Source organism: Cohnella phaseoli (assembly GCF_003386235.1).
Taxonomy (GTDB): Bacteria; Bacillota; Bacilli; order Paenibacillales; family Paenibacillaceae; genus Cohnella; species Cohnella phaseoli.
On the sequence record NZ_QRDZ01000004.1, the window covers coordinates 288357 to 346027 of the forward strand.

At 54.3% G+C, this 57671-nt stretch carries 36 protein-coding genes and 1 pseudogene (2 of these 37 cut by a window edge); 25 read left to right on the forward strand and 12 right to left on the reverse strand.

All coding sequences use genetic code 11. The features are described from left to right. Positions 1-322 carry the start of an AraC family transcriptional regulator gene (locus DFP98_RS07375; protein WP_116059928.1) on the reverse strand. 548 nt of this gene lie to the left of the window's left edge, so the window shows 322 of its 870 coding nt (coding positions 1-322); the start codon lies at positions 320-322; its stop codon lies off the left edge, out of view. 160 nt (positions 323-482) lie between these two features. On the opposite strand from DFP98_RS07375, the gene DFP98_RS07380 reads away from it, so the two are divergent. The 18 genes and pseudogenes from DFP98_RS07380 (at position 483) to DFP98_RS07465 (ending at position 30939) form a co-directional block, all read left to right on the forward strand. Next, entirely contained in the window at positions 483-1442 is a 960-nt protein-coding gene (locus tag DFP98_RS07380) for an alpha/beta fold hydrolase (protein WP_116059929.1), read from the forward strand. Between the two features lie 155 nt (positions 1443-1597). Continuing rightward, entirely contained in the window at positions 1598-3412 is a 1815-nt protein-coding gene (locus DFP98_RS07385; protein ID WP_181917541.1) for a sensor histidine kinase, read from the forward strand. Next, positions 3387-5051 carry a response regulator transcription factor gene (locus tag DFP98_RS07390; protein ID WP_181917542.1) on the forward strand — a complete coding sequence of 555 codons (1665 nt, stop codon included), beginning with the start codon at positions 3387-3389 and terminating at the stop codon, positions 5049-5051. Before DFP98_RS07385 ends, DFP98_RS07390 begins: the two co-directional genes overlap by 26 nt. A gap of 105 nt (positions 5052-5156) precedes the next feature. Beyond that, positions 5157-6857 (forward strand): extracellular solute-binding protein, encoded by a 1701-nt coding sequence (locus DFP98_RS07395; protein ID WP_116059932.1) that lies wholly within the window; start codon positions 5157-5159, stop codon positions 6855-6857. Between the two features lie 122 nt (positions 6858-6979). Beyond that, on the forward strand, positions 6980-7879 hold the full coding sequence (locus tag DFP98_RS07400) for an ABC transporter permease (protein WP_116059933.1): 900 nt from the start codon (positions 6980-6982) through the stop codon (positions 7877-7879). Positions 7880-7895: 16 nt separating this feature from the next. After that, positions 7896-8777: pseudogene (locus tag DFP98_RS07405) on the forward strand (carbohydrate ABC transporter permease). 1 nt (position 8778) lies between these two features. Continuing rightward, on the forward strand, positions 8779-10194 hold the full coding sequence (locus DFP98_RS07410) for a glycoside hydrolase family 32 protein (protein WP_116059934.1): 1416 nt from the start codon (positions 8779-8781) through the stop codon (positions 10192-10194). A gap of 33 nt (positions 10195-10227) precedes the next feature. Then, positions 10228-13482 carry a DUF6259 domain-containing protein gene (locus tag DFP98_RS07415; RefSeq protein ID WP_181917543.1) on the forward strand — a complete coding sequence of 1085 codons (3255 nt, stop codon included), beginning with the start codon at positions 10228-10230 and terminating at the stop codon, positions 13480-13482. Positions 13483-13719: 237 nt separating this feature from the next. After that, the gene (locus DFP98_RS07420; protein ID WP_116059936.1) at positions 13720-15354 is read left to right on the forward strand and encodes a helix-turn-helix domain-containing protein; all 1635 of its coding nucleotides are present in this window, start codon (positions 13720-13722) and stop codon (positions 15352-15354) included. Then, positions 15329-17203 (forward strand): sensor histidine kinase, encoded by a 1875-nt coding sequence (locus tag DFP98_RS07425; protein ID WP_116059937.1) that lies wholly within the window; start codon positions 15329-15331, stop codon positions 17201-17203. Before DFP98_RS07420 ends, DFP98_RS07425 begins: the two co-directional genes overlap by 26 nt. 171 nt (positions 17204-17374) lie before the next feature. Then, positions 17375-18316, forward strand: coding sequence for an ABC transporter permease (locus tag DFP98_RS07430; protein ID WP_246016442.1), 942 nt, complete (start codon positions 17375-17377; stop codon positions 18314-18316). 25 nt (positions 18317-18341) lie between these two features. After that, the gene (locus DFP98_RS07435; RefSeq protein WP_116059938.1) at positions 18342-19229 is read left to right on the forward strand and encodes a carbohydrate ABC transporter permease; all 888 of its coding nucleotides are present in this window, start codon (positions 18342-18344) and stop codon (positions 19227-19229) included. 70 nt (positions 19230-19299) lie between these two features. Then, positions 19300-21075: an extracellular solute-binding protein gene (locus DFP98_RS07440; RefSeq protein WP_116059939.1), complete on the forward strand. Its 1776-nt coding sequence runs from the start codon at positions 19300-19302 to the stop codon at positions 21073-21075. A gap of 73 nt (positions 21076-21148) precedes the next feature. Beyond that, on the forward strand, positions 21149-24157 hold the full coding sequence (locus DFP98_RS07445; RefSeq protein WP_116059940.1) for a FlgD immunoglobulin-like domain containing protein: 3009 nt from the start codon (positions 21149-21151) through the stop codon (positions 24155-24157). 569 nt (positions 24158-24726) lie between these two features. Next, the gene (locus tag DFP98_RS07450; protein ID WP_246016443.1) at positions 24727-25557 is read left to right on the forward strand and encodes an ABC transporter permease; all 831 of its coding nucleotides are present in this window, start codon (positions 24727-24729) and stop codon (positions 25555-25557) included. A gap of 13 nt (positions 25558-25570) precedes the next feature. Beyond that, positions 25571-26476 carry a carbohydrate ABC transporter permease gene (locus DFP98_RS07455; protein WP_116059942.1) on the forward strand — a complete coding sequence of 302 codons (906 nt, stop codon included), beginning with the start codon at positions 25571-25573 and terminating at the stop codon, positions 26474-26476. Positions 26477-26560: 84 nt separating this feature from the next. Continuing rightward, entirely contained in the window at positions 26561-28327 is a 1767-nt protein-coding gene (locus tag DFP98_RS07460; RefSeq protein ID WP_116059943.1) for a type 2 periplasmic-binding domain-containing protein, read from the forward strand. A gap of 83 nt (positions 28328-28410) precedes the next feature. After that, positions 28411-30939: a glycoside hydrolase family 2 protein gene (locus DFP98_RS07465; RefSeq protein ID WP_116059944.1), complete on the forward strand. Its 2529-nt coding sequence runs from the start codon at positions 28411-28413 to the stop codon at positions 30937-30939. 9 nt (positions 30940-30948) lie between these two features. On the opposite strand, the gene DFP98_RS07470 is transcribed toward DFP98_RS07465, so the two are convergent. Beyond that, positions 30949-31803, reverse strand: a complete 855-nt coding sequence (locus DFP98_RS07470) for a helix-turn-helix domain-containing protein (RefSeq protein ID WP_116059945.1) — start codon at positions 31801-31803, stop codon at positions 30949-30951. Positions 31804-31913: 110 nt separating this feature from the next. Here DFP98_RS07470 and DFP98_RS07475 point away from each other — a divergent pair, with 110 nt between their 5' ends. Next, entirely contained in the window at positions 31914-35255 is a 3342-nt protein-coding gene (locus tag DFP98_RS07475) for a FlgD immunoglobulin-like domain containing protein (RefSeq protein ID WP_181917544.1), read from the forward strand. Between the two features lie 28 nt (positions 35256-35283). On the opposite strand, the gene DFP98_RS07480 is transcribed toward DFP98_RS07475, so the two are convergent. After that, positions 35284-36207 carry an AraC family transcriptional regulator gene (locus DFP98_RS07480; RefSeq protein ID WP_181917545.1) on the reverse strand — a complete coding sequence of 308 codons (924 nt, stop codon included), beginning with the start codon at positions 36205-36207 and terminating at the stop codon, positions 35284-35286. A 181-nt stretch (positions 36208-36388) separates the two neighbouring features. Here DFP98_RS07480 and DFP98_RS07485 point away from each other — a divergent pair, with 181 nt between their 5' ends. Both DFP98_RS07485 and DFP98_RS07490 read left to right on the forward strand, forming a co-directional pair. Continuing rightward, a complete protein-coding gene (locus DFP98_RS07485; RefSeq protein WP_116059948.1) occupies positions 36389-37117 on the forward strand; it encodes a ThuA domain-containing protein in 729 nt (242 codons plus the stop codon). Between the two features lie 4 nt (positions 37118-37121). Next, positions 37122-38159 carry a Gfo/Idh/MocA family protein gene (locus tag DFP98_RS07490; RefSeq protein ID WP_116059949.1) on the forward strand — a complete coding sequence of 346 codons (1038 nt, stop codon included), beginning with the start codon at positions 37122-37124 and terminating at the stop codon, positions 38157-38159. 494 nt (positions 38160-38653) lie between these two features. On the opposite strand, the gene DFP98_RS07495 is transcribed toward DFP98_RS07490, so the two are convergent. The 8 genes from DFP98_RS07495 to DFP98_RS07530 all read right to left on the reverse strand — a co-directional run bounded on the left by DFP98_RS07495 (position 38654) and on the right by DFP98_RS07530 (position 52900). Beyond that, positions 38654-40324 (reverse strand): response regulator, encoded by a 1671-nt coding sequence (locus tag DFP98_RS07495; protein ID WP_116059950.1) that lies wholly within the window; start codon positions 40322-40324, stop codon positions 38654-38656. Next, complete coding sequence (locus DFP98_RS07500) at positions 40302-42083, reverse strand: sensor histidine kinase (protein WP_116059951.1); 1782 nt, start codon at positions 42081-42083, stop codon at positions 40302-40304. Before DFP98_RS07500 ends, DFP98_RS07495 begins: the two co-directional genes overlap by 23 nt. Positions 42084-42187: 104 nt before the next feature. After that, on the reverse strand, positions 42188-45862 hold the full coding sequence (locus DFP98_RS07505; RefSeq protein ID WP_116059952.1) for an S-layer homology domain-containing protein: 3675 nt from the start codon (positions 45860-45862) through the stop codon (positions 42188-42190). Next, the gene (locus DFP98_RS07510) at positions 45863-47800 is read right to left on the reverse strand and encodes a hypothetical protein (RefSeq protein WP_116059953.1); all 1938 of its coding nucleotides are present in this window, start codon (positions 47798-47800) and stop codon (positions 45863-45865) included. It lies immediately after the preceding gene. Continuing rightward, positions 47801-49453, reverse strand: coding sequence for an extracellular solute-binding protein (locus DFP98_RS07515; RefSeq protein ID WP_116059954.1), 1653 nt, complete (start codon positions 49451-49453; stop codon positions 47801-47803). Between the two features lie 257 nt (positions 49454-49710). Beyond that, positions 49711-51075, reverse strand: a complete 1365-nt coding sequence (locus tag DFP98_RS07520; RefSeq protein WP_116059955.1) for an ABC transporter substrate-binding protein — start codon at positions 51073-51075, stop codon at positions 49711-49713. A 43-nt stretch (positions 51076-51118) separates the two neighbouring features. Further along, positions 51119-51988 (reverse strand): carbohydrate ABC transporter permease, encoded by an 870-nt coding sequence (locus tag DFP98_RS07525; RefSeq protein ID WP_116059956.1) that lies wholly within the window; start codon positions 51986-51988, stop codon positions 51119-51121. Between the two features lie 12 nt (positions 51989-52000). Beyond that, positions 52001-52900: a carbohydrate ABC transporter permease gene (locus tag DFP98_RS07530; RefSeq protein WP_116059957.1), complete on the reverse strand. Its 900-nt coding sequence runs from the start codon at positions 52898-52900 to the stop codon at positions 52001-52003. A 288-nt stretch (positions 52901-53188) separates the two neighbouring features. On the opposite strand from DFP98_RS07530, the gene DFP98_RS07535 reads away from it, so the two are divergent. The 3 genes from DFP98_RS07535 (at position 53189) to DFP98_RS07545 (ending at position 56110) form a co-directional block, all read left to right on the forward strand. Next, positions 53189-54058, forward strand: coding sequence for a MurR/RpiR family transcriptional regulator (locus DFP98_RS07535; RefSeq protein WP_116059958.1), 870 nt, complete (start codon positions 53189-53191; stop codon positions 54056-54058). Positions 54059-54282: 224 nt separating this feature from the next. Next, a complete protein-coding gene (locus tag DFP98_RS07540) occupies positions 54283-55230 on the forward strand; it encodes an ROK family protein (RefSeq protein WP_116059959.1) in 948 nt (315 codons plus the stop codon). 178 nt (positions 55231-55408) lie between these two features. Next, the gene (locus DFP98_RS07545) at positions 55409-56110 is read left to right on the forward strand and encodes an N-acetylmannosamine-6-phosphate 2-epimerase (RefSeq protein WP_181917547.1); all 702 of its coding nucleotides are present in this window, start codon (positions 55409-55411) and stop codon (positions 56108-56110) included. Positions 56111-56271: 161 nt separating this feature from the next. Here DFP98_RS07545 and DFP98_RS07550 read toward each other — a convergent pair whose 3' ends face one another. Beyond that, on the reverse strand, positions 56272-57141 hold the full coding sequence (locus DFP98_RS07550) for an AraC family transcriptional regulator (RefSeq protein WP_116059960.1): 870 nt from the start codon (positions 57139-57141) through the stop codon (positions 56272-56274). Between the two features lie 179 nt (positions 57142-57320). On the opposite strand from DFP98_RS07550, the gene DFP98_RS07555 reads away from it, so the two are divergent. Then, positions 57321-57671 carry the beginning of a glycoside hydrolase family 172 protein gene (locus tag DFP98_RS07555; RefSeq protein WP_116059961.1) on the forward strand. 732 nt of this gene lie beyond the right edge of the window, so 351 of the gene's 1083 nt are visible here — the first part of the coding sequence; it begins with the start codon at positions 57321-57323; the stop codon falls past the right edge of the window.

Consider the following 57671-nt stretch of genomic DNA (forward strand, 5'->3'; position numbering starts at 1 on the left):
AGTAAGAGAAGACGTGGCTCCCTTCCGCGGTCAGAAAGACGAACTCCCACGGAGTTCGGGAATCCGACTGATAGTAATAGCAATGCCGGTCCGGAATCCGTACGAAGAAGCCGTGGCCCGGTGGGACGGCATAGTGCTTGCCGTCGTAAATCAAATGTCCCTCTCCCGACAACGTATATTGAAATGCAACGAACTTGTCCCCCCGCGTCCATCCGTCCCATCTGTAATCTTCATTCGAGGTGCTTTCCCAACCGATGCCCCGAATTACCATCAGGGAGTCGTCGGGGTCTTTGTAACGGAATCCATAGTGAGTCTTAAGCAATATTTTACGACCTCCCGCTCAATATCCTTCTATTGAATTCTGCGTGTTTATCGCTTAAATTCGGGTTGAATGCGTCTCAGGCATAAGACAGGCACGTAAATATTGTACTACATGCAACGACAAGCAGACCGAACTAATCGCAAAAAGAGGAGGCCTTGTGATGCCGCTTATCGATATGCCGCTGGACCGACTACGGAATTACGAAGGAAGGAATCCGCGTCCGGCCGATTTCGACGCATACTGGGAGAGGGCGCTTCAAGAGATGAGGGAGACGGATGCTCAATGGGAGCTTGTCGCCAGCGACTTTCAGGTCCCGTACGCCGATTGTTACCATCTCTATTTCACGGGAACGGGCGGCGCACGGATTCACGCCAAATACGTCCGACCGAAGCACGCGTCCGAGCCGCATCCCGCCGTGCTGCATTTTCACGGCTATTCGCACTACTCGGGAGACTGGTCGGATAAGCTGGCCTGGGCGCTAGCGGGTTTCTCGGTACTTGCCCTGGATTGCCGGGGACAAGGTGGGCTATCGGAAGATAAAGGGGGCGTGAAAGGAACGACGCACAGAGGGCATATTATCCGCGGACTGGACGACCATCCGGACCGTCTGCTGTTCCGGGACATCTTCCTGGATACGGCCAAGCTCGCCGGAATCGCTATGTCCCTGCCGGAAGTCGACGGCGACCGCGTCGGCGTCTTCGGCGCTTCGCAAGGCGGCGGCCTTGCCCTCGCCTGCGCCGCGCTGGAGCCGCGCATTCGCCGCGTCGCTGCGAGCGTTCCGTTCCTATGCGATTACAAGCGCGTATGGGAGATGGATTTGGCGAGAGACGCTTACGAGGAATTGCGGATTTACTTCCGCCATCACGATCCTCTGCACGTTCGCGAAGACGAAATCTTCGAAAGATTGGGCTATATCGACGTGCAGCATCTGGTGGACCGGATTCGCGGCGATACGCTGATGGGTGTCGGCCTTCTGGATACCGTGTGCCCGCCTTCCTCGCAATTCGCGGCGTATAACAAAATCCGTTCGGACAAAAAGCTGGCGATCTACCCGGACTATGTTCACGAACGTTTGCCGGGCTTCGAGGACGAGGCGATCCGATTCCTGGCGGATATGTAGAGGAGGAAGGGGCGGAAACGCCTCTTTTTCTGCATCAAGAGGACATCGGAGGAGTTTTTGCTTGTGAGCCGCAATGGTTCGAGGCGTTATTTTGTTCCCATCCGGCTATGGATCGGAGTATGATCAGGTTAGCGAACAGCAGAGGGGATGACTCGATGAAACTATCTTTGAAAGCGTTGACAATCTATCCCAAGCTCGTCTTGTCCTTTTTGCTCATGATCATTCCGATCTATGTGTCGAGCTTGATGATGAACCGTTCCGGAGAAGAAGTCGTCCGCAAGCAGATCTCGGAGTCGATGGCTTCCCGCGTCCATTTCTATTTGACGTCCCTAGAGACGGAGTTTTCCAGGCTGACGCGGCTGAAGGTCGAATACGTCAATGACGACGACCTGTTGACTCTGGGCACAGCGGCCGAGCGAATGAACGATTTCGAGAGATCCCGCACAATTCTGGCGGTCAAGAGCAAGCTGTATTTGTTCAAGAGCACGAGCCCGTTCGTCGATAACGTAAAGCTGTATATTCCGGCTTTGGGCCGAAGCGTCATCGCCAACGACTACGACGATTCGATTCCCGAGGACGAACTCGATGCCATGCTGGAACCGGACAACATGAGATCCCCGGTATTCGAATACGAAGGCAAGCTGATGATGACCGGCGTTTATCCGGATGCAATCTATGTGAACCGGAAGCCTGTGCTCGCCATGGGGATCGAATTGTCGAAAACGGAGATTTCCCGCACACTTAACAGTATTGTGACCGGTGAACAGGGGGGCGCGTTGTTGCTGGGCTCTGATTATCGGTGGAACGTTCCTGCGGGAATCGGCGAGGAGCTTCGCTCGAAATTTTACGAGAAGCTCTCGGAAGAGGAGGTAGGGTTCGAAACGCACGACGCGAACCTAACCGCAACGGAGGAAGAACGGATAACCACCGGTCAATTCACGCTGGAATCTGGCGGAGAGTCCTTTTTCGTCGCGTACGAACGTTCCGTTCCGCTAGACACGATGCTAGCAGTGTTCGTCCCCACGGAAAAGGTTCTCGAGCCGCTTGATCGGCATCGCGACTGGATCTGGACGTTTTCGCTTATTGCGGGGCTCTTGGTGGTCGTTTTTTCTTACTGGATCTATCGTCTGATTCACTGGCCGATCAAGCTCTTGGTCGTCTCGTTCCGTAAAGTGGAGAAAGGCGATCTCGGCGTCCGCGTCACTCATCGGAATCGAGACGAATTCGGGTATTTGTACGGGCAGTTCAACCACATGGTCGACCGGATTCAAGTGCTTATCCATGAGGTATACGAGCAGCAAATCCGTTCTCAACAGTCCGAGCTGAAGCAGCTGCAGTCGCAGATTAACCCGCACTTTTTTTACAACAGCTTCTTTATCCTGCAAGGATACGTCCGTATGAGGGAGTACGAGCTGGCGGATCGAATGTTCCATCATCTGGGGAGCTACTTTCAGTTCATTACGCGCAGCGGCGCGGAGACGGTACCTCTCGGCGTGGAGATGAAGCACGCAGCCTCCTATGTGGAGATTCAAAAGATCCGGTTTTCGGGCACGATTGCCGTCGAATGGGAGGACGTCCCCGAAAGCTGGAACCGGACGGTCGTGCCGCGTCTGATCGTGCAGCCTTTGATCGAGAACGCGTACGTGCATGGACTTGAGAACAAAACCGCTAACGGAAAGTTGAGGATTCGAATTCGCGAAGAGACGGCAAACGAGCTGACGATCGATGTGGAGGACAACGGGGAATCGTTAAACGAAGAAAGCTTGAATCGGTTGCGCCGATCGATCGAGACGTCGGACCGGGCGATGGAGACGACAGGAATTCTAAATGTGCACCGCCGGTTAAGGTTGAAATTTGGACCAGGCTGCGGCTTGAGTTTATCCCGAAGCGAGCTTGGAGGCTTGAAGGCCCGATTGACAATAAGAAAAAATGGGGATGATGGCGATGATCAGATTGCTTATCGTAGATAACGAAAGGCCGATCGTCGATAGTTTGATCGATTTGTTCGCTCGGGAGGGCAAGCCGGAGCTGGAAACGTATGCTGCGTATTCCGCGGCTCAGGCCCTGGAGTGGTTAGGCCGAACGAAGATCGATATCGTTCTTTCCGATATTCGGATGCCGGGTATGGACGGACTGGAGCTGCAACGGGAAATCGTCAAGCAGTGGCCGTCTTGCAAGGTCGTCTTCTTGACCGGATACGACGACTTCGAGTACATCCAGCAAGGGATGCGCAACGGGGGTGTCGATTACTTGCTGAAGACGGAAAGTCCCGATGAGATTCTCCGCGCTGTGAATAAGGCCGCGGAAGAGCTGTACGAAACGGTCGAAGCCGAACGGCTGGTCCTTCTCGCGGAGAACCAGCTGAGGCGGGCTATGCCCTTGCTGTTGAACGAATACATGCTGGAAATGATTCATGGCGATCCGGAATCGATGCGCAGAAGGGGAGAGCGGTTCGCCGAATGGCAAGTCCCCCTTGAAGACGACGGCGACGTAATGTTGGTTATCGGTCGCGTGGATGATTGGCGGGACGAGCTCGGCGCTGCGGATAAACAGTTGATGCTGTTCGCCATTCGGAACATCGCGGAGGAGTTTCTCGCGAAGTCCACGCGTTGCGTATCGGTAATATGGGAAAAAAGCAAGCTGATGTGGTTTATTCAGCCTCTCGAACGGCTTACTTCGGCCGAGTCGAAAGGACGATTGAGCCGCTTCGTCCACGGGACGATCGAGTCGATCCAGATTGCTTGCAAGCAGCACCTGAAGCTCGGCGTGTCGTTCGCTTCGGCCGTCGGTACCGCGCCTTGGACGCGCGCGCCGGAGACGTTCCACGACTTGAAACGTCTGCTTGGTCGGGGACTCGGTTCCGGCAAGGAGCTGATTCTCATCGATCGGTCGGGCTCAGAGCACCCTCAACCGGATCCCGGATTCCAGACCCGCGAAATTCGCAGCCGCCTTGAGAAAGTCGGTCCAATGGCGGCGTTTTTGGAAAACGGCCGGAAGGAAAGCTTTTTCGCGGAGTTCTCATTGCTGATGGAATTGTCTTCGGGCCGAATGGATAGGGAAGATCCTCTGAAGCTGGAGGTCTATTATTCTCTTGTCGCCTTATTCCTGGCGTATCTAAACCGCTGGGGACTGCATGACGAGATCGGAGCTTCCCTTGACCTCGGAAAGCTGTCGAGGTTCGAGTCCCACGCCTCGTGGGAGGAAGCCGAAGAGTATTTCATTTCAATTGCGGAGTGCCTGTTCGAGCAGAAAAACGTCGATCGCCATAACCGCGAAGATGACTTGATCAAGCATATCCGACTGTATGTGGAACGCAATTTGGCCGGTGATTTATCCCTTACCCGAATAGGGGAGGTCGTGGGCTACAATCCCTATTATTTGACGAGGCTTTACAAGCAGATTACAAACGAAGGGCTCACGGAATTTATCGCGGAAGCGAGATTGGCGAGGGCGAAGAAGCTTTTGGAGAACAACCGGATGATCGTTCAGGACATATCCAGGGCGGTCGGTTTTATGACGGAACAGTCCTTCTATCGCTTTTTCAAGAAAGCGACCAACCTAACCCCTCAAGAATATCGGGAAAGGCATGCCGATCTCCAAAACGGATAACGGAAAGTGAAAATCGGCGAGTAGAGAGGGCGTTCGGCGCCTACTTATAATAGGGCTAGGCAGAAGAGTTCGACGTTCTGTACACGATCCAAGGGGGAACGGCAATTGAAAAGAAGACGTCTATTCAAGCTAATTACCGGCATGCTGACGATCGCGCTCGTTGCTTCGGCTTGCAGCGGAGGCGGAGGGAAAAGCGCCGAGAAGACGAGTGAATCATCGGCGCAACCGTCTGCTTCTGCATCAGAAGCGTCGGGGAGTCCTGCGGGGAAAGCGGATCCGTTCGAGAAATACGACCCGCCCATCGAGCTTCACGTCGCCCGAGCCGTGGATCAGACATGGACTTACCCGAAAGGCGACAGCATCGACAACAACGTTTGGTACCGAGAATACGAGAATTTGCTCGGCATTAAGGTAGTTCACGACTGGACCGCGCTTGCCACCGAGTACAATCGCAAGCTGAACGTCTCGATCGCTTCGGGAAGCCTTCCTGAGGTATTCTCCGTATCGGCGAGCCAGTTGAAGCAGCTTGCGGATGCCGGACAGCTGGAGGATCTCACCGGCGCCTACGAGAAGTACGCATCCGACCATACGAAGAAGCTCCAGCAAGGAGACGGGGGAGCGGCTCTTGCCTCCGCCACGTTTAACGGCAAGCTGTTGGCGATTCCGGTCGTCAACGCGCCGATCTACGAGCCCAATCTGCTATGGGTCAGAACGGATTGGCTGGAGAAGCTGAATCTGCCCGAACCGAAGACGCTGGAGGACGTATTCCGCATCTCCGAGGCGTTCGCCAATGAGGACCCGGACGGAAACGGCGAGAAAGATACGTTTGGCATTGCAGTGAATAACTATCTGTATGGACCGATTACTTCGATTACCGGCCTAGCCAACGCGTATCACGCGTATCCGCAAACGTGGATCAAGGACGAGAGCGGCAAGGTCGTCTACGGTTCCACACAGCCGCAGATGAAAGAAGTGCTGGCGAAGCTGCAGGAGATGTACAAGGGCGGCCAGCTCGACAGGGAGTTCGGAGTGAAAGACGGCAACAAAGTCGCGGAAGATATCGCGGCCAACCATTTTGGCATGGCTTTCGGAGCGAACTGGAATCCGTACGTGTTCCTCGACGCCGTCAAAAAAAATCCGGGCATGGAGTGGAAGCCGTACCCTGTACCTTCCGTCGACGGCACTCCGACGAAGGCGAGCGCGGGCTTCTCGGCCAGCGGTTACGTCGTCGTCCGCAAAGGGTTCGAGCATCCGGAAGCAGTCGTTAAAATGCTGAATCTGCACGAGGAAGTCGTGCACGGATCTAGAAGGAACGAAGGCCAGTTCATCACCGTCGAAGAAGGCGGCGAAAGAATCAACACGTCCCGTCTGTCGATCGTGCAGTCCGGCGTATCCAACGACGGGGTCATCGAGTCCCTCAAGCTGCTTCGCGAGGCGATCAAGAACGAGGATGAAAGCCTGCTGAAGGACGCTTTGACGGAAACGGACAAATACGGGCCTACCGTCGATTATCTCAAGACGGGCAATATGGACAATTGGGCGGTCGCCCATCAGTACTTCGGATTTGAAGCGACGATGGACAATTATACCGGAGATCGGCTGCTCATGACCGCGTTCGGCGGACAGACGCCGACGATGACCGACAAGTGGGCGACGCTCGACAAGCTCGAAAAGGAGACGTTCACCAAAATCATCATGGGCGCGGCGTCCGTAGACGAATTCGATAAGTTCGTCGAAGACTGGAACAAGCTCGGCGGAGAAGCCATCCTGCAAGAAATCAACGATTGGTTAAGCTCTCAACAATAACGGAGCCGCCGCCGCGGAAGCATAACGGAACGAACGGGGAAGATGGAGCGTCTCATCCTCCCCTTCTTTCGTTATGCCCCGGAAAGGCTTAACGACTTCGCATACAGGCGGTGAAACGAACGATGAAAACGACTAGATGGATACGGGAAATGCCTCTGCACATGCTGCTTCTGCCCGGTCTTATTTTGGTTCTCGTCTATAGCTACGTGCCCATGCTGGGCGTCGTGATCGCTTTTCAGAAGTTCACGATTTTCAGCGGATGGTTCGGTTCCCCGTGGATCGGCCTCGATAATTTCAGGTTCGTGCTCGATATGCCGAACACCGGACAGGTCATCTGGAACACGATTTTTATCGCTTGCATGAAAATCGTCTTCGGACTGTTCGTTCCGATCGTCGTCGCGCTGCTGCTGAACGAAGTATCGCGATCGTTTATCAAGCGGGGCGTGCAGACGCTCATTTATTTGCCCCATTTTCTGTCATGGGTCATCCTCGGCGGCATCTTGATCGATCTGTTGTCCCCTTCGGAAGGAATCGTCAACGCGATGCTTGGCAAGCTCGGTTTCGAACCAATCTTCTTTCTGGCGGACAACCGCTGGTTCCCTGCCGTGCTGATCGCGTCCGATGTCTGGAAGGAGTTCGGATTCAGCACGATCGTCTACTTAGCCGCGATTACGAGCGTTAATCCGACGTTGTATGAGGCGGCCGTCGTGGACGGGGCCAACCGCTGGAAGCAAACGTTCCACGTTACGCTGCCCGGGATGATGCCGATTATCGTACTGATGGTCACGCTGAGTCTCGGGAACGTGCTAAACGCCGGGTTCGATCAAGTGTTTAACCTGGCTAATCCTCTCGTCTACGAAAGCGGTGACATTCTCGACACGATGATCTACCGGATCGCGTTTAACGACGCGCAGTACGGCGTGGCCACGGCGGTCGGTTTGTTCAAATCGGTCGTCTCCTTTCTGCTGATCTCCGTCTCTTATTGGTTGGCCTATCGACTTGCGAATTACCGGATTTTCTAGAAGGGAGTGACACGATGTGCATTACATTTCCTGGAGCAGGCGTCTGTTCCTCGTCGCGAATTCGACGTTTCTGGTCGTATTGGCGCTTCTCTGCTTTCTGCCGCTCGTTCATGTGCTTGCGGTATCGTTCAGCGAGAGCGCGGCGGTCGCTGCCGGACAGGTCACGTTCTGGCCGGTCGACTTCTCGCTCAAGTCCTACGATTTTATTATTAGCAGGCCCGAGTTTCTGCGTTCCTTCGGCATCACGCTGGAGCGGGTCGCCTTAGGGACTGCGATCAATATGCTGCTGACGATCACGATCGCTTACCCGTTGTCCAAGGAAACGAAATCATTCCGCATGCGCACCGTCTACGTGTGGATTTTCGTGTTCACGATTTTATTCGCGGGCGGACTTGTCCCTTGGTACATGACGATCAAATACACCGGGCTGCTCGATTCGGTCTGGGCGCTCGTTCTTCCCGGGGCGGTTCCCGTGTTTAATGTGATTCTGCTGCTGAACTTCTTTCGCGGCTTGCCGAAAGAGCTGGAGGAATCGTGTTTTATGGACGGTGCAGGCCACTTGCGGACGTTGTGGAGCATCTATGTGCCGCTGTCCTTGCCCGGATTGGCCACGGTCGGCCTGTTCACGATCGTCGGGCATTGGAACGCCTGGTTCGACGGCCTCATTCTGATGAACAAGCCGGAGCATTATCCTCTGTCTTAGTATTTGCAAACGATCATCATCAATTTCGATTTCTCTCAGGTGAAGCAGGAGGATATTCACAAGCTTTCGCAAATCTCGACGCGCACATCCAAGGCCGCTCAGATCATCGTAGGCGCGTTGCCGATTCTGCTGGCCTATCCGTTTTTGCAAAAGTATTTCGTCAAAGGAATCGTATTGGGGAGCGTGAAGGGGTAACATGGGCGATTTTTTCTACAAGCCGCGCGACGGCTGGCTGGCCGACGTCATACCGTTCCATGAGGACGGGGAATTCAAGCTTCTGTATTTGAAAGACTGGCGTGACAAAGAGAAATACGGCGAAGGGACGCCATGGTTTCTGCTCGGCACGAAGGATTTCGTCGGCTATACCGAGTACGGGGAAGTATTGCCCAGAGGCGGCGAAGACGAGCAGGACCTGTATATTTACACGGGCTGCATTCTGAAGGCCGACGGCCGTTACCACATTTTCTATACGGGCAACAACTTTCATTTTCCTTCGCAGGGCAAAAAGCAACAGGCGGTCATGCACGCGGTTAGCGACGATATGCTGCATTGGACTAAAATCCCGGAAGATGCGTTCTACGCTCGCGAAGATCTCTACGAGGTTCACGATTGGCGGGATCCGTTCGTGTTCTGGAACGAGGAGGCCGGAGAATATTGGATGCTGCTGGCCGCCCGCCTGAAGGAAGGTCCGGCCAACCGGCGAGGCTGCGTCGCTTTGTGCGCTTCCAAGGATCTCAAGAGCTGGGAGACGAGGGAACCGTTCTGGGCTCCTTATCTGTACACGACCCACGAGTGCCCGGATCTGTTTCGGATCGGGGATTGGTGGTATTTGGTCTACTCCACGTTCTCGGACCGCACGGTCACGCATTACCGGATGAGCCGATCGCTGCAGGGACCGTGGACGGCGCCGGCCGACGACGCGTTCGATACTCGGGCCTTCTATGCGGCGAAAACGTGGTCCGACGGGCAACGCCGGTACGCATTCGGATGGAATCCGACGAGGGAAGGCGAGCACGACTACGGAACGTGGCAGTGGGGGGGCGAGCTCATCGTCCACGAGATCGATCAACGTGAGAACGGGACGTTGTCCGTTAAGGTACCGAAAACCGTCGGCGCGGCGTTTGCGACAGAGGTCCCGTTCGAATGGTCGGGAGTTCTGGGCGAATGGAGTCTGAAAGACGGAAACGCAACCGCCAGTGCAGCGGATTCCTTCGCTTGCGCCACGGCGGGAACGCTGCCTGACGTCTGCAAAATCACCGCGAAAATGTCGTTCGGGTCGAATACGCGCGCCTGCGGTTTCGTCCTGAAGACGGACGAGAGCTTGGATCGCGGCTATCAGATTCGGTTCGAGCCGGGGAGAAGTCGGGTCGTGCTGGATGTCTGGCCGAGAAAAGGGGACATCCCGTTCGTCGTCGGTATGGAAAGACCGATTGAACTTAAGCCGGACGTCGTTTGCGAGGTTGAAGTTTATGTGGACGGCACCGTATGCGAGATTTACGCGAATGGCCAGATCGCCTTGAGCGCGCGGCTCTACGACTGGAAGGAAGGAGAATGGGGGGTCTTCGTCAGCGAGGGTCAAGCTAGCTTCGCGACGGAACTGTTCGAACGTTAACATTAGGAAACCATGATCGGGAGGGAAAAAGCCATGATGGTCAAGAGCAAGAAGCCGATGATTCTGAGCTTGGCGTTAGTCCTCGTTCTCGTTTGCAGCTTGTTTAACGGCATGGCATCGGCGAACGAAGCGAAGGTTACGTTTAATCCCAACACGAGAAACGTGGATTTTACTTACGGCAACGTTGAGATGACCTATGGAAGCGGCAGCCAGTTGACAGGCATTCGGCATAAGACGCTATCCAACCTCTGGAACGGCTCGGCGACCTCCGCTATAGACGTCAAGAAAGGGCATTCGACTTTGTCGCAAATTTGGGGGAGCGGTTCGACCCGCGCAGAGCTGGAGACGACCGTGTCCGCGAAATACGACGGGACGCTTACGGTGAGTCAGAACGCCGACACGCAAGCGCCGGGGATTACGGGGGTGCAATGGGGACTAATCATACCCGATACGTACGACTTGGTCATCCCCGTGCTCGGCGGCATTCGGTTGACGGCCGAATCGCCGGACGCGGCATACGGGTTCACGCAGTTCGATTACCCGAACGTGTGGGAAGCGCAGTTTTTTCTCGTTCAAGGGGCTAACGGAGGCTTGCTCGTACACGCGAACGACGACGCTCATTTCTTCAAAAGCTTGCACGTGAAGCATGAGAACGGCAACTTCTACGTCGGGATGGAGACGTATCGCCCGGCGCCGTTCGATCAGGCGATCAAAGCCGAGTCGACCGATTGGAGGTTGCGCGCTTACACGGGCGATTGGGTTAACGGGGCTAATCTGTACCGCGAATGGGCGGATAGGAAGTTCGATCTGTCCAAGCTATCGCGCCTGCAGCCGGCTTGGACGAAAGAGATCCGGTTCACGGTGTTGACGGATCTCGAGGATGCTTCGATGCTGGAAGAGCTGGCGGAGAAGGTGATCGCGGAGCAGACGCTGCTCGTCGTGCCCGGCTGGAGGCTGGATCCTTACGATGTCGACTTTCCGGACTATACGCCGAAGCCGGATATCGCCGCCAAGATTCAAGCGGCTCAGGCGCTGGGATATAAAGTGATGCTCTACGTTAACATTTTCGGCGTGTCTCCCGACAATCCCGCTTATGCGGCGATGCAGCCCTACCAAGTGAAAGATCCGTTCACCGGACAGCCGGTGTACTCGGAATATACGGCGGGATCGGAACATATCAAGTTCGCCCAGATCAATCCGGCTTCGCAGGCGTGGCGGCAGTTGTTCGTGGACAAAATGGAAGAGTTGGTCGATGAAGTCCAGCCAGACGCGTTGCATCTGGACCAGTCTTTGCTTATGTACAACGACGCGAACGGCCTGATCGACGGCAAGAACATGATGCAGGGCAACTTAGCCCTTCATCGCGATCTAAGAGAGCGATTGCCCGCGAACATAGCGCTTGGCGGGGAGAGCTTGAACGAGATCACGACGCGCTACGAAGCGTTCGCGCAGCGGCATGCGTACGGCATCTCCGCTCCCTCCGGAACTTGGGACGATTCGAAGATCGACCAGGTCGTTCCGGCGAGTTCCGCGATCTTCGCTCCGTACACGACGATCTATGGGCATCCGGATCACGCCAATCCGTTGACCGAGGATTACTTCCTGGCGTGGCACAAAGTCGTACAGAATCGGCTGGGCGCGATTCCGATGCTTACGCGGCCGAACTTCGGCCAGATCGCGAACCCGACTCCGCTAATGGAGCTGTTTCTGGGGGAAGCGAAATGGTACCAGGACCGCAAACCCGAGGCGAGCTTCTCGAACTGGACGACCGGGACGCTGTTCTCCTTCCGGATGGCGGACGGCAGAACGGCGACCTACGAGCGGGGGGTTAGCGGGGAAAAGCTGGTGTCGCGCGGACCGGGAGAACCCGCCGGAGGAACGGAAATCCTGAGATACGTCTACGGCGTGGATAGCGTCGTTCTGCCGGGGACTATTCCCGGCTGGTACTTGTACGACGAGACGAAGCTGTTTGGCTTGAATCCCGACAAAACGTATGTCTATTCGAACGTAACGCGCGATCCGAACGCGTTCCACGTCTACGAGCTCCCGTCCGACGTGGCCGCGAAACGGCTATCGGTCAAGACGAATCACACTGTACTTTCTTTGCAGGATAAGCAAACGGCGGATGTCGTCGATTTTCTGGATTATCCGGGGCCGATTCGGGCCGGGGAGAAGCTGAGCGACGGCACCGTGCATCAAACGGCCTCTCCTTTTTCATCGGAGAACGGCTTCTCCCATACGTTCTCCCAAGGCGGAACCGTACAGCATTGGGGCGATCGGATGTTGGCTCATCCGCCTTACATGGGACAATGGCAAGGAGGCCATACTTGGCTGGAGTTCGACGTGCAATTGCCCGCAGGCCGGGTTCCTATGTTCACGGCGGGCGTGCAATTGGGCTCCGAGCAGAACGTCCAGAGCAGCGACGGCGTTACGTTCAAAGTCTATGCCTGGGAGAAAGACGCGCCTCCGGCGACGAGGCCTGTGCTTAGTATGGAGCAATTCAGCCGAAGCGCGACGCCGACGCCGGTCGAGCTGGATCTCGCTTCCCTGCAAGGGAAGGAGATCACGCTCCGGCTGGAGACGCATCCCGGCGCGACGGTGGACAATGACTCTGCAGTATGGGTAACCCCTCGCATCGACTTGGAGCCGGATGCCGGCCAACCGCGGATCGCGAGTCTGAAGCTGGTCAGCCCGCAGCCGCTGACGTCGGTTGTATCGAGCGCGGGATCGGTTCAGACGACCGATCTCGGCAATCATCGGTACGAGATCGCCGCTCCGGCTACCGGTACGTTGTATCTGATCCATAGTTCCGCGGGAACGGCACAGTTGCCGCTTTCTCTGAAGGAGGAGCCGTTCGATTCGAGCCTGCTGTTCGAGAACGGCACGGAGAGCCCGCCGCAAGGGCCGTTCGGCGGAATTCCCGGCACTGGCGCCGTGCTTGGCGTTCAGAAGCAGGGGCTTGACGCCCATCCGCCGCAACGCGGACAGACCCACGTCGATTACGTCGTGAAGCTCCCGGCTTCCGGAACGGCGGCGCTTAGCGGATTCGCGGGCATCAAGGACGGCGCGGACGACTCGCAGGGCGTCGGCTTCCGCATCGCGGTGAACGGAGCCGAGCTATGGGCGGAGGATGTGATGCCGGGAACCGCTTGGACGCCCGTTGACGTCTCTCTTGCCGATTACGCTGGGGAAACTGTCGTGCTTACTCTGATCACGGATTCCTTAGGGGACTACGGCTACGACTGGGCTTTCTGGGGCGAGCCCGAGATTAAAAACGTTCAACCCTAGGCTATAGGGGCTGTCTCATAGGCCAAGTTGCTTAAGATGATCGATAAATAAAGTAAGGTATATACACCTTGCACCTTATCGTCGATTATCTTTTAGAGCAACTTTAAGCGCCAATGAGACAGCCCCGTTTGTTGGGCGAATCAAGGAAGGAACCCCAACCAAAGGCGTATTGATAACCTCCTGTCCAGATGTTAATCTAGGTTACTGTAAACGGTTGCATCGAGGGAGAGGGATTCCATGTATCGCGTTCTGCTCGCGGAAGACGAAATTCTGGTAAGGCTCGGACTGAAAAATTCGATCGATTGGCAGAAATACGGCATGCAGGTGGTCGCGGACGTCCCTAACGGCGAGGAAGCCTGGAGCGCATATGAAAAATTGCGGCCCGAAGTGGTCATTACGGATTTAAAAATGCCGATCATGGGCGGCATCGAGCTTCTCACCAGGATCAGGAGCGTTAGTCCGCAGACGAGGCTGCTCATTCTGACTTGCTTGGAGGAGTTCGAGCTTGCCAAACAAGCGATGTCGCTCGGAGTCAGCGGATATGTCGTCAAGCAAAGCATGACAGCCGAGGAGATGGAAGAGATCCTTGTCAGGCTGCGCGGCGAGCTTGACGCCGCTTTCCCGGAGCCATCCCCGAAGACGTTCGCCACTCGCACGGATATGGAGGTCCTTAAGGAAAATCTGATTAAGGATTATTTATTTCTGAGCAAGTATTCCGACGAGGAGTTCGCTCGAAGGGCCAAGGAGCTGGAGCTGAATCTGAGCCCGCGGAATTTGACCGTCTGCGCGATGGAGATCGGCTCCTTCGAGCGCTTAAGAGAGAAGTTCAAGGACGACAACGGCCAATTGATCCGCCTTTCGCTCATGAACGTGCTAAACGAGGTTATCCATATTTACGGGCGCTGCGAAGCTTTTCACGACCTGGAGAACCGTTATGCGATTTTGTACAGTCATCCCGAGGCGACCGGGGAGAAGGAGGCGGAGGAAACGCTGTTCCGAATGACGGCTCATCTGCGCAGGGTGATGAACACCTATTTCAACGTGCCCGTCACTTTCGGAATTAGCGGCAAGCAGAACGCCTTTCAGGGACTAAAGCGGCAATATTACGAAAGCTTGGAAGCCTTGGAACGTTCCTTTGCCGAAGGGGTCGGCCGGGATTACGCTTGGGGAAGGGGCGGAGTGTCGGTGCTCCCCGCGGGAACGCGGGATAGACTGCATAGACTGGCCGATGCGTGGGCGACGGCCAACGAGAAGTACAGCGCCGACTTCGCCGGGAACATCGCCGATTTCGTAAACCGAGGTCAGTACCGGTCGAGACCGGAGGCGCTGAAAGCTTTTATGCAATGGCTGCATGCGCCTGTACTGGCGTTGCGCCTGGCGGGCGAGGAGATGACGGCGCTATGCTCCGCTTACGCTCAACGTTTAAGCGGGGCGGGGACGCTCGAGGAGATGGTCTCGCTTCTCGAAGACTATGCTGCCGATACGCTCGACTTGCTCGCGGCCCGACAGCGTAAGAGCGGGCCGATTACCCGAGCGCTCCGATACATCGAGTCCCGGTATACGGAGGATCTTTCCTTGCAGCAGGTCGCCGATTCGGTGTCGATGAACGCGAATTATTTCAGCACGCTGTTCAAGAAGGAAATGAAGCAGAATTTCGTCGACTATTTGCTGCAATATCGCGTGGAGAGAGCCAGAGAGCTGTTTCTCAATACAAGTCTGAAGGCTTACGAAATCGGAGAACGGGTAGGCTTCGTCAACACAAGCCATTTCAGCCGCGCTTTCAAAAAGGTGTGCGGCATGAGTCCACGCGAATATCGCAAGCAATGGGACGGAGGGGCGGAGGAGGATGACCGGCCTGAACACGATCTTTAAGCGGTCCGGGCGAACCGGAAGGAGGCGAAGCCTAAGGTTTCAACTTCGGCTCTCCTTCATCTTGATCACCTCGATCGCATTAGTGCTAAGCGCGCTGCTAACCTATTTCGGCGTTCTGAGCATTCTTGAGAAGAAGACGAACGAATCCACGATGCAGTATTTTCTGCAGGCGGGGGATTCCGTGAACGAGTTCCGCGAAGAAATCGATAAAATGACGAAACAATTGCTGATCGACTCGAAGATCCAACAATTTCTCGATAACGATTTGAAGGATACCCCAAGCCAAATTCAACTGCACCGCGATCTCATGGAAGAGATGGACGCTTACTTACGGACTTACGACTATTTGGATTCGATCTATCTCTATGCCGAGGACGGAAGGGCGATCGGAGTCGCGGGTCAGAAGACGGCTTTGCTTCGCGACGCCGCCAAGCAGGGGAGCTTCTATTCATCCGATCTTCATCGGGAATCGTTGCGTTCGGGTTTGCGGAAGACGTATCCGAAGCTCGTCTGGGCGGGAGCGAATCGTCGAGAGGATTTCGGCGAGCAGGCGCTGCCGGGGGAGGAGAAAGCGGGGGACCGGAATCTCGTAACCGCCGCTCGTTCCGTCAAATCGTTATACCAATCCCTTCCGACTGCAATTATGCTTCTGAACGTCAAGGAAGAGAAGCTGTTTTCGCTATACAACAACTTGAGATCCGGGCTAAACGGACAAATCTATCTGTGCGATGCCGACGGGCGGATGATCTCGCACGCGGACAAATCTCGGCTGGGCGCGAGCAGCGAGGCGTGCGTTCGGATTCCCGAGGGCACGGAGAGCGGCAGCGTGAAGGGAAAAGACGAACAGATCGTATTCTACCGCATTCCGGCCACGGAATGGACGATGGTCAAAGAGGTGCCGATCCATGAGCTGATCGGGGATATTCTGAACTTGAGATTTCAACTGTTCTGGATCGTGGGCGCGTGCTTTGTCGCCGCGTTCGTCGCTGCCGCGCTATGGATTCGCAAAATCACGAAACCTCTGAACAATCTGATGGATGCGATGGGGCGGGTCGAGAAAGGACAACTGGAAATCGTCCTGGACGATCGAGATTTGAACGAGTTCGGCCGCTTAAGCGGCGGATTTAACCGGATGTCGCGCGGAATCAAGCAGCTGATCGAACGAAACAGGGAAGCGGAGAAGGAGAAAACGAAAGCCGAAATCCAAATGCTTCAGGCCCAGATCAACCCGCACTTCCTCTTCAATACGCTAAACACGATCAGGTGGATGTCCGTCGTCAGCAAGTCGGACAACATCACGAAGAGCATCACGGCTTTGAGCAATTTGCTAAGGCCTATTTTCAAAAGCACGGCTCCTTTATGCACATTGCAGGAAGAGTTGGAATACGCGGAGTATTACGTCACGATTCTGAACTACCGTTACGGCGAAGGCATCGAAATCAAATTCGAGGTTTCCGAGGAGGCTTTGCCCTGCATGGTTCCGCGCTTCTTCCTGCAGCCGTTGATAGAGAACGCCGTTCTGCACGGCTTCGAGAGAACGGGGTACACGGGGACGATTCGAATTGAGGCGGAACGAGTGCGCTCCGACTTGACCGTTCGCGTCGTTGACGACGGCCAAGGCATGACGGAAGAGCAGTTGTCCGGCATTCGGCGATGGATCTCGGAGGACGAGGCCGAGCGGAATCCCGTCTCCTCCGAATCCCCCGAAGCTTCCGAATACGGAATCGGCCTCAAGAACGTCCACCGCCGGATCCGCTTGAACTTTCCCGAGTCTCCGGGCCTCTCGATTATCCGCTCCGCAAGCGGTGGGACATGCATCGAAATCTCCATTCCGGTCGCCGAAACCTGAATTCCGGCAAATAAATCCGAATAACGGAACACTTCTCGAAGGCCGACCAGCCGACTCGACCCCGAATCCGAAAAACGAGCATGTTTTTCGGATTCGGGGTCATTTCGCTGCGGCCTTTTTGCTTTTATTCTAAGGCATAGAAAAGGCAGAGCAGATAGAGGAGGAGAGAGTTTGGAGGTCAAGACGGCGTCGCGGCTGCCTGGAGAGAGAACCAAAAAAAGAAAATACAGCATGAAGCTGCTGTTAATGGCGCTTCCCTTTCTTGTGGCGGTGTTCGTGTTTTATTACGTCCCGCTATTCGGGTGGGTATACGGCTTTTACGATTACAAGCCGGGAATTCCTCTTAGCGGATCGGAGTTCGTGGGACTGAAGTATTTACGAATCGCGTTTACGGAGCAAGGGGCGGATCTGGCGCGCGTGTTGAAAAACTCGCTCGTCTTAAGCTTCTTGGGCATTCTGGTTTCCCCGGCTTACGTTGCGTTCGCCATTCTGCTGAACGAGATGAGGGGAAAATGGTTCCGTAAATGGGTTCAAGTGACGACGACGCTGCCGAATTTTATTAGCTGGGTACTCGTTTATTCCGTGTTTTACGTGTTCTTCGCCGTATCGGACGGCGTGGTCAACCAGGTGCTGCTCAAGCTGGAGTGGCTGAAGCAGCCGTTCAACTTCTTGGGCAATAGCGATATCGCCTGGGCCTTCCAGACGATGGTCGGTTTGTGGAAGGGGCTCGGATGGGGAGCGATCATCTACCTGGCCGCGATCGCGGGCATCGACCAGGAGCTTTACGACGCAGCCAAGGTCGACGGCTCCGGCCGGTTTCGCACGATCTGGCACATTACCGTTCCCGGCATCATGCCGACGTTCGTCGTCCTGCTGCTGCTTAACGTAAGCAACATGCTAAATAACGGCTTCGAGCAGTACTACGTGTTCTATAACGCCTTGGTCGCGGACAAATTGGAGGTCATCGACTATTACGTCTACCGGGTGGGGCTGGAGACGAACGATTTTTCCTACTCTACCGTGCTGGGCATGTTCAAGACGATTGTCAGCGTGACCGTCCTGTTCTCTGTTAACTGGATCGCCAAAAAAATTCGCGGGGAAAGCATCATCTAACCGTAGAAGGGAGCATGATCCGATCATGAGACGCGAGCGATTTCTCGACTTCTCGTTCCATACGTTAAACACCGCATTTTTCGCGTTATTCGCATTATGCTGCATTTATCCGTTCTACTATATCCTGATCAATTCCGTGAGCGATCCGATCCAGATGGCCAAAGGCATCTATCTCTGGCCCAAAGGCTTCAGTCTTACGGTCTACCGCGAAATGCTGAGCCAGAAGACGATCTCGGTTTCCTTCTGGATTTCCTCATCACGGGCCGTGCTCGGAACGATTTTGACCGTATTCAGCTGTGCGCTGTTCTCTTATCTCATCACGAAGAAGGAGATGCCCCTTCGGAAAACGATCTACCGCTTCGTCGTCGTAACGCTGTATTTGAACGCGGGATTGATTCCGTGGTACCTCACGATGAAGACGCTGGGCTTGAAAAACAATTTTCTGCTTTATGTTTTGCCTTCCTTGATCGTCGGTTTTTTCGTCATCCTGATGAAAACGTTCATCGAACAAATCCCGGCGGCACTGGAGGAAGCCGCAGTAGTCGAAGGCGCCGGCTATTGGACGGTGTTCGCGAAGATCATCTTCCCGGTATCCCTCCCGATCGTCGCGACGATTACGGTGTTTAACGCGGTCAACCAGTGGAACTCCTGGATGGATAACCTGTTTCTGGTTAATGATCCAAGCTTGCAGACCCTGCAGCTTACGCTGCTTAACTTTCTGAAGCAATCGGAAGCGCTTGCCCAGGAGACGACAAGGAGAATGCTTGGCAACCAAACGACACAGCAGGTCATATCGCCGCAGAATGTCAAAATGGCGATCACGATGATCGTCACGGCGCCGATTCTTCTGATCTATCCGTTCATGCAGAGATACTTCGTCAAGGGCATCATGCTGGGCGCCGTGAAAGGCTAAGCGAGATATGCAGAGTCCCGAAGTTCAAGGACTTTCGTATATAATTACATTCATTGGAGGGTCATAATCGATGGGCGGTATCAAAAGAAAAAGGCATTCGGCGTTAATCGCGAAATTGGCGCTGGCGGTGATGGCGGGTTGCACGAACGCGGGAGAGAACGCACAGCCGTCTTCGTCCCCGGCTGCTGCCGGGGCAAGCGCGTCCGCTTCTCAGCCAAACCAGCAGGCGGAGAAAGAACCGGTCACTCTAAAACTGACGAGCGACAACGCCTTGTTCATGTCGACGTTGGCTCCGGGCGCGCAGAGCGACCCTGTCATGGAGGAAATTCGCAAGAAGACGGGCGTTACGCTGGAGCTGGACACGCAGACGGACGACAAGAAGTTCAACTTGATGCTCGCCGGCGGAGATCTTCCGGATATCATCGTGCTGCAAAATTCGCCGAAATATTTAAAGCAGATCATCGAGGGCAATCAAGTCATTCCGCTCGACGATCTGATCGCGGAGCACGGGCAATCGATTCAGAAGGAATCGCCTTCGAAAATCGAGATCAGCAAGAAGTTTTTCAGCAACGGCACCGGCAAGCTGTACGCCATTCCCGGCATCGCCAGCCAGAAAGGACCTCAATATAAGTACGCGAACCATACCTACAACATTCGCTGGGATTATTACAAGGAGCTGGGTTTCCCGGCCGTGAACAATCTCGACGATTTCTTGAACCTGCTCGCGGAGATGCAGCAAAAGCATCCGAAGAACGAGCAAGGGCAGCCGGTGTACGGCATGGCGCCGCTGTTCGATTGGGGACTCGTTCCGTACGAGATGTTCGACCGCCTGTTCGGCCGGATTAATAAGAACAACATGTTCGTCTATCTGGAGCCGGGAACGTTCAAGCCGGCAGGGGGCATCCTGGATCCGAACGTCGCGTATTGGGACGGAACGAAGTTTTACCGCAAGGCCAACGAGATGGGCTTGCTCGATCCCGACTCGTTCACGCAGAAATACGAGAATTTCACGGAGAAGGTCAAGGCCGGCCGGGTCCTGCTGTCTCCTTGGAGCTGGGCCGGCGTGGACGAAGCGAATGCCGCTCTGGCCCAAGAAGATCCTTTGAAGGGCTGGGAGCCATTGCCGGTGCCGTCGGGACAGACGGTATACTTGGGCGAATTCGGCACGAACGGATTTTCCAATCGCCTGATCATGATCTCGAAAAACAGCAAGCATCCGGAACGGGCGATGGAGTTGATCGATTATCTGCAGTCCTTGGAAGGTTCCAGGCTCATTCAGAACGGCATTCAGGGCAAGGACTGGGATATCGCGGACGGCAAGCCGCAATGGAAACAACAGACGCTCGACGCGCGGAAGAGCGACCCGAATTTCGCGCAAACGACCGGCATCGGATTGTACTGGAATCTCGCCGGCTTTGTCGACAACTATCCGGATCCGGAATACGGCATACCGATTAACTTTACGAATACGGCGGACATCTGGAAAACGCAAATGACCGAGCTGGATAAAGACTACTCCGAACATTACGGCGTCTCTTATCCTGGCGAGCTCGTAGAGAAGCGCGTTCAGGCCGGCGAAATCAAAACGATCTACTACGATATGGACAACGAGCTCGGAACGGATGCCAGCATGCCGGACGACATTAAGCGAATCGAAACCAAGGTGACGGATTACTTGGTCCGCATGGCGCCTAAGCTGATCTATGCCGCGAACGGAGAGGAATACGATTCGATTCAGACGACGATGATGGACGAGCTGAAGAAGATGGACGCTCAACGGGCGATCGATTACTGGATGACCAACATGACGAAGGCATCGGAAACGTATGCAGGGCTCCAAAAATAAAACAAGACGGCTAACGGTTTATCGGGGAGACGCAAGTCTCCCTCACTTAATCCAGCTAAGGGAGAGGATTGCGATGAGAGTCGGCGGAATCGGATATGTCGCGGTATTGGCATTGTTGGCGGCGTTAACGTTTGGAGCGGGCAGCGCGTATGCCCAGGAGGAGACGATCTCAGACGATCGGTTTACTTTCTCGGGCGGAGCGGCGAGGACGTCGGATGCTTCCGTGCCGGATGGCTACTCGGCACATATGCTCAACGATTCGGCGGACTGGAAGATTCAATACCGGAATTGGGACTTCGGAACGCTGCGGCCGGGTGTTTTATACGACGTATACGTCAAGGTCAAAGTCGCGCACACGGTACCCAATCCGACCGGCAATGCATTCAAAGCGGGCGTTTACGATCTGACGAACGAGAGCAGCGTTCTGCCTGAGCGAACGATTGCGGCGGCCGAAACGGTGAACGGGACGTGGCAGGAGATTAAGATCGGAACGTTCGCTCCGAACTCCGGCGTGAATTCGCTGAGCTTTTATGTCGGGGGCACGGCTAATGCGGGGCAAGTCTCCGATATTTATGTAGACGCTTTCACCTTTAAGGAGCATCGGAATTATTCAATCGAAGACAATCTCTTCTATAAGTTTAACGGCGCATTGCTTGTTTCCGACGAAATGACTTCCGATCATAGCGCCGCCAGAATGGCCAACGGGCCGGGAACGGGATGGAACCTGCAGGCCAAAGTCGACGGGACCCGCATCGAAGCGGGTAAAGCCTATAAGATCACGGCCGGCGTGAAGCCGGAGCGTTCCGACTGGAAGACGTCCTCCGGCGACCTTTTCGGCTATTTGGTGTACGATCTGACGACGAGCAGCTTCCTGGTGAATCCAACGATCGTCGATTCTGCGACTTTTCCGAAGGTGTATTACTTCCATCAAGTGCAGCTCGGTTCGATTACGGTCGATCCTTCTCACGACGTTCGCGTTTGCTTCTTCCCGGTCGATAATGCGGCGAATTTCCCGGCGATCAGGGTGGACAGCGTGACGCTGACCCAGCAGCCGGAAGACGAAAGCTATGGGAAGTCTATCCATGCTTATCCGTATAAGCTATCTCCGGCCAACGGGGACGGGCTGAACGATACGACTCAGATCTCGTATACGTTGCCGTCGCCCCAGACGGTGGGAATAACCGTACAGCGTTTGTCGGATCAGGCGACGGTCAGAACGCTGACGACTCCGGCCCTTCAATCCGGAAGCCAATCGGCGGTGGTCTGGGACGGGAAGAACGATAACGGCCAATACGTCGACAACGGCTTGTACGTCGTTCGCGTCGGCAACGGCACGACAGACGCGCTCCGTACGAACGTGCAGGTAATCGACGGCGTCGCGTTGTCGGATTCCCCGAATCCGATCAAGAACGACGTGCCGAAAGGGATATTTTACGAAGCCGGGGCGATTCCGTATGACGTAACGGACGCGGCGAATTACTTGAACGATACGTTCGCGGACATTCATCGGCTTGGGGCGGACACGGTTTATCTCGCCAATTGGCACGCCAAGCCGGCGGCGGTGTATGCCGAAACGTTGAGCAAGGCCGCGCAAAACCAAATCAAGGTCATCGGGCTGCCGGATGCGTACATGTTATTTAATGAAGCCTTGTATAACGACGAGCAGGCGATGTACGCGCAGATCGGCGAACTCGTCTCGCCTTATATGAACGATACCGCCTTATATGCGTACTATTTGGCAGACGAACCGGGCAACGATTTAAAATTGGCGGACAATCTGAAGGACATCAAGCGGATGATGGAGACGATCGACCCGAGCCGGCCCGCTCTAAGTACGTATATCGGGCTCGACCGTTTACCTTTGCATTATGACGCGCAGAAGCCGCACGTCATGAACATCGACCCGTACGGCGTTAGAGAAGGCAACGCGATCGGCGATTTTACCAGCATCTATCATTATCCCGGGTTTACTTTCGAGACTTATATGGACTTCGCTTCCTATCAAGTCCGCAAAGACTTGGAGGACGATGCGCCGATGTGGTCGATTCTGCAGACGAACGAATCCACCGGCTGGCTGCGGAATCCGACCGCGGAAGAAATCCGCGCGATGACGTACGGGGCCATCGGACACGGGTCTAAGGGCTTCAGCTACTTCGTGTACCAGACGGAGCTCGATTGGACCGGCATCGTCGACGAACATTACCAGCCGGCGGAGGATTACGCTACCGTTCAAACGCTGTTTAGCGAGATCGAAACGCTGAAGCCGACGATTCGGAAGATGAAAAGAATCGGCAACGTCGCAACCGCTACAGGAGGCGGAAACTCGGCTTATGCGAGCGCCGACGTGACGACCCATCTGGATACGGAGACGGGCGACAAGTATTTGGTCGTCGTAAATCACGATTGCCTGAGTCCGGCGAACATTAGCCTGTCGATCGATCGGGCGGCGCTCGGGATGGATATTACGGCAGTCACCAACATGCTGGATCAAGCAGGGGTCGCGTTCACGGCGACTCCGACCCACTACGTCATCAGCAATCTCGGCTTCGCGCCCGGCGACGGCAAAGTCTTGAAGTTGACGAAGGACGCTGCGCAAATTGTCTACGTCGGGGAGGATGCTGCGTTCCACGTCAACAACGGCGCGACGAAGGAGCAGATCGACGTATCGGCAGGCGACGGCAAGACGGCGAAGCACGCGGTGACGTCGTCGAGAACCTGGAACTTCCAATGGTTCTGGGATCCCGCCGAATTGACTCCCGGCGCGACATACGATTTATACGCGAACATTAAAATCCAATATGCGACCGACATGTACAAGGACGGAAACGGAGTCGATAGGACCTTCCAGCCGACGGGGGACGCCTTTTCCTACGGAGTCTACGACGTGACCGAGAATACCTATCCGGTCCCGGAAAAACGAATGTCCGCCTCTGGCATGGAGAATATGTTCTGGCATACCGTCAAGATCGGAAGTTTCGTGCCTTCCCAGACGAATAGCCAAGTCGTCTATATTATGCCATGGGACAATCCAGGCAATGTCAAGGAGGTCTACGTGGATAAGTTTTATTTCGTGAAACGGTGAATATTCAATTAACTGTTCGCAACTAAGAGGTTGTCTCATAAGTAGGGTCGTACAAGATGATCGATGAAGAAAAAAGTGCATGTATCTCCTGGAGAATGCCTCATACGGTCCTGAAATCACCCCTTAACGGGTTAACCATTCCAAATTTCAGGATCGTATAGCATCGTAGGGAGATACATGCACGACAATATTCTCTATCGAGCATCCTTTCGTACGACTCTTTTACTTACGGGACAGCCTCTTTTTGCCATGCAGAGAAACGAGCATAAACAGGGAGTGAAACAATTTATAAATTTTTCCCTGAAACCATGGACAAATCATTTTTATTTTTATTAAACAGAGTAATGTTTTGCAAATACCAAAAGGGCTTGTTTGATTATAATTAAAAAATGAATTCAGGCTTTGCTGATGCACTCTAGGAGTTATGAAAACGCTCTATTTAACCAACAGCTTGAGGTGATTGCGTGAAGGCAGCAGTAAGACATTCGCAGAAAAAGATTGGAGTTAAGAGCAATAGAAAAAGTATAGTTCTCTTGGGCATGGCCCTCCCCTTCGTTATCCTTGTATTCATGTTTAATTATGTTCCTCTGTTCGGATGGGTTTACGCATTTTTCGATTATAAGCCGGGCATCCCTCTCGCCGACAGCAAATTCGTCGGTCTGAAGTTTTTCGAGCTCATTGTCAATGACGGAGGGGATATGGCCCGGGTGCTGAAAAATACGTTGGCGATGGGGCTGCTAGGCATCCTGTGTGCGCCTCTCCCGGTCCTGTTCGCGATTATGCTCAATGAAGTGAAACCGAAGTTTTTTAGAAAATTCGTCCAAACCGCGGCGACCTTTCCGAATTTCATCAGCTGGGTCATCGTGTTCTCGCTCTCGTTCTCCATCTTCTCGAACGAGGGACTCTTTAATCGGGTGATGCTCTCGCTTGGAGTGATAGACGAGCCTACGAATCTGTTGGGGAATTTGGGCGCCGTCTGGTATTTTCAGACCGCGCTGCTCATTTGGAAGAGCTTAGGATGGACATCGGTCATTTATTTGGCGGCGATCGCCGGCATCGATTCGGAAATCTACGAAGCCGGCAAGATGGACGGGGCCGGGCGGCTTAAGCTCATCTGGCATGTCACCGTTCCGGGCCTCATGCCAACGTTTATCGTGCTGCTTCTGCTATCGGTCAGCAACATCCTGACGATCGGGTTTGATCAATATTACGCTTTCAAAAATCCGTTGGTCGCGGATAATATCGAGGTTCTCGATCTCTATGTGTACCGAATCGGCATCGCCACGAACGATTATTCCTATGCAACGGCGATTGGCATAGCCAAAACCTTCGTAGGAATCGTACTTCTGTTCTCCGTCAATTCGTTCGCCAAAAAAGTAAGAGGCCAATCTATCGTGTAGAGGGGGGAAAGAGATGGAATTCATTCACAAGAGCAAACTATCGGATCGCGGCTTCTCGGGGATTAACTATGCACTGCTCGTTCTGTTTACGATCGCCTGCATGTACCCTTTCTATTACGTGTTTATCTACTCAATCAGCGATCCGGCGAAGGTGGTTGCCGGGGTGACCTGGGCTCCGAGAGGGTTTACCTTCTATAATTATGTGTCCATCTTCAAGCTGGAGGGCATTATCGGAGCTTTCATGAACTCTGCGATCCGAACGGTTGGCGGCACGTTGTTTACGCTGTTCTGCTGTTCCATATTTGCCTATACGGTGACCAAGGAACAAACCTATTTTCGCAAATTCCTGTACCGCTTCGTTATTTTGACGATGTTTTTCAATCCGGGTCTCATTCCCGTCTATCTCACCATGAAGTCTTACGGGCTCATCAATTCCTTTTGGATTTATATTTTGCCTTTCGCCGTTTCCGCTTATTTTGTCATTCTACTCAAAACTTTCATCGAACAGTTGCCCCTTTCGCTCGAGGAAGCGGCACTGATCGACGGAGCTGGCTACTTTACGGTTTTCATGAAAATCATCCTACCGTTAAGTCAACCGATTCTGGCCACGATAGCGGTATTCTCAGCGGTGAATCAATGGAATTCCTGGTTCGACAACTATTTGTACGTTTCGAATCCCAAGCTGCAAACGCTGCAATACTTGCTGTATCAATATCTCACCGAATCCCAGAGAATCGCGGACAGCATCCGTAACATGAATACCCAGCAGATGATGGACGCCGCCAACCAAATGGTGTTGACGCCGGAAGGCGTCCGGATGACGATCACGATGATTGCCATCATCCCGATTCTGGTCGTGTATCCGATGATGCAGAAATACTTCGTCAAAGGCATTATGATGGGGGCCGTTAAAGGCTAGAGCGGGAACAGGCGACAACTCGTTTTATACTTGGCCTTGCACCTGGAGGCAGTATAAATAAAGATCAAACAGGAGGATGTACAGATGAACGGATTATGGGGGATTCACAAGCTTCGGAATGTCGTGCTGTTATGCATGGCTATCGTGCTGGTCTTAGCCGGTTGCTCTTCCGGCAACGGGAATGGGAAGGAGAGCGGGAACACGGGGGAAAGCGCCTTGCAAGCCGCAAGTCCGTCATCGGAGAGCCAAAAGCCGGCCGAGCCGGTCAAGTTGACAATCGGAAGCATCACTTCGCTCTTTCAGATTGAAGAACAGTTCTGGCCGAATGTCGTTACGGAAGAGATCAAGAAGAAGCTCGGCGTGGAGATCGAAGTGATCGAATACGACGACGAGAAGCTGAAGCTCGCTCTGGCCAGCGGAGAGCTCCCCGATATTCTCGTGACGAACAATGGCTATATTCAACAGTTAGTCGAAGGGAATAACGTCATCGCGTTGGACGATTACCTTGCGGATTACGGGAAAAATATCGCTGCAAATTATCCGAAAAGAGTGACGTTCTCGAAGAAGTTTTTGAGCAACGATACCGGAAAACTTTACTTTCTTAATACGAACGCGGGACCGACCGGCTTGTCCAACTGGTGGTGGAACGGCTTCTTGGTGAGATGGGATCTCTATAAAGAAATGGGCTACCCTTCGATCAAGAACGAAGACGATCATCTTGCCGTATTGGCGGAGATGCAGAAGAAACATCCGGCTACGGAAGACGGCAAAAAAGTGTATGGTATGGGCTTGTTCAACGATTGGGGACCGTGGGCTTATTGGGTCGGCCATGGAGCCAACATGGGTTATGCAAGCTGGGGACCTCATGCCTTTGTAACGAACGTTCACACCAACGAAATTATAGCCAACTATACAGACGTCTCGAGTCCGATGTGGGCCAACTTGAAGTATCTGAATAAAGCAAACCGATTGGGGCTGCTCGATCCGGACAGCTTTACGATGAAGAGCGCGGACTACGCGGCGAAGGCGACGGCCGGACAATATTTGTCGGGTATGGCGACCTGGTGGATCGACGCCTATTCCATCGCCAGCGTGCAGAAGGATCCGAACGCTTTAAAAGGCTACGTTTCCTTGCCGGTAGAAGGGATGACGGCCTGGGCCAATTCCTCGAGCTCGACCGGATGGCCCGGATTTCTGCTCAGCGTAACGAAGAAAGCGAAGTCTCCGGAGAAAGCAGTCGAACTGATCGATTATTTGTTCTCTTACGACGGGGTGCGTACGGCGCTCAGCGGTATTCAGGGAGAGGATTGGGATATCGTGGACGGCAAAGCGCAAATGCTGCCCGCCGCCATCGAACGGCTCAAAAATCCGAAAGACGAAGATAAGAAACGGGGACTCGGCGTACTCAACAATATCGTTGGAATTACGGGCGCCGACGTTCATCCGACGGACGGAAGACTCCTGGATCTCCGCAAAAGCATCGACGTGCTCAAATTGTCCCTGACGCCGACGCAACGCGATTTCAGCAGCTACTACGGAGTGGAGATGCCTTACCAAGTCCATGAGAAATTGATGAAAGAAGGCAAAGCGTTCGATCAGTCCAATCAGATGACCGAGATTCCGAACGTCTTGCCGCAAACACCGGACGATATTAAGAGAATCGATGCCAAGCTGGATGACATCATGATGAAAGGGATGCCTAAAGTCATCCTGTCCAAGTCCGACGAAGAGTACGAGAAAATCAAAAACGACATCCTGGGACAACTGGAGAAGGCCGGAGCTGCAACGTCTTTCGACTGGTGGAAAAAAGCATGGGACGACGCGAAAGCGACCGTAACAAGCATGCAGTAGCCTAAAAATCGGAGGAATGAGATGGAGGCATCGCGTTTCCATCTTATTCCTTAAGCAGCGGATACTTGGAGGATCTATCACCGATGATCGAATTAAATGAGAATTGGAAGCTGAGCTGGAGCGGCCTTGGATATGACGCTTCAATGGCATGGAGAATGGCCAGGAAGGAAGAGGGATGGCTGGATTGTTCGCTTCCTTGCGACATCCACGTGCCGTTAATTGAAAATAAGGTGATTGAGGAGCCCACCGTCGGACTGAATTTCTTCGACAGCGAATGGACGGAGAAGAAGGCGTGGTGGTTCAAGAAAGTGTTCGATCTGGATCCGGACACGATGGGCGAGTATGTCTCTTTAGTCATCGAGAATATCGATTGTCATGGGGATATCTTTCTGAATGGGGTTCATCTGGGACATCACGCGAATGCCTATTATCCGTTCGAAAAAGACGTCAAAAACGAGATCAAAGAGAAAGACAATGAATTGATCATCCGGGTAACCGCCGGGTTGGAGCGAGTTGCGGAGGCCGAATACGAGGGCGTATCCAAAAATATCGGCATGCTGCTCGGTTATCGTCGCGGAGATGCTAGAAGGATTGCCGTACGCAAACCGCATTATGGATTCGGGTGGGATTGGTGCCCGAGAATTCCTACATGCGGAATAGGATCGATTGCCATCAAGACGTACAGCGCGGCGACGATTAAAGAAGTATGCGTCCGCACGGAAGCGATTGCTGCGAATAATAATGAAGCGCGGCTTGCGCTGGAGATCGTCCTGGACCATCCGAATCCGCTGCAGACCGCGGACCTTGACGTGGAAATTGAAATTTTGGACGGACGGGAAGTCGTGTATAGCGAGAAGAAAAACCTTCTGCTCTGCTCCGGTCTAAATTATTTGAATACTCAGTCAATTATACCCGATGCGAAGCTTTGGTGGCCGCACGGATATGGGCAGCCGCATAGGTACGCGATCAAGGTAAAAGGCCTTCATGCTTCGACCGTGCTCTGCGAATACGAGGCGAAGTTTGGGATTCGGAAGGTAGAGCTCGACGTGTCCAAGATCAACGATCGGGAAAGAGCGTTCGGGCTCGTGGTAAACGGACGGAAAATTTTCTGCAAAGGCGGAAATTGGGTCCCTCCCGATTCTATGTATCTTCGGGCTCCGAACAGCAGTTATCGGCAATTGATCGAAGAGGCTGTCGAGGCGAACCTGAACATGCTAAGGGTGTGGGGAGGAGGACTGTACGAAAGGGAACTATTTTACGAGCTTTGCGACGAGAAAGGAATCATGGTATGGCAGGATCTGATGTTTGCTTGCGCCTTATATCCCGATCGGGACGAACGGTTCAAGCTCGAAGTGTCCGCTGAACTGGACTATCAGACCCGAAGGCTGAGAAATCACCCTTCGTTGGTGCTATGGTGCGGCAATAACGAAAATCAAATGGTCTATGATTTATTTTTCGAGGATCACAAGCATTGGGAGTTTGCGGGAGGCCGAATCTTCAATGCTATCGCTCCGGAGATCGTTCACCGAAACTGTCCGGATATCCCTTATTGGAACGGCTCGCCCTACGGCGGAGAACATCCGAACGGAACGCAGGCCGGCGATTCGCACGAATGGTTTATCAGCGCGTTCGCCGAACGGTTCGAAGACAAGATTACGCCGGAAGTCTATGACGCTCTCAATGCGAAATTCGTATCGGAGTTCGGGCACGTCGGACCCTGCAAGCCGTCGTCCGTAAAGAGATACCTGGCAACGGACACGATCGAGTTAAATAGCGAGGCTTTCAAGATGCATTCGAATGCCGTCACCTACAACGAGCCTGGCTACGGTCTGATCGGCGAAGCGATAGAGAAGCATTATCGGAAAATGGAAGGCATTTCGGCCGAGGATTATTTGTTGTTCGGGGGACTGTGGCAAGGCTTGATGCTGGAATACGCGCTCGACACGATGCGGAGCAAGCCGCATTGCGACGGGGCCATCTTCTGGATGTATAACGACTGCTGGGGAGAAGTCGGTTGGACGATTATCGACTACTATCTGGAAAGGAAAATCTCATTCCCTTTCGTCAGAAGAGCCTTCGATTCGCGAAGGCTGGTCATCCGAATAGAGGAGAATGCCGCGGTCGTATACGGGATCAATGAAACGGAAGAGGATTTGAGCTTAGAGGCGGAGTTCGGTTATGCATCCTATGACGGTAAGGTTCGTCTGACGGCCAACAAACCAATCGTCATTAAGAAGCATTCGAGGAGTCCGGTACTCCGCTTCGATCTCGATGCGAGTCTAGATCCGGTTCAAGGCTGCTGGTTCGTCAAACCGTCGGAAAACGAAGTGAATACGGCGATTCTCAGACTAAACGAATTCTCGAAGCGGGAGATCGGTCAAGCCCGGTTGTCCGTATCGAACTTTGAACGGATCGGACAATCGGAGATCGCCTTCGACGTCCAAACCGATCGCTACGCGCATGCGGTGCATTTCGGATTGGCCGACGGATGGAAGGTATCCGACGAGTATTTCGATTTGCTGCCCCTGCAGTCAAAGCGAATTGTCGTACAGGGAGTGCCGCAGGAGGTTAACGAACAGACAATCAGGGCGACAAGCGTGTACTTCGGATAACGGCAGGGGCTATAGCGGGCTTCGATGGTTCTTTCGCCATTCGGACGGGCTCATCCCGGTGTTTTTTTTGAAAGCGTTGCTGAAGTGATGGATATTCGCATACCCCGATTCTTCGGCAATTTGTTTGATTTTCATATCCGTTGTCGACAGATAGTTGACCGCGGCTTTCATTCGCAGCTTGTGCAAGTACTCGATCGGCGTAAACCCGTGATATTCTTTAAACTTTTGGATCAGATAAGTGCTTTGAAAATGCGAGAAATCGGATAATTGACGCAACGTAATGTTCTCTTTGTAGCTGGTCTCCAAGATAATGATCAAAGTTTTAATAATGTCTTGCGTAGGCGTATAGCCCAGCGGCAGCTTCAGCTTTTTCTGCAAGCCCGGATCTTTTTTATAACCATGCAAAATCTCGTGAACGATCAAAAACAGTTTCCTGATCTCGAGCAGCAATAATTCCTCGCCGCATACCATCTCATGCAACCGATTTTGAAGAAGGCGATGAATGCCCTCAACCGTATGATTCATCACTTCGGGCATTTGGCTTGCCAAATCGGATTCGCACTGCAGCCGGTTCCAGACAAGTATCGTTTCCAGCGTCGGGAAAACGGAATCGGCGTTAGCGGGAGGCTCGTTAAGCTCGATGTACCAATAGGTGGCCTTGTTGGACAAGATCGTAACGTCGTGAGGAGTGTTCGGCGTAATGAAGAACAAGGAGTTGGGTTTGATATCGTACTTTTCGCCTAACCAGTTCATCTGATATCGGCCCGTAGCCAAATACAGGATTTCGAACGAAGGATGAATGCCGCCGGTTTTGTATTCCAGCGAGGAATTGTGCTCGACATACTTAAAGGTTCTCAGTTGCATGCAAGCTCTCCTTTGTGATCGAGGCGATAATTAAAGCCTATTGTAGTATGAAACATCCGTACTGTAAACAAGGTGCCAGGCCAGATTTCCATTCTGCGGAGGTGTTAGCATTGTTCAAAAAGTATGTGATCAGACTTGCGATATTGGCCCTCTTCGCGACCAACCTGGGCGCGTTCGCGGGACCCGCAACGGTTTCTGCGGACGAAGGTCTATTCGAATACGTCGGACAAGATTCGATGTTCTATACTAACGATACGCCGGATACGACGGTCGGCGTGGCCGATGTCACGGCGTCGGACGGGCAAACGGCGAAGAGAATCCCGAAAGCGGTCAATACGAAAGCTGAAGTGACGACAGCGCCGTTCATCGATATCGCTGGCGATTACATGATCGAGGATAGCAATTTCACGTACCGTAACGGCGCCGTTCGCAAGGCAGACGGGACGGCCATGGACGGATTCTCGGCAGCCCTAGCGGGAGAGAGTGGAGGCGGGGAGATACAATACGAAGCTTGGGATTTTAGCATGCTGAAGCATGCGGCCGCTTACGACGTCTATTACAAGATGAAAATCGATCGCGAGTCGAATACCCAAGGCGAGGTCGCCAGAATAGGCGTATACGATGCAACCCGCCAAGCGGAGGTGTTCTCTCCTCGGATCATCGACGCGTCCGAAACGACGGACCAACAGTGGCAGGAGTTTAGAGTAGGCACTTTTTATCCGAATTACGGTGTCAATCGGCTGCAGTTCTATGCGGAAGGAATGGAGAACGACGACGTTTCCGGCATTCATCTGGATTATATCGTCTTGAAAGAAGTCGTACCTCTGACGATTCAGAACGACGCATTTACGCTCGGCGACTCTGCCGTAAATATTCCGGACGGATTAACGCCGGACAACGTGGCGACCACGGTTTCGAACGGAGCGAACGAAGACGAGCCCGCAATCGAAATTCCGATCCCCGGGAACGACTTGGCCGCCGGCGACTATACATTAATGCTGCTCGTCAATCCCGATCGCGTGCCCGGGACGAATTGGGACAACGCCGTCGGAGACGTGATGGGCTTATCCTTGCGGGACGTTACGGCCGGTCAAGATCTGGTCCCTCGCAAAGTCTATAATACGGCGAACCCTCCGTTTAACATTAAGCTTGAATATTTCGGGGCGATCTCTCTGCCGATTCAGATCGATCCGACCCACGAGTATCGACTGAACGTCTATTCGACCGCGAACGAGGAAAATTTCCCTTCCTTTCGGATAGATAGCGCGGTTCTGACGAGGGTACTTCCGGAACCCTATTATGACCCGAATAAGTATAGCAACGTGTATCCTTATAAAATATCGCCCGGCAATCAAGACGGCATCAATGATTACGCGACGATTTCTTACAGCATTCACGGGCTCTACGAGCCGGGCAAGACGATCGACGTCACGGTGTACGACGCACAGGCGAATACGGTCAAGAAGATTGTCAACGCAAGGGAAGATTGGACGTACGTGAAAGAGAAGTGGGACGGAACCGACAATCAGGACCGGACGGTTGCGAACGGACTGTATACAATCGAAGTCAAGCGCTCTGACAATCGGATTTTCTTGAGAAAAAACGTTCAGGTGATCGACGGCGTTCAGTTGATGGAGGCGACCGTTAATCCCGCGCTTGACGATTTTCCGAAGGGCGTCTGGTTCGAAGCCGGCAACATTCCGTATATCGAAGCGGATGCGGCAGCGTATTTGGATCGTACCTTCGACGATATTCGCGATGCGGGCGCCGATACGGTATTTCTGGCCAACTGGCACAAAAAGCCGGGAATCTACGAGGTGACTTTGGCGAAGGCGGCCGAATACGGACTTAAACTGATCGGGCTGCCCGACGGACATGAGCTGTTCAAGTTCTGGGGAGGCAACTATTTCGATTCGGAAGCACGATATAGCAATGATGAAGTAGCCATGTACGAGGCGCTTGTCGAACTGACGAATATAGCGCTGCTTTCCGAGCATGCGGAGCAATTGAGCGGATATCTGTTATTCGACGAGCCGAGGAGCCTGTACGTCGTCGATAAAGAGCGGTTCCGGGACAATCTGTCCGTCATGAGGAGAATGCTGGAAAGCATCGACCCGAACCGGTTTACGGTGATCGATTATACGATGCCGGAGGACGCGTCGTACTTCTACCCCTCCAACCTTACTCAAGCGATGAGCTTGGATTTGTATCCCGTCGTGAACCATTATCCGACGCCCGGCAATTTCAAGCATATCGGCACGTATCCGAACGCTGCGTTCGAAGAGAGCTTGGACGCCTCAACGTTGCCGATTCGCAGAAGCCTGACGAACGACGCGCCGGTATGGATGATTTTGCAGGCACACGGAGAAGAGGAGGGCCTGCCGAGGGAACCGACTCCGGCCGAAATCCGAGCGATGACCTACGAGTCCATCGGCAGGGGAGCAAGAGGGTTTACGTACTTCTTGTATCAATCTACGGTCGTCTGGAGAGGCATGGTCGACTACGACTATACGCGCAGACCGCATATTTACGGGACGATCCAGCAATTGATGAGCGAGATTGAGGCTTTGAAGCCGACGATCATGGATATGAGAAGAATCGCGAACGTCGCAACAACAACTGGGGGCGGAGGAGGAGCGACGACGCAGCCTTACGATCCCGGATATCCGAGCGCCGACGTAACGACTCATGAAAGCGTAAGCTCGTCGGATAAGTATATTGTCGTCGTGAATCACAATGCGGAAGCGAGCGAGAACGTCACGATTGCAATCGACCGTTCGAAGCTTGGAATGGACATCCAATCCATCTTTGAAATCGACAGAACGGACGGCAGCTTATCCGAAGTCTCTTATTCGACGACCGGGAACAGTTACGTTCTGACCGACGTGAATTTCGTGGCGGGAGACGGGAAAATATTCAAGCTCGTGAAGAAATGCGGTCAGACGATTAAGGAGGTTCAGGATCAACAGTTCGGAACATGGGGCGCGGCGAGCTCGAGAGGCGTTGCGGATTTATCTGCTTCGGACGGGAAGACGGCTGCAAAAGTCGTCGGGGACAGCAACGGACCGATGGATTTCTACGCCTATGCCAGCGATGCAGGACTTACTGCCGGCCATGTTTACGACGTGTATGCGAGAGTTAAGGTCAATTATAAAACGGCTATGCTGGCCGACCTCGTCAACGGACCGTCCTTCCCGAAACCGGAAGGAAACGCCTTTACAGTAGGCATGAATTTCAGCGCCGGCGGCACAATCGTCTGGCCGTCGACGATCGCCGCGAGCAGCATGGAAAATATGTTCTGGACAAACGTCAAAATAGGAGAGTTCACGGCAACGGCCGACAAGCTCGCGCCGCAAGCTTCCTATGTATTCCTGGCGCCTACCAATAACAAGGCAAATATCGAATCCATTTACGTGGATAAGTTTTATTTCGTCGATCGGGAGAACGGCTGACGGTCAAATCTATCCCAACGCACGCCAATCAACCCGTCGGCTCGCGCAGCCGGTCCCGGAACTGCTTGGGCGAACAGTCGTTCATGCGCCGGAACATCTCGTAGAAGTGGCCGAGGTTGGAGATGCCGACCGATTCGGCCACTTCCGCGATGCTGACGTCGCTGGTCAGCAGCAGCTGCTCGGCTTTCTTGATCCGCTTCAGCACGACGAAGTCGGTGAAGGACATGCCGACGGCTTTTTTGAACGTCTTGATGAAATGGGTGTAGCTCATGTTGAGACGTCCGCTGATTTCCGCGACGGACAGCTTGCCGTCCAGATGGCTTTCTACGTAGTCGACCGCAGGCTGCAAGCGGCCGATCAGGCGATTATCGTTATAATTGAGCTGCTGCCGCGTATCGTTGCGGAGCAGAAGCAGCAGAATATGTTTGATCCTTGAAGAAACGGCGAGCTCGTAGCCGAGGCTGCCGTCGTTCATTTCCTGATATATTTCTCGAATCAGCTCGGCGGTCCGCTCGCGAACTTCTTTATTTTCCTTATAAATATAATTGAGCGAGCTAAGGGGACGAATCACTTCCGAAAAATGCTGCATGCTGTTTAGCGTACTCACATCCCAGTATTTGCGTAAATCGATCTGGAAGACGATCTGCCGCGTGCTTCCGGGTTTCGTCTGCATCGTCGTATGGGGCTCCGAAGAGCCGAACAAGGCGATATCTCCCTCACCGAGCACGATTTGCTCCTCCCGGCAATAGGCGGTAATCTCCCCCTCCAGAACTAGTAGAAACTCGACTTCCTCGTGATAATGCCAGCCGTAGTAGTTTTTTTGTCTCCAATTCTGTTCCGCTTTTAGCAGCAAATCCTCAGTTGTCGTTGTTTCCGTGTCGATCTGCCAGATTCGCATAGCGAGAAAAGGATTTTGGTAAACGACCTGCTCGTGGCGCATTTCCGGATACATGCTCATGCTCCTTGGAAGTAGGATTGCGACAGGATCGCGTAATTATATTTTAACATATCCGTATGAATCCGTGCAGATCATGACAGAATACCGTAATAATTCGCCCGAATAGGCAATCGATTGGCAGTTGAGCTTCGCATACAATGAAGAAGGAAAACCACGTTAAAGGAGAGTCCGGATTATGAGCCAAACAATTAACGTTACCGTCTGGAACGAGCACCGCCATGAGAAAACAAACGAGAAGGTTGCATCCGTCTATCCGCAAGGCATGCATACGGCGATTGCCGAAGGCTTGGACATTTCGGGGAAAGTAACGATGGCCACGCTGGACGATCCGGAGCATGGCTTAACGGAGGAAGTGCTAAACAACACCGACGTCCTGATCTGGTGGGGCCATATGGCGCACGACGAAGTGTCGGACGAGATCGTAAACCGTGTGCATCAGCGCGTACTTCACGGCATGGGGCTGATCGTGCTTCATTCCGGCCATTTTTCGAAAATTTTCAAAAAATTGATGGGTACGTCCTGCGATCTGAAATGGCGCGAAGCGGACGAGAAGGAACGCATCTGGGTCGTGAATCCGGGGCATCCGATCGTCGACGGCATCGGCGAGTACATTGAGCTTCCGGCGGAAGAAATGTACGGCGAGCACTTCGACATTCCGCAGCCGGACGAGTTGGTTATGGTCAGCTGGTTCGAAGGCGGAGAAGTATTCCGCAGCGGCTGCTGCTATACGCGCGGCATGGGCAAAATTTTCTATTTCCGCCCGGGCCACGAGACGTATCCGACTTATTATAACCCGCAAGTGCGCAAAGTTATCTCTAACGCGGTGAAGTGGGCTGCGCCGGTAGATCGCGAATATCCGAAGTACGGCAACGCGCAACCATTAGAAACGATCAAGGGGATATAAGAAAATGACGTTGAAAGTAGGAGTCGTCGGCACCGGCGGCATATTCAAGCACGCGCATCTGCCAGGTTGGCTGTCGCACAACGAAGTAGAGATCGTTGCTTTCTGTGACGCGTTTAAGGCGTCTGCCGAAGCAACGGCCAAAGATTTTCCCGGAACTAAAGTGTATGAAGACTACCGCGAGCTGATCGCGGATCCATCGATCGACATTATTGGCATCAGCACGCCGAACCTGTACCACTCGGAGATTGCCATCGCCGCTCTACGCCAGGGCAAACACGTATTTTGCGAGAAGCCGGACGCGATCAACCCCGACGAGGCTCAGAAAATGGCCGATGCGGCACGGGATTCCGGCAAGCTGCTGATGACGATGCGCAACAACCGTTTCAGCGAAGAAGCGAAGTTCGCCAAGCGGATTATTGGTAACGGCGAGATGGGCGAGCTGTACACAGGGCGCTGCGGCTGGATTCGCCGCCGGGGTATTCCGGGACGCGGCGGCTGGTTTACGACAAAAGAGCTGTCCGGCGGAGGTCCGCTGATCGACCTCGGCGTACACATGATCGATATGGCGATGTGGCTGGCGGGCAACCCGAAGCCGGTTACCGTATCCGGCTCGACGTACCGCAAGTTCGCGGATCGTCCCGACGCTTCGGGCAACATTCCGGCGGGCACGTTCGATGTCGAGGACTTGGCCGCAGGCTTCATCCGCTTCGATAACGGCGCCTCCCTGCAGATCGAGTTCAGCTGGGCGTCCAACATCGAGGAGGAGAAGAAGTTCCTCGAATGGAGAGGCACAGAAGGCGGCTTCAGTCTGATCAACGACAAGCTGAACCTGTTCACGGAGCGCGAAGGCGCGCTGATCAACCAGCAGCCGCAGTTTGAGGCGGCCCAGATTCCTCAGCATACGGCCAACATTCGTCACTTCGTAGAATGCGTACTCGGCCGCGAGCAGCCGATCATTACGCCGGAGCACGGCGTCGATATGATCAAAATTTTGTCCGCAATTTACGAGTCCGCCGAGCGCGGCCGCGAGATCGTGCTGTAAGAAGCAAGCGGGCTGTCCCATAAGCGTTTTAAGTTGTTCTCAAAGATGATCCATACTAAAGGCTAAAGGAGTATGCACCTCCTTCCGATGCTATACGCTTCCGAAATCTGAATGGGTAAACCCGTCACAGGGTAATTTCGGGAGCGTATGAGGCGTCTACAGGAGGTGCATACCCCTTACTTTGTGTATTGATCAACTTAAGCGACTTAGCTTAGGGGACAGCTCCATTTTATTTTTGCGGACCGAAGCCGAGTAGCCAAGGCCACGGAGCGGAGGCTAAAAAAGTGCCTCCACGCTACCGAAGCTGCGGAGTGTAGGCCAAAAAAGTGCCTCCACGCTACCGAAGCTGCGGAGTGTAGGCCAAAAAAGTGCCTCCACGCTATCGAAGCTGCGGAGTGTAGGCCAAAAAAGTGCCTCCACACTATCGAAGCTGCGGAGTGTAGGCCAAAAAAGTGCCTCCGAGCTACCGAGGCTGTGGAACGTAGGCCAATTCGTTAATCCTTAATGCTCAGCTCCTTCTCCCGGTATTCGGAAGGCGTCAGATTCGTGACCCGCTTGAAAAATTTGGTGAAGTAAGCCGGAGACTCGAAGCCAAGCGCCGAGGAGATTTCATGGATCTTGGTCGAGGGCTGAGTCAGCAGTTCAACCGCTTTATTCAGTCTCATTCGGGTAATCGAATCGTGCAGGCCTTCCCCGGTCAATTGCTTGTATAATCTGGACAAGTAGGAGGGATTGAAGCCGACCTCTTCTCCGATTCGGGTCAGCGATAGGTCGCCCGCGAGGTTGTCCTCGATGTAGGTGTTGATCCGGGCGACGATCTCCAATTCGCGTTCGCCGATGTCCGTTTTCTGCGCATCGAACACCGCTTCGGCCAGCCGGGCGATATAATCGACCGCGTCTTCCCAGGAGCTGTGGCGATTCAGCTGTGTCAGCATGTCGACATCGATCCGCAGCGCGTTGTTTTCTTCGAATGACGTGTTCATGAATCTGAAAAAAATAGGCGCAACGGAATAAAACCATTGCAGCTTCATCAAGTCGAGGCCGCTCTCCTCGATATGGCGCGCCAGCTCGTAAAACAACGAAAAAAAGCGTTCTCTCTGCGAGGTTTCGAGATAGGTTTGCAGGGTTTGGATTTTATTCATTTTCAGCCAGTGGGAAATATCCTTGTCGTGCTCCAGCCTTTCGTTCGGCGACAAATGCGACTCGGAGAGCAGCACCTCCTTGCGCTGGCCGTAATCGATATAGAGAATCCGCTTCAGCAAGCTGTACGCATGCTCGCAATCCGCCCAAGCCACCGGCGAAGCTCCCGCGATCAGAGACACGCTCAGCCCGATTTGCCTCCGGCATTCCTCTTGAATTTTCGCCAAGGATTCGCGAACGAGAAGCGCGGCATGCTTCCAAGAGCATTCGAAATCTTCATTCTCCGGCAACAGACCTTCGATATTCGGCTGAATCAGCCAGATCCATCTGCCGGACTCGTACATGCAGGAAAACAGGTTTAACGTGGGACTAAGCGCCTCATTCACGATCGTCTGAAGGCCGAAGTTCTTCAGCGTCTGATCCGCTGTCCTGCCATCGGGCTCTCTATCGTCCTGTCTTCCGAGCATCATCAAAATCGGGGCGGCCGCGTTCAGCGGAATGTCCAGCTCCTTCAGTCGAAGCTCCAACTCCGAACCGTTATCCGCCGCTTCTCCCGTTATCCGTTCCAGGAGCCATTCCTTCCGGAGCGAAGGCAGCGCCAGCTTGATCTGTTCGCGGGCCCGCTCAAGGAGCCGCTCGCGCTCGAACCTGCCGTCCAGCCGATCGACGGCTCTGCGTACGGCGCTTACGATCACTTCGTCTTCCTCTGTCTTCAGAATATAATCGAAGCTTTGATTGCGGCTGGCCGTCTGGATATAGTTAAAATCGTCGTGCCCCGTTAAGAAGATGACGATCGTATGCGGCCATAAACGGACGATTTCCTGCTGCAGCGCAATCCCCGACATGCCGGGCATGCGAATATCGCTGAGGACGATGTCGATTTTCGTGCGTTTCAGCCATTCGAGCGCCTCCAGCGCGGAATAGGCGTAATAGATTTCCAGCTCAAGGTCGGGACGATTTTCGAACAGGTACACCAACCCTTGTACGATCAAGTCCTCGTCGTCAATGATCAGAAGCTTGTACATGATGCGTCTCCTTTATGATGGGAATCGCGTAGACGACTCGCAGGCCTCCGAGCGGAGATCGGTCGACGGCTAGTCCGTACGGTTTGCCGTACTTTAATTGCAATCTGCGGTGGACGTTCAGCATCCCGGTCGTTTCCAGATTCATGCCTTGCTGCAATTCCGAGTTCAACTGCAAGAGATGCTCGTCCTTCAAGTCTTCGCCGTTATCCTCCACGGAGAGATAGACGGCGTGATCTTTAAGCGTAATGGAGATATTGACGATGCCGTCGGACGCTTTGTCTTTAAGGCCATGCTCGTACGCATTTTCCAATATCGGCTGTAAAATCAGCTTCGGCACCGGAATATCCCGGCATTCCTCCGGCAATTCCGCGCAGACCGTCTTGATCCGCCGCGAATAACGCATCGTCTGAATCTCGATATAGGATTTCGTGTGCCGGTATTCCTGTCCCAAGCTAATATCGTCCAAACCGTTCCTCGTAATATAGCGAAAATATTCGCCTAAGTGGCGCGTCAAGCGGATCACCGTGTCCACGTCGTGCATTTGGGCGACCCGGTGCAGCACGAAGTAGCTGTTATAGAGGAAATGCGGGTTGATTTGCGACTGCAATTGCTTGAGCTCCGAGCGCTGCGAGCGGATTTTCTCCTCGTAGACCTCGTGCACGAGCTCCTGCAGCTTGCGGGACATCGCATTGAATTGTTCGTATAAATAGCCGAATTCGTCATTATGGTTATGCTTCAGCGTGACCTTCAGATTGCCTTGCTCCAGCTTGAAGAACGCTCGGACGATTCGGCGAATGGGCTGGTGGATAATTCGATAGATCCAATAAGAAAAAAGAATAACGATAAAAATCGAGGTCAGCATAATCGTCCAAAATAAATATCGGTATTTCTGCAGGGGATTCAGAATTTCGCGTTCCGGCAAAAAGGCGATAATATTCGTATTGAGAACGGCCGATTTTTCGAAGATCACCTTATAGGACGTTCCTCCGATTTTCACGTTCACGTTGCCGTAATCACTGTCATCCATCGATGCCAGCAAAGTCTTGGAGGAGTCCGAATGCGCGATTTGCTCGATTGCGGCAGGCTGTCCGCTGGCGATTCGCCATTCTTTGTCCGCTTGCAGCAGCATGCTGCCGCCGAGGTCCGTTTCGTAAAGCTCTTCCAGCGATTGGCGCAGCAGTTCTTGCGATAAGGTCATTTTCAACAGGAGAAAATGATCCAGGTCGTTGTTTTCGATGCCGTACGATTCGGGATAAAAGCCGCCGATCAGGTATTGATCGTTCCAATAGACGATCGGGGAGGCCAGCGTCGAGCGCTTGAGAGACTGGACCTCCCCTTCGGTCGGCGGCGGAACGAAGCCCCGCGAGGAGATATTGCGCTGAATTCTCGGCAGATAGACGCTGATATCTTCCAGGTACAGACTTGAAGCCTGAAGCAGCCTAAGCTTTTCTTGGATGCGAAGCACGGCTCTGGAATATTCGAAATTCGTCAATTGGTTCCTCGAAAAGCTGAGGACCTGAAGGTCGCTGTCCGACAACAGCTCGTTGCGCAAGCGCATAATCCGTCTGAAGTCGGCGTCGATCCCCGTCACGAACGTGTGAATTCTGTATTCGAGCGATTGTTCGATTTGGGATTTTACCGTCCGGGAGCTTGAGGAATTGATCAACAGGCTCAAAATGGACAACGGCAAAATGATCACCAAAAAAGCGATGGCCAGCTTAAAGAATATACTGGAAGATTTCATGCGGAAAGGATTCATGGCATTCCCCTCTAGTTTAGGCGCTCTGCGAATAGACAAGCCGTTTATAAATAGGGACCAGCAGCTTAAGCGGAATCGCTCAAGCTGCTGGTCATTCTATCGGTCTAGCGGATTCCCATTAATCTGTAAAGAACAACCGCCGCTTGCGCGCGCGTTGCGATTCCTTCGGGCAGCAGCCGGTTGGCGTCGACGCCGTTGACGATTCCCAGGCTCACGGCCAGGGCGGCTGCTCCGGTCATCTCTTCCGGAATCCGCGAGGCATCCCGGAAGCGGAGCAGCGCCGGCGGATTTTCGCCGCTCGGAACCGGCCGGCCGGTCAGCAGGGAGACGGCGCGTCCGGCCAAGGCGGCCAATTCCGCGCGGGTAACCGGCGCATCGGAAACCGGCATATCCCGTTCCACGTCCATGTCGCCGAGTTCCAGCCCCTTCGCCAGAAGCGCAACCCATTCGGCGCGCGTAATCGGGCTCTCCGGAGCAAACCGGCCGTTGTCGGCGCCGGACATGAAGCCCTTGGCGGCGGCGACTTGAATTGCACGGCCCGCCCAGCTCGCTACGCGATCGAGATCGTTAAACTCCACTCGATTCTCAACGACCGCATACTTGGAACGAAGCCGGCTCAACTCGGCGTACATTTTCTCGCCGGAGAGCTTCCCGCCGACAATCTCCGTACGTCCGCCCGCAAATTCGATCATCGCCAGCAATTCCTTGTCCAGATCCGCTCCGGTCGGCAGCGGCAGACCCAGCGTAATCGGCGGATTAAATTCGGTCGGAACGGACCCGTTCACTTTCAGCTGGATTTCATAGACAGGCGCCGCTAATTGTTGATCGTCGCTCGTCCTGATGATACGGATTTCTACGTCGCCTTGAAGCTGGGACGGCGCGAAGAGTAACTCTACGCCCTGCCAGTCAAGGGTGACTTGGGCGACTGATTTCTCGAGTAGCCGTTCCAGAATAGCTTGCTCCAGCTTCACCTGCAGTTCATCCGACGATCCTTCAAACGTCATCGACAGTCGAGCCGGCAAGATCGCTTCGGGGGAGAAGCCTCGAAGCAGTTCGCGGAGCCGATCGAACGCCTCTCCGATCGAATCGATCCGAGCGAGCAGTGCCGGGGTGTCGATTCCGGTCTCATCGCCGCTAGAGCGGGGCAGGTAAGGCGTCATATCCAACTGGCCGATACGATCTGCGGCCGCCTGGATTTTCTCTATCGCTTGGGCGTTAATTGCCGCTTGTTCGGAAGCGGACGCCCCGTCCAACCGCTCGCGGAGGCCGTTCAACTCCTGTTCAAGATCGGCCAGCGGGTTGTTGGGAGCTTCCGTCCCGGTAGACGGGCCGGAGTCTGTGCCGGAGCTGGAGCCCGGATCCGGGTTCGAAGTGCCGCCGCCCGACCCCGACTTGGCGCTTAGCTCATAGATCTGTACATCCAGAGGAGAGTAGCTGCCCGTAAAGCGGTTATTCGAGATCGGGAGAAACGTATTCTCGTTCCATACCTTCAGCCGCATTCCTTCGGGCACTTCGATGGCGGCCCGCTGCGCTTCCTGGCTGTTGTTGACCATGGCGATATAGTCTTTGTCGCCGACCTTGCGGCTTATCCAATGCAGCCAATCGCCGTCTCCCTCTGCGATTCGAACATTGTCGGCCGGCCGGTCGGACAGAATAAACGCCTGCAAATCCGCGATTTCCTGCGCGACGCGATTCACGCGGCCGAGCAGCTCTTCATAGGGGAGCCCGCTTGCATCGTTCTTCATATCGAACAACGAGTAAAACAGAATGCCCCGGGCGCCTTCGGTAATATACTGCCACGCCATATTGCGCATTTCCCGCTCGGTTGGCGGGCGCAAGCCTCCTTGGCCGTAGTTGCCGACATTTTGCGCCTGCACGACGGCCCATTGTCCCTTCTTCCCGATGGCCTCGGTAGTCGCTTTTTGCAGCTCGCCCGGCTCGCCGATCGGATCTTCCTCCAGCCCTTTGACGGGATAGACGTCCAAGCCGAAAATATCGGTTGTTTTCGCCAGCACGCTGGCGGACGGCAGATGGAAATCGACCGTATAGGCAGGATGATTCGGATCGTTGGCCTTGACCGCTTCATAATGGGAAGGCAGCCGATCGTCGTTCGGCGCTTCGTCGTTCAAGTACCAGGCCAGCAGCGCCGGATAGTCTTTGAACCGATTGACGAATTCGCCGATTTTGCTCACCGCGTCTTCGTCGCTGTTGATGCCCTCGGGCGCCCATGCGGAGCCGTAGAAGAAATCCTTTAACGAGAAAATGACCTGTTTGCCGTATTCCGCCGCCAAATCGAGCTGTTCCCCGGAAGGGAGGTCGTAGGGCAGAAGCGTGTTGATCGGACTGTTTTTCAGCTCCTCCAGCTCCGAACGAACGATTTTGTCCGCATAGATTCCGATCGGCAGGAACAGCTTTCCGTTCCGCCAGAATCGGCCTTCGTTATCCACGTAGGATTCGGGCATCTCCGCGGCGCTTCCCAATTTGCGAATCGTCCATTCCTCCGAGTCCGCCGCCGTATCGGTTCCGGACAATACAGCCTCGACGCGAACATGATACGTGCCCGGAGCCAGCTTGGCCGAGGGGAAGACCGCGTCTCCGCCCGGGCCGTCCAGATACGTCGCCTCGACAACCGTCTGGTCTTCTTGCAAAAGGCTGGCGCGTATCGTATAGGCGCTCAGATCCGCGCCCGTTGCCGCTTCGGTTCGGACTCGAATCTCCGCGTCTGTCCCCGGCGACAGAATGCCGCGATATCCCGGAGACTCCAGCCGGGTTTGAATGAGCTTGGGCTTGACTTCGTGGAGGGTCAGATCGTCGAACCAGACCGTACCCGTCGTTCCTTGCGTGTACAGCGTCAGATTGGCTTTGGCTCCGTTGGCCGGGGCCGTATACAGCGGAATCCGAAAATAAGTCCAATCGCCGGGATTGATCGGGTTCGCATAGGAGCCGCCGATCCAATTGCCGCCGGCATCGACCGCGTCCAGAGCAAGCTTAGCTCCGTCTCCGTCCGCGACGCCGTCCGTCTTCACCCACACCGATACATAGTAACCGACGCCGGGCGTGAGGTTAAAATCAAAGCTGGGCGAAGAATTGGCCGGGCCGTTCGTATACTTCAAGGAGTATTGGCCCGTGCGGGACTCGGCAGCGTCATAGCTGGTCGAGCCGCTGAGCCAGGTCGCGTCGTCGGGGTCCTCGAACGAGGTGGAGTAACCCGACTGGCTTCCGGCCGGCGCTTTCTTATAGACTTTAACGTCGTCGAACCAGACGGTTCCGGTATCGCCCTGGCTTAAATACAGCGACACCTGAAGTCTGCCGGCATCCTCGGGAACCGTATACGTAGGCAGCTTGAGCAGAGTCCAATCGGCCGGCGCAAGGCCGTCCGTATATTGTCCGCCTTTCCAGTCGTCTCCGTCGTACGCTTCCAGGGCGATTCTCGCCTTGCCGGCGCCTACGTTTTCCGTCTTCAGCATGACGGTTGCGTAATAGGTCTCACCCGGCTCCATTGCCAAAGAAACCTGGGGATATTTATAGTACGCGGCATCCGAACGCTCGTATTTCAAGGAATGATTGCCCGTGTAGGCTTCGCCGTCGTCATAACCGCTGGATTCCGTTATCCAGCGTTCGTCCGCGGGATTCTCGAACGATTCCTCCATCACAAGCACATCGGCCTCCGCCGCAGCCGCGATCCGAAGCGAATCGCCGCCAAGGAAGGAAATCGGGGCCAACTGCAAAACCAGGATCAGGGCAAGAAAAGCCATCGCTATTTTTTTCAACCGAATCACCTATCTTTCTACCTTATAAATGTGAATGCCCAAGGAGCTGAACGAATCCGTGAACGTGCCGCCCGTCAAAGCCAGGGAACGGCTTTCGTTTACCGCCTGCACGGAAGTCGCGCCGGGTACGGTGAACGAGGCGGTTCGGTTCGACTTGCCGTTATTGACGGCAAAAATATACGTATCGCCGCCGTACTGCTTAACCATCCAGTTGAGCCAGCTTCCGCCCGTAGTCGTCGCGGTGGGCGTGGCATCGACGGACAGGAGGATCGGAACGAAGCTCTCCACCTCGGACGCCACCTGCTTCACGCGATTCAGAAGCGTTGCGTAAGGCACGCCGCTCGCATCGGATTTCAGGTCGAACAGGGAGTAGAACATCAACCCCGTCGCGCCCTCGGTCAAATACTGCCACGCCATATTGCGGACTTCCTGCAAAGTCGGCGGACGGGTACCGCCTTGACCGTAGTTGGCCAGATTATGCGCCTGCACGACCGGCCATTGGCCCCGGAACCACAGGTTTTCTTTGGCGGCCTTCTGATAAGCGCCGGGTTCGGCGATCGGATCGCCGGACAATCCCTTCACGACATATCGGTCCATTCCGAAGATGTCCGTGGAACGCAGCACCTGGTCCGGGTTTGGCGTATTGTAATCCACGATATAAGCGGGATGGTCCGGATCGTTCGCGACGACCGCTTCATAATGGGCGGGCAGCCGGGGATCGTTCGGAGCCTCGTCGTTTAAGTACCAGGCCAACAGCGCCGGATGAGATTTGAACCAGTTCACGTGCTGGGCGATTTGCGGCGCCTCGTCCGCCTCGCTCGTAATGAACGACGGAGCGTAAGGAGAGCCGTAATAAAAATCCTTGAAGGAGTAAATGACCTTCATGCCATAAGAATCGGCCAAATTCAACTTGGTCAGGTCGGGATGGCCGTATGCCAAAATCGTATTGAAGGCGCTGCCGCTCAGATCCGCCAAATCCGCTGCGGTAATATCGGCGGTATAGATGCCGATGGGGAAAAACAAGCTGCCGCTGCGCCACAGCCGACCGTACTTGTCGACGTAATCGGCCGGAGTGGAGCCGGTTTTCGCAATCGGCTTCTCGATATAGCCTTTGACCTGTCCCGTCGATGTTCGGATCAACTGAACAACCAGCTTGTAGCTTCCGGCCGCAAGTCCGGAGCCGGCGAACAAGGTGGCCGTAGCCTGCTGGCCGGTATAGCTTGCGGAATTCAACAAGACGTTGGAAGAATCGTACAGACTGACCTTGGTCGTGTAGCCGCTGAAATCGGCCGACCAGGAATGCGGAACGGTTTTGACCCGGATGTCCGTATGGTCGCCTGAGATGAGCTTCCCGCGGTACGAGGGGTAATCCAGATACGCATAGAATAACGGCGCCGATTGAACCTCGAATACTTGCAGGTCGTCAAACCAGGCTTGCCCGGTTGTACCCTGCTCCAGATAAAGAGAAACGCTGATTTTCGCCGTATTCGCGGGCAGCGTGTAGATCGGAAGCCGGAGCTGCGTCCAACCGGCTGACGCGACTCCCGGAAGGTATTGTCCGCCGACCCAGTTGCCCGACGAATCCAACGCTTCGAGCGCGAGCGTCGCGCCGCCCGGCCCGCTGAGGCCGGAGGTTTTGATCCAGACCGTCGCGTAGAACCTTTCTCCGCCTTGCCCCGGCAATATTTTGGAAGGATAAATATAGGTGCCGGCCGAAGTTCGAGTGTACGCTAACGACTTGGAATAGGAATGATGTTCGCCGGAAGTAAAGCCGGTGGCCGCCGTGATCCATTCCGATTCTCCGCCGTTTTCGAACGAAGTCTCATACGCTAGTACACTGGAAGGCGTGTATGCTTTCGCTTCTGACGGCATCGCCATTTCGGAAATAAGCAGGATAACGAGGGACAGCAGAATGGCATAGTGCGCAGGGCTTTTTTTCAGTTTCAACTAGCTCTGCCTCCTTTGGTCTACCCATTGATTGACCTCTTCGGTAATTCTGTCTCCGCCCAGATCGCCCCAGTCTTTCGCATAGTCGTCGAAGGCGTCGACGGGCAGCTCTCCCATAATGATCATCGTGTAGGTGTCCAGCGTAAGCTTGTCCAGGATGGCGGTCACCTGGCTCATCGTTTTGGTCGCCGGACCGTAAAATTCGTTCATTTGAATGTAACCGCTGTCATTATGTTCCATAATTTTCGCCCAGGCGCTGCTTTGGCCGTACATGCCTTCTTCGAACCAGTAGCGGTTATCCCCTTGGCGATAAGCGACGATATTGTCGTAATAGCTTTGTTCCTCTTCGCTGAGGCCGGCGGGACTCCCGTTCTTCAACGCGCTCTGCAGTCGGATATAGTTCTTCATGCTGCCGTTCTCCGGCCAAGTGTAAACGAGCGGGTAGTTGTTGTACTGGAACCCGTCCTTGCCGATAAAAAAATGGCTCCATTCCGGATTCTCATAGCCGCGGTAAACCATCAAATTCAGCAAGCGCATGAGCGCCTCCGGATGCCGTATGCCTTTTTTCGCGACAAAATAGCTGTAGATCGGGAAGTTGTATTCGAACTTAGCCGGCACGTCGTCGACGGAGGGAATGCCGTATGCCCGCCAATCCGCCCCGGGGTCCCGGTCCTTGCTGGCTTGCAGCGGATGCGTCGGATTCCACCAGGCGCCGTACTGCATGCCGATTTTGCCGGATACCAGCTCCTCGGCCATATAGTTCTGATCCTTTACGGAAAACTCCGGATCGATCTGACCGTCAAGGTACATGTCGCGCAGCGCGGTCAACGCCGTCTTGACCTCCGGTTGGATGCCGCCGAACACGATTCGCCCGTCGTCGCCTTTGATCCAGCTGCTGGGATAGGCATGAAAGCCGTTGAAAAAGCCCTTCAGCGATGTCCAGTTGATCCGGGTGTGCAGCCCCATGTTCAGGCCGAGACCGTAAGTGTCGCGTTGCCCGTTGCCGTCCGGATCTCCTTCGGCGAAAGCTTTGGAGATAAGCAGAATATCCTGCATCGTGCGCGGCTCCGGCAGATTGAGCTTGTCCAGCCAATCGTGCCGCACCCACAGCACTTGAGACTGATCGGTCATCGAAGCCCCTTGCGGAATCGCCATCAGCTTGCCGTCAAATGTGGCCGTATCCAGCGAGTGGGCAATTTCTTCGATCATTTCTTTGGCTTTCGGCGACGCATGACGTTCGTAAGCTTCCGTCAAATCCTCGATCAGGCCGGCATCGGTCAACTGCTTGAGCTGCAGGCTGTCGACTTCGAAAATATCCGGAAGCTCCCCGGTAAGAATGGAAGCTTTTAATCGTTGATTGTAATCCTCGGTGCCTTTGTTCGTCGTCCACAAATATTTGATTTGAATGCCGAGAGTCGCCAAGTAATCTCGGCTCCAGACGTTGTCGGTCAGCGATTCGCCCTCCCGGAAAACGGTGCTGTCGTTCAGATTGCGCACGGCCGAAAGCGTGATAGTCGGCTCGTACTTCTCGAACGGGCCGACGGCCGCGGAAGGCCGTTCCTCGCGTTCGGCCATCGGACCGAACAGGAGGAAGGCGGCGATTCCGCATACCGCCAGCGCGATTAACGAGATCGTTCGTTTACGATTGATCATGACCGCATGCTCCTTTAAGTGTCGCTCACGCTCACCCTAGGGCGTGTATGCATACTCCGAGGATAGCAGATGTTGCCGAATTTTCGTTCCATGCAAGGAACTTTTGTGAAGGCGTACCGGGGGTACGTCAAGCAAAAGTGACGAAGCAGGGGGCGAAAAGGCGGTGATAGATGCCTCTGAGCGGGTTTGCATACACGCCCCAGGCATCGATGCGTCAATCGTGTGAGCAACTAGTTCCCATTGTAGCACGGATAGTTTTATTTCAGCTTGTCGAGCACCGCTTGCGCGGCTTTGTCTCCTTGCTCCAGGAGCTGATCGATCGCGATTTTGCCGGAAAGGTATTCCGTGAAGATCGGATCAATCGCCCCGATCCATTCCTCCCACAGCGGGTTATCCCCGACGTTCGACGCATACTGCATGCTGTCCAGGAACACCTTGATGTGCTCCGGATTCCCTTGATGTTGGGACAATGCTGCTTCTGCCGTAGATTTCTTCGCGGTGATGCCTTCCGACAGGGTGGCGTTCAGCTGCTGCGCTTCATCGCTCAGGAAATATTCAATGAATTTCCAGCCGGCTTCCTTCTCCGCATCCTTGGCATGCGCGTTCAGTACCCAGGAATTGGCGACGAGCGCGCTGTAATTGACGCCTCCAACTCCTTTCGGCATAAGTGACACGTCGTAGTTGATCCCTTCTTGATCGTTGGACAGCCTTCTGGCGAAGTTGTCGTAGAACATGGCGACGATGCCCCTCGGGAACCAAGTGCCGTGGTTAGGGGTGATTTCGCCTTCCTGCGCTACGAGGCTTGGCGTAAGGCCTTCATCCCAGAACTTTTTCATATACACCATGGCTTCTTTGACCTTGGGATCGCTGGCGAACGTGCTCTTCGTCCGGGACTCGTCCAGAATGTCTCCGCCGAATTGGCGAATCGTCGTATACCATCCGTAACGGAAATGGTTCGCAAGACCGATTCCGTATTGCTTGGCGTCCGCGTTCGTCAGCTTTTGTGCCGCCTCGTACACGTCGTCGGTCGTCCAGTCCGCCGTCGGGTAAGCGACGTTGGCGGCATCGAACATCTCCTTGTTGTAGTACAGCGCATTGACTTGAATCGCTTGCGGAACGGCGAAATATTCGTTGTTCGCGTTCTTGATCGCCTCGAAGCCGAAGTAATCGTCGAGCTTAACATCCTTCAGACGGTCGGTCAGGTTTTCGATCGCGCCTTCGCTCGCATATTGCGCGATGTACGGGCCGTCCAGCAAGTAGACGGTCGGACCTTGGCCCGCCGCCAAGTCTACCTTTAAGTTGGTATAGTGCGTTCCCCAGTCGGTGCCTACGTTTTCGACCGTGACGTTCTTGTTGGCTTCCATGAACTTGTCAATGATTTGCCCGAACGTTTCGCGCGCTTTCTCGTCGGCGTAATAGGCGACCTGAATGGTGACGGGCTCACCGTTATCCGCGGTATTGCCGCTGGCCTCCGCCGTTGAATCCGGGCTTGCCTGGGACGATGACGCCGACGGACTGGCGGTCCCTCCGTTATTGTTGTTCGAGCTGCAGGCGGTCAGCGCCGCCGAGGTCAGCATGACGAGCGCGAACAGCGATAAAACCGACTTTCTTGACTTGCTCACTTGTACCCCTCCTAAGGTTGCGTTCGTTTTTATGTCAGGGATATTATCCTTTGACACCGGAAGTGGAAATGCTCTTGACGAAGTAGGGCTGCGCGACGATAAAGAGCACGATGACCGGCAGCACGAGCAGCACGTTGCCGGCCATCTCCAGCTCGGGGCTCTGATTGTACTGCCCGGTCGAAATGTCGCGGATGCGCAGCACCATCGTCCATAGACTGCTGTCCTTGCCGATGAAGATCATCGGATACAGAATTTCGCCCCATTTTTCCTGCAAGGTGAGAATGCCCAAAGTCAGCATCGGAGAGATCATCAGCGGCAGATGGATGCGGCTGTAGATCTTAAACCATCCCGCGCCGTCGATTTTGGCCGCCTCGTCCATCTCCTTCGGAATGGAGCGGAAAAACTGACGGAGCAAGATGATGCCGAAGGCGGTGGCCAGGAAGGGCGGAACGATCAGCGGGTAGTGGCTGCCGATCCAGCCCAGATTTCTGAAAATCATAAATTGGGGGATCATCGTCACTTGGGACGGCAGAAACATCGAGATTACGGCAAAGCCGAAAATGAAGCTTTTGCCCGGAAACGGAATTCTCGCAAAGGCGAAGGCGACAAGGCTGCAGGACAGAACCGTGCCGATCATCGCCAGGCCGGTTACTTTGACCGTGTTGTAAAAATACAGCAGGAACGGATGCCCCTTGTCGGGAAACAGCAGCTTTTCGTAGTTGTCCCAGCGGGGCGTCTCCGGGAACCATTTGAACGTATTCAGGAACTCCCCGTTCGTTTTCAGCGAAGCCAGAATCATCCAGACGAAGGGCAGCAGCATCGTGGCTGCGCCGACCAGCAGGATGAGGGCATTCAAGATCGAGAAGAAGCTGCGGTTTCTTCCGGACCTGCCGGGATATGCGTGACTGTTCAATAGATTCGCCTCCTATTCTTCGTAATGAACCCAGCGCTTTTGCAGCAGCAGCACGAGAAGCGTTACCGCGATCATGCAGAGGAACGATATCCAGGCGATTACGGACGCGTAGCCCATGTCCAAATAGCGAAACGCCTTTTCATAGAGATAGACCATCAGGTGGGTATCCGAATATTTGTTGTACCGGTTGAACACCATCGTGAACTGCTGGTCGAACGCCTGGAAAGCGCTGGAGATCGACATGATCACGACCAGAAACGTTGTCGGGGAGAGCAGCGGCACGGTAATGCTGCGCAGGCGCTGCCACCTCGTCACTCCGTCGATTTCGGCGGATTCGTAGAGCGATTCGGGAATATTGTTCAAGCCGATATAGTAGATGAACATCGCATAGCCCAGCCCTTTCCATACGGCGACCAGCGCCAAGGCGGGAATCAGCGTGCCGGAGCCGATCCCGAGGAAAGCGATGTCGGACATTCCAAACGCTCTGAGAATGCCGTTGACGATGCCGATTTCGGGCGCGAGCAGCCAGATCCACACCATTCCGACGACGAACCAGGAAGGGACGGCGGGAAAATAGTAGACGGCGCGCAGGACGGCCATTCCTTTGCCCTTGAAGAATCGTCCGGAATAGGTGAGCATTACCGCGAACAGCAGCGGAAGCGCGACCTGAATGGGCACGTAAATCAGGGCAAACTGCCAGGTGTTCTTGAAGGCCGTCATAAAGGACGAATCGTTCAGCAGCATCCGCACGTTATCGAGGCCGTTGAATTCGGGCGGCGAGATCACCTTGAATCTCGTAAACGAATAGTAGAGCGACATTGCCGCCGGAATGACGAAAAGAACGACGGCTCCGACAAGATAGGGCGCAATGAACAAATATCCCGTCAGGGAATCGGTAAATCTACGACGCATAGGGTCACCTTGCTCTCTCTTTTGTAAACGGTTTAGTTTTGCTGTTCTCGATTATAGAGCGGCGCCGGAGGGGATTCTATTTCCGTCTCTTTACTTTCGCTGCCATTCGTTTACTTGTTTGGCTTCCAAGGCTCCGGAATGGTCACTAGAGAGAGTTCGAGAATGGATTGAAAAGAAATTCCGATATAAATGTGGGAAATGAAAATAATATCCGATTCGTTGCTTGTCAGTCGTTTTTATATCCGGTATGCTTGAACTATTAAACGAAAAGAAACGGGTGAAGAACGATTGGCTAGAGTGGGGAGCAAGCTGAGTCAATCGAATACGCTGCTCATGATTTCGAGCATCTATTCGGCGCTGACGAAAGCCGAGAAGAAGGTGGCGGACGCCGTAAACGCCAATCCGGAAGAAGCGGTGCTGGCAACCGTGACGGACTTGGCGGAGCAAGCCGGCGTCGGGGAGACGTCGGTTATCCGGTTTTGCCGCAAGCTGGGGTTTCGCGGCTATCATGAATTTAAGCTGTCGGTCGCGCAGGATCTGGTGGACCGGCCTTCATCGCTCGCCAACGCGGTGATCGGCGAAGACGACGACTTGATAACCGTCGCCCGCAAGGTGACGATGAATCATGAGATGATGCTGAAGAACACGCTGGACCTGCTTAGCGCGGACAGCCTTCGAATGGCGGTCGACCAGATGCTGGCCGCGAACAAAATCTATGTTTACGGCGTCGGCTCTTCCGGCATTACGGCACTGGATCTCCATTATCGTCTGATGCGCACCGGATTTAACGTCGAAGCCCATCGGGACTCCCACATCATTGCGATGTCGGCTTCGCTGGTTAAGCCCGGCGATCTCGTCTTTGGCATTTCTACGTCGGGCAGTACGCGCGACTTGGTTGACCCGGTGAAGCAGGCCAAGAAGAACGGAGCCGTCGTGATCTGCCTGACGAGCCATCTGCGCTCGCCGATCGCGGCCTACGCCGATACGGTGCTGCTTGTCCCGTCCCGAGAGCTGCCGACTGAGGGCGGCGCATTGTCGACGAAGTTCACTCAGGTTCATCTGCTTAATATTTTGACCACGCTGCTCACGATGAAGGCGCAGGGAGCGAATCAGGCGCTGGACAAGACGGCGATGTCGGTCGTGGACAAGCTGTATTGAATAGGATAGTTTAAGTCTGGGGAATGAAGCGGCCCTCTAATTGAGGGTATCCGCTTGATTTTGATTGGAGATTAAATTCTCCTTAAATGAGATAATAAAAGGATTATTTCGAATTTCCTGAAATGAACCAATGAAGCTTCGGAAAGATGACCCGTTTGAAGTGAAAGAAGAGAATGGCTTCTTCCCTCTTCATTGGTTCCATTTAAATAGAAGGGGAGAGAAAGATGGAGTATGCGATTGGAGCGGACATCGGGGGGACGAAAATTCAAATTGCCGCCGTTGATCGGGAGGGACGCGTAGTCGACCGTCATCTGCTGCCGACCGAAGCGCAGCTTGGGCCGGATCAAGTGATGGGTAAGCTGCTGTCGGGAATCGGGCTAATTCTGAGTCGGATGCCCGCGAACGCCCGAATTACGGGCATCGGCGTAGGCAGCGCCGGGCAAATCGATTTTGCTTCGGGTACGGTTGCTTTTGCCGGAGATCAGCTGCCGGGCTGGACAGGGACGCCGATCAAGGCGCGCGTGGAAGAGAGGTTCGGCTTGCCGACCTATGTGGACAACGACGTGAATGTCGTCGCAGTCGCGGAACGGCTGTATGGAGCGGGACTGGGACTGGACAGCTTTCTGTGCGTTGCGCTTGGAACGGGAATCGGCGGCGCGATCGTCGAAGCGGGGCGGATCGTTCGGGGGGCACAGGGCTGTGCCGGTGAGCTGGGCCATGTTTCCGTCGATTTTAACGGACCGCGCTGCAGCAATTGCGGCAACAACGGGTGTGTGGAGCTGTACGCCTCCGGTTCGGGCATTGCTCGACTCGGGAGCGAGTTGATCGACGCAGCCAAGGAGCTTCCCGCTTGGCGAGCGGACTCCCGCGAGATCGCGCAAGCATGGCTCCAAGGTGACCCGCAAGCTGCGCAGGTTATGGGAATTGCGATCCGCGCGCTTGCGGCGGCGATCGCCGGCTACATTCACATGTGCAATCCGCAGGCGGTCATCGTCGGCGGGGGAGTTTCGGAGACGGGCTCCGTCTTTCTGGATGAGCTAGACCGGGAGGTGCGCGGCCGCACATCGCCAAGCGTCAGATCGGCTTACCGGTTGCTGCCCGCCTATGTCGGCAACGACGCCGGAGTGATCGGAGCGGCAGCTCAAGTGTGGTTGTACGGTGGTAATATCTAAACGAATGAGCGTAATTAATGGGCATTCTAAGTTCTCATTTTGGAGATTATATCCTCTTTTATTTATTAAAATAAAAGAAATATCTTTAATTGGGGAGAGCGGACTGTTATAATGAGGCCATCGCAAAGTATTGCGAGTCCGCATTTGGCTATGCAAACTTAGAATAGCAGGTGATGAAATGATTCAAAAACTTATTGATCAAATGGCCGGGGGGCTTGTCGTTTCCTGCCAGGCCTTGGATAACGAACCGTTGTACGGCCCGGAGCATATGGCCGTGATGGCGGCAGCGGCAGCGGAAGGCGGAGCGGTGGCGATCCGGGCCAACACGCCTCAGGATGTGCGCGCGATCAAGAGGAAGTGCGGGTTGCCGCTGATCGGATTGTATAAGAAGCATTATGCCGATTCCGACGTCTACATTACGCCGACCCTGTCCGAAGTAAAGGAGATCGCCGAAGCCGGAGCGGAGTTCGTCGCCGTCGATGCGACCTCGCTGCCGAGGCCTGGCGGTCAATCTTTAGAAGATTTCATTGCAGGCATTCGCGAAGCATGTCCGCAGGTCGGCATTGTCGCCGACGTATCGACTTTTGAAGAAGGAGTCGCCGCGATGAAGCTGGGCGTCGATCTCGTATCGAGCACGCTGTCGGGCTATACTCCGCATAGCCCGCAACAGGCAGGGCCCGATATCGAGTTGGTTCGGAGACTGGCCGAGCTGCGCGAGACGCCGGTTCTGGCTGAGGGGAGAATCTGGACGCCGGAGGAGTGTGAGGCTTGCTTGCAAGCGGGGGCTCACTCGGTTGTCGTCGGGACGGCGATAACCCGCCCGCAGTTGATTACGCGCAGATTCGTCAACGTTTTTCAATCGTTTAAGGCGTCCAACTAAATTCGTTTTTCAGTGTTAAACGGGACAAGTCGGGAGAGCAAATCTCCCGGCTTTTTGCGTATGTCCGATGAATTGACTTACATTAGCTCGCGTAGCGGTCCGCCACCGTAAGAGGCGTTCAAACGCGCGGATTCGCTCGCGTAACGGCATGGAACGATCGGTTAGCTTGTTTTACGGTAAGCGGAGGGGGACACCCCCTCGCGCGTGCGAAACGCTCTGCTGAACGCATGTATGCTCTGGAAGCCCAGCTCTTCGGCAATGCGCGTCAACGATAGGTCGGTGAAACGGATCATTTCTTTCGCCTTCTCCAGCCGAACGGACAGATGGTATTGAATCGGCGTTATTCCGTAAGCTTTCTTGAACAGCCGGCATAAGTAATATTTGCTCATATTGGCCAGCCCGGCGAGCTCTTCAAGCGTCGCTTCTTCGTGGAGATGATGGGACAGATAGTTTTTGACCCGATCCAGTTGCTCGCGGTTGGAGTGAAGATGCGGGCTGCGCTGCCAATGGATTTCTCGAAGAAGGTGCATCCAGAGCTGAATGAACAAGCCTTTGGCCGTCGTCTCGTAGTAAGGGAATTTGCTGTCGAACTCGAAAATAATGTCCATCATCAACTGTTCGATGGCTTCCGGTTTGTTGAGGCGAATATGGCTGGGGAGCGGCGGAGTCATGTCTCGCAGGTCGTTCGGACGAATCCATTGCCGCTCCCGCTCGTTTAACCGGGAATAAGGCTTAAACGATATCGGAACCTCGGGGCTGTCATCCTGATAATACAGATCGAAATGAAGATGCGGCTGACGCAGCGGCCGATCGTTCATCGTACGTATAGAATGAGGCTGGTTCGGCTTGAACAGAAACAGGTCTCCCGGTATGCCCTTATAGGCGATCCCATCGACAATAACCTCACATTCCCCTTCTTTGATGTACAGCAACTCATAGTCGAAAAGAACCCTTTCCGGAATATGAACCGGAGGGTAGATCGTCGAATCCCAGGCAACGCGAATATAGGGCGATAAGCGATTCAAGTCCATAAGGGATCAGCTCCTTAAGATGGAGTATCTCAGTTGAGATGAGCAATATTCGTTAAATAAAGGTCGATCCCTGCTAAAGAAAAAGAGACGATGATCTAATAATATTAACGTTGTAAGCGTTGTTTTAATTGTATTCATCATCAAGAGCCATGACAATAATCAATCAAAGGAGCATCGTCATGTATTCATTTAACGGCTTGGACATGGGGCTTGGCAATCTATCCCGATTGTCGAATGCGGTAACGAGATCGATCAGTGCCGAGAACTTCACAGGCGAGAAGGGCAAGGGAGGTATGGCGACGGAAGGAACGGGCGCCGGCTGCGCCCGCGATCTGGGGATCGGCTGGAAGGTCTCGCCTTCCGTCGAGATCGAGCCGGGAGCGACCTTCGAGATGGCGAATATTCAAGGGATGGGCGCCATTCAGCATATTTGGTTAACCTGTTTTCCTACGACCTGGCGGAGTCTGATCGTTCGTATGTACTGGGACGATGAAGAGCAGCCGTCCGTCGAGGCGCCGGTAGGGGATCTG

Excerpts from the sequence above, each read along its gene's own strand:
- DFP98_RS07380 (WP_116059929.1), top strand. The coding sequence starts at position 483 with ATGCCGCTTATCGATATGCCGCTGGACCGACTACGGAATTACGAAGGA.
- DFP98_RS07385 (WP_181917541.1), top strand. The coding sequence starts at position 1,598 with ATGAAACTATCTTTGAAAGCGTTGACAATCTATCCCAAGCTCGTCTTG.
- DFP98_RS07390 (WP_181917542.1), top strand. The coding sequence starts at position 3,387 with ATGATCAGATTGCTTATCGTAGATAACGAAAGGCCGATCGTCGATAGT.
- DFP98_RS07400 (WP_116059933.1), top strand. The coding sequence starts at position 6,980 with ATGAAAACGACTAGATGGATACGGGAAATGCCTCTGCACATGCTGCTT.
- DFP98_RS07410 (WP_116059934.1), top strand. The coding sequence starts at position 8,779 with ATGGGCGATTTTTTCTACAAGCCGCGCGACGGCTGGCTGGCCGACGTC.
- DFP98_RS07415 (WP_181917543.1), top strand. The coding sequence starts at position 10,228 with ATGATGGTCAAGAGCAAGAAGCCGATGATTCTGAGCTTGGCGTTAGTC.
- DFP98_RS07420 (WP_116059936.1), top strand. The coding sequence starts at position 13,720 with ATGTATCGCGTTCTGCTCGCGGAAGACGAAATTCTGGTAAGGCTCGGA.
- DFP98_RS07425 (WP_116059937.1), top strand. The coding sequence starts at position 15,329 with ATGACCGGCCTGAACACGATCTTTAAGCGGTCCGGGCGAACCGGAAGG.
- DFP98_RS07435 (WP_116059938.1), top strand. The coding sequence starts at position 18,342 with ATGAGACGCGAGCGATTTCTCGACTTCTCGTTCCATACGTTAAACACC.
- DFP98_RS07440 (WP_116059939.1), top strand. The coding sequence starts at position 19,300 with ATGGGCGGTATCAAAAGAAAAAGGCATTCGGCGTTAATCGCGAAATTG.
- DFP98_RS07445 (WP_116059940.1), top strand. The coding sequence starts at position 21,149 with ATGAGAGTCGGCGGAATCGGATATGTCGCGGTATTGGCATTGTTGGCG.
- DFP98_RS07450 (WP_246016443.1), top strand. The coding sequence starts at position 24,727 with ATGTTTAATTATGTTCCTCTGTTCGGATGGGTTTACGCATTTTTCGAT.
- DFP98_RS07455 (WP_116059942.1), top strand. The coding sequence starts at position 25,571 with ATGGAATTCATTCACAAGAGCAAACTATCGGATCGCGGCTTCTCGGGG.
- DFP98_RS07460 (WP_116059943.1), top strand. The coding sequence starts at position 26,561 with ATGAACGGATTATGGGGGATTCACAAGCTTCGGAATGTCGTGCTGTTA.
- DFP98_RS07465 (WP_116059944.1), top strand. The coding sequence starts at position 28,411 with ATGATCGAATTAAATGAGAATTGGAAGCTGAGCTGGAGCGGCCTTGGA.
- DFP98_RS07470 (WP_116059945.1), bottom strand. The coding sequence starts at position 31,803 with ATGCAACTGAGAACCTTTAAGTATGTCGAGCACAATTCCTCGCTGGAA.
- DFP98_RS07480 (WP_181917545.1), bottom strand. The coding sequence starts at position 36,207 with ATGTATCCGGAAATGCGCCACGAGCAGGTCGTTTACCAAAATCCTTTT.
- DFP98_RS07485 (WP_116059948.1), top strand. The coding sequence starts at position 36,389 with ATGAGCCAAACAATTAACGTTACCGTCTGGAACGAGCACCGCCATGAG.
- DFP98_RS07490 (WP_116059949.1), top strand. The coding sequence starts at position 37,122 with ATGACGTTGAAAGTAGGAGTCGTCGGCACCGGCGGCATATTCAAGCAC.
- DFP98_RS07495 (WP_116059950.1), bottom strand. The coding sequence starts at position 40,324 with ATGTACAAGCTTCTGATCATTGACGACGAGGACTTGATCGTACAAGGG.
- DFP98_RS07500 (WP_116059951.1), bottom strand. The coding sequence starts at position 42,083 with ATGAATCCTTTCCGCATGAAATCTTCCAGTATATTCTTTAAGCTGGCC.
- DFP98_RS07515 (WP_116059954.1), bottom strand. The coding sequence starts at position 49,453 with ATGATCAATCGTAAACGAACGATCTCGTTAATCGCGCTGGCGGTATGC.
- DFP98_RS07530 (WP_116059957.1), bottom strand. The coding sequence starts at position 52,900 with ATGCGTCGTAGATTTACCGATTCCCTGACGGGATATTTGTTCATTGCG.
- DFP98_RS07540 (WP_116059959.1), top strand. The coding sequence starts at position 54,283 with ATGGAGTATGCGATTGGAGCGGACATCGGGGGGACGAAAATTCAAATT.
- DFP98_RS07545 (WP_181917547.1), top strand. The coding sequence starts at position 55,409 with ATGATTCAAAAACTTATTGATCAAATGGCCGGGGGGCTTGTCGTTTCC.
- DFP98_RS07550 (WP_116059960.1), bottom strand. The coding sequence starts at position 57,141 with ATGGACTTGAATCGCTTATCGCCCTATATTCGCGTTGCCTGGGATTCG.